Source organism: Bacteroides sp. HPS0048, assembly GCF_964240755.1.
Lineage (GTDB): Bacteria > Bacteroidota > Bacteroidia > Bacteroidales > Bacteroidaceae > Bacteroides > Bacteroides nordii.
The window spans coordinates 57672-115342 of record NZ_CAXSVC010000016.1 but is presented as its reverse complement, the minus strand read 5'-3'; the positions used below and the strand labels follow the sequence as shown (position 1 = coordinate 115342).

The 57671-nt window shown below is 39.7% G+C and carries 35 protein-coding genes (2 of these 35 cut by a window edge); 15 read left to right on the top strand and 20 right to left on the bottom strand.

Features of this window, described 5'->3' with window-relative positions; all coding sequences use genetic code 11:
• From ACESQI_RS13890 to ACESQI_RS13850, 9 genes are all read left to right on the top strand, one after another.
• Positions 1–1450, top strand: the 3' portion of a protein-coding gene (locus ACESQI_RS13890) for a DUF5687 family protein (protein WP_002559530.1). 38 nt of this gene lie to the left of the window's left edge; the window shows 1450 of its 1488 coding nt (coding positions 39–1488); its start codon lies off the left edge, out of view; the stop codon is at positions 1448–1450.
• A 134-nt stretch (positions 1451–1584) separates the two neighbouring features.
• A complete protein-coding gene (locus ACESQI_RS13885; RefSeq protein WP_002559529.1) occupies positions 1585–2358 on the top strand; it encodes an ABC transporter ATP-binding protein in 774 nt (257 codons plus the stop codon).
• A gap of 6 nt (positions 2359–2364) precedes the next feature.
• Complete coding sequence (locus ACESQI_RS13880; RefSeq protein WP_007484321.1) at positions 2365–2877, top strand: C40 family peptidase; 513 nt, start codon at positions 2365–2367, stop codon at positions 2875–2877.
• Between the two features lie 15 nt (positions 2878–2892).
• On the top strand, positions 2893–3783 hold the full coding sequence (locus ACESQI_RS13875; RefSeq protein ID WP_195348473.1) for a TraB/GumN family protein: 891 nt from the start codon (positions 2893–2895) through the stop codon (positions 3781–3783).
• A gap of 92 nt (positions 3784–3875) precedes the next feature.
• Positions 3876–4547 carry an HAD-IA family hydrolase gene (locus tag ACESQI_RS13870; protein ID WP_025866482.1) on the top strand — a complete coding sequence of 224 codons (672 nt, stop codon included), beginning with the start codon at positions 3876–3878 and terminating at the stop codon, positions 4545–4547.
• 268 nt (positions 4548–4815) lie between these two features.
• Entirely contained in the window at positions 4816–5133 is a 318-nt protein-coding gene (rplU, locus tag ACESQI_RS13865; RefSeq protein ID WP_002559524.1) for a 50S ribosomal protein L21, read from the top strand.
• 21 nt (positions 5134–5154) lie between these two features.
• The gene (gene rpmA, locus ACESQI_RS13860) at positions 5155–5424 is read left to right on the top strand and encodes a 50S ribosomal protein L27 (RefSeq protein WP_002559523.1); all 270 of its coding nucleotides are present in this window, start codon (positions 5155–5157) and stop codon (positions 5422–5424) included.
• Positions 5425–5650: 226 nt separating this feature from the next.
• The gene (serS, locus tag ACESQI_RS13855; RefSeq protein WP_002559522.1) at positions 5651–6925 is read left to right on the top strand and encodes a serine--tRNA ligase; all 1275 of its coding nucleotides are present in this window, start codon (positions 5651–5653) and stop codon (positions 6923–6925) included.
• 137 nt (positions 6926–7062) lie between these two features.
• On the top strand, positions 7063–9351 hold the full coding sequence (locus tag ACESQI_RS13850; RefSeq protein ID WP_002559521.1) for a bifunctional dihydroorotate dehydrogenase B NAD binding subunit/NADPH-dependent glutamate synthase: 2289 nt from the start codon (positions 7063–7065) through the stop codon (positions 9349–9351).
• An 85-nt stretch (positions 9352–9436) separates the two neighbouring features.
• Here the strand turns inward: ACESQI_RS13850 and panD are convergent, their stop codons facing one another.
• The gene (gene panD, locus ACESQI_RS13845) at positions 9437–9790 is read right to left on the bottom strand and encodes an aspartate 1-decarboxylase (RefSeq protein ID WP_002559520.1); all 354 of its coding nucleotides are present in this window, start codon (positions 9788–9790) and stop codon (positions 9437–9439) included.
• A 24-nt stretch (positions 9791–9814) separates the two neighbouring features.
• Entirely contained in the window at positions 9815–10663 is an 849-nt protein-coding gene (gene panC, locus ACESQI_RS13840) for a pantoate--beta-alanine ligase (RefSeq protein ID WP_002559519.1), read from the bottom strand.
• Between the two features lie 246 nt (positions 10664–10909).
• On the opposite strand from panC, the gene ACESQI_RS13835 reads away from it, so the two are divergent.
• Both ACESQI_RS13835 and ACESQI_RS13830 read left to right on the top strand, forming a co-directional pair.
• Positions 10910–11734, top strand: a complete 825-nt coding sequence (locus tag ACESQI_RS13835) for a glycogen/starch synthase (RefSeq protein ID WP_025866483.1) — start codon at positions 10910–10912, stop codon at positions 11732–11734.
• 24 nt (positions 11735–11758) lie between these two features.
• A complete protein-coding gene (locus ACESQI_RS13830; RefSeq protein ID WP_234130773.1) occupies positions 11759–13348 on the top strand; it encodes a DUF4270 domain-containing protein in 1590 nt (529 codons plus the stop codon).
• Positions 13349–13784: 436 nt separating this feature from the next.
• Here the strand turns inward: ACESQI_RS13830 and ACESQI_RS13825 are convergent, their stop codons facing one another.
• The 3 genes from ACESQI_RS13825 to ACESQI_RS13815 are packed head-to-tail and all read right to left on the bottom strand — an operon-like array spanning position 13785 to position 18424.
• Positions 13785–15185 (bottom strand): glycoside hydrolase family 57 protein, encoded by a 1401-nt coding sequence (locus ACESQI_RS13825; RefSeq protein WP_373126360.1) that lies wholly within the window; start codon positions 15183–15185, stop codon positions 13785–13787.
• A 15-nt stretch (positions 15186–15200) separates the two neighbouring features.
• Positions 15201–16469, bottom strand: coding sequence for a glycosyltransferase (locus ACESQI_RS13820; RefSeq protein WP_002559515.1), 1269 nt, complete (start codon positions 16467–16469; stop codon positions 15201–15203).
• A 14-nt stretch (positions 16470–16483) separates the two neighbouring features.
• The gene (locus tag ACESQI_RS13815) at positions 16484–18424 is read right to left on the bottom strand and encodes a glycogen debranching enzyme N-terminal domain-containing protein (RefSeq protein ID WP_007484308.1); all 1941 of its coding nucleotides are present in this window, start codon (positions 18422–18424) and stop codon (positions 16484–16486) included.
• A 170-nt stretch (positions 18425–18594) separates the two neighbouring features.
• Between ACESQI_RS13815 and ACESQI_RS13810 the strand changes: the two genes are divergently transcribed.
• A complete protein-coding gene (locus tag ACESQI_RS13810; RefSeq protein ID WP_256142417.1) occupies positions 18595–19230 on the top strand; it encodes a rhomboid family intramembrane serine protease in 636 nt (211 codons plus the stop codon).
• 82 nt (positions 19231–19312) lie between these two features.
• Here the strand turns inward: ACESQI_RS13810 and ACESQI_RS13805 are convergent, their stop codons facing one another.
• A complete protein-coding gene (locus ACESQI_RS13805) occupies positions 19313–23599 on the bottom strand; it encodes a two-component regulator propeller domain-containing protein (protein ID WP_373126358.1) in 4287 nt (1428 codons plus the stop codon).
• 98 nt (positions 23600–23697) lie between these two features.
• On the opposite strand from ACESQI_RS13805, the gene ACESQI_RS13800 reads away from it, so the two are divergent.
• Positions 23698–23862 carry a hypothetical protein gene (locus tag ACESQI_RS13800; RefSeq protein ID WP_155896537.1) on the top strand — a complete coding sequence of 55 codons (165 nt, stop codon included), beginning with the start codon at positions 23698–23700 and terminating at the stop codon, positions 23860–23862.
• A 63-nt stretch (positions 23863–23925) separates the two neighbouring features.
• Here ACESQI_RS13800 and ACESQI_RS13795 read toward each other — a convergent pair whose 3' ends face one another.
• From ACESQI_RS13795 to ACESQI_RS13735, 13 genes are all read right to left on the bottom strand, one after another.
• Positions 23926–27642 carry a pectinesterase family protein gene (locus tag ACESQI_RS13795; RefSeq protein ID WP_373126356.1) on the bottom strand — a complete coding sequence of 1239 codons (3717 nt, stop codon included), beginning with the start codon at positions 27640–27642 and terminating at the stop codon, positions 23926–23928.
• Between the two features lie 32 nt (positions 27643–27674).
• Positions 27675–29627, bottom strand: coding sequence for a GDSL-type esterase/lipase family protein (locus ACESQI_RS13790; protein WP_195348476.1), 1953 nt, complete (start codon positions 29625–29627; stop codon positions 27675–27677).
• A gap of 219 nt (positions 29628–29846) precedes the next feature.
• Complete coding sequence (locus ACESQI_RS13785) at positions 29847–31733, bottom strand: hypothetical protein (RefSeq protein WP_368106863.1); 1887 nt, start codon at positions 31731–31733, stop codon at positions 29847–29849.
• Positions 31734–31801: 68 nt separating this feature from the next.
• A complete protein-coding gene (gene xyl3A / locus ACESQI_RS13780) occupies positions 31802–34393 on the bottom strand; it encodes a xylan 1,4-beta-xylosidase (protein ID WP_373126354.1) in 2592 nt (863 codons plus the stop codon).
• 98 nt (positions 34394–34491) lie between these two features.
• On the bottom strand, positions 34492–36171 hold the full coding sequence (locus ACESQI_RS13775; RefSeq protein ID WP_373126352.1) for a T9SS type A sorting domain-containing protein: 1680 nt from the start codon (positions 36169–36171) through the stop codon (positions 34492–34494).
• Between the two features lie 33 nt (positions 36172–36204).
• Entirely contained in the window at positions 36205–38949 is a 2745-nt protein-coding gene (locus tag ACESQI_RS13770; protein WP_373126350.1) for a carbohydrate-binding protein, read from the bottom strand.
• Positions 38950–38957: 8 nt separating this feature from the next.
• Positions 38958–41522 (bottom strand): glycoside hydrolase family 3 C-terminal domain-containing protein, encoded by a 2565-nt coding sequence (locus ACESQI_RS13765; RefSeq protein ID WP_373126349.1) that lies wholly within the window; start codon positions 41520–41522, stop codon positions 38958–38960.
• A gap of 11 nt (positions 41523–41533) precedes the next feature.
• Positions 41534–42262, bottom strand: a complete 729-nt coding sequence (locus ACESQI_RS13760; RefSeq protein WP_007484297.1) for a DUF3823 domain-containing protein — start codon at positions 42260–42262, stop codon at positions 41534–41536.
• A gap of 22 nt (positions 42263–42284) precedes the next feature.
• The gene (locus tag ACESQI_RS13755; protein WP_373126346.1) at positions 42285–44153 is read right to left on the bottom strand and encodes a RagB/SusD family nutrient uptake outer membrane protein; all 1869 of its coding nucleotides are present in this window, start codon (positions 44151–44153) and stop codon (positions 42285–42287) included.
• 11 nt (positions 44154–44164) lie between these two features.
• Positions 44165–47242, bottom strand: coding sequence for a SusC/RagA family TonB-linked outer membrane protein (locus ACESQI_RS13750; RefSeq protein WP_373126345.1), 3078 nt, complete (start codon positions 47240–47242; stop codon positions 44165–44167).
• 80 nt (positions 47243–47322) lie between these two features.
• Positions 47323–49545 carry a GH92 family glycosyl hydrolase gene (locus ACESQI_RS13745; protein ID WP_373126343.1) on the bottom strand — a complete coding sequence of 741 codons (2223 nt, stop codon included), beginning with the start codon at positions 49543–49545 and terminating at the stop codon, positions 47323–47325.
• 8 nt (positions 49546–49553) lie between these two features.
• A complete protein-coding gene (locus ACESQI_RS13740; protein ID WP_373126341.1) occupies positions 49554–51854 on the bottom strand; it encodes a GH92 family glycosyl hydrolase in 2301 nt (766 codons plus the stop codon).
• A gap of 779 nt (positions 51855–52633) precedes the next feature.
• The gene (locus ACESQI_RS13735; protein ID WP_373126370.1) at positions 52634–53644 is read right to left on the bottom strand and encodes a glycoside hydrolase family 43 protein; all 1011 of its coding nucleotides are present in this window, start codon (positions 53642–53644) and stop codon (positions 52634–52636) included.
• Positions 53645–53896: 252 nt separating this feature from the next.
• Here ACESQI_RS13735 and ACESQI_RS13730 point away from each other — a divergent pair, with 252 nt between their 5' ends.
• A complete protein-coding gene (locus ACESQI_RS13730; protein ID WP_373126339.1) occupies positions 53897–56458 on the top strand; it encodes a hypothetical protein in 2562 nt (853 codons plus the stop codon).
• 145 nt (positions 56459–56603) lie between these two features.
• Here ACESQI_RS13730 and ACESQI_RS13725 read toward each other — a convergent pair whose 3' ends face one another.
• Positions 56604–57209 (bottom strand): MarC family protein, encoded by a 606-nt coding sequence (locus tag ACESQI_RS13725; protein ID WP_007484289.1) that lies wholly within the window; start codon positions 57207–57209, stop codon positions 56604–56606.
• 175 nt (positions 57210–57384) lie between these two features.
• Between ACESQI_RS13725 and ACESQI_RS13720 the strand changes: the two genes are divergently transcribed.
• Positions 57385–57671, top strand: the 5' end (the start) of a protein-coding gene (locus ACESQI_RS13720; protein WP_373126369.1) for a Crp/Fnr family transcriptional regulator. 397 nt of this gene lie beyond the right edge of the window; only the first 287 of its 684 coding nucleotides appear in the window; the start codon lies at positions 57385–57387; its stop codon lies beyond the right edge, outside the window.

Below are 57671 nucleotides of genomic sequence, written 5' to 3'. Positions count from 1 at the left end.
GGCTGCCAAACGCCATCCGATGTATGATAAAAACCGGTTTGGGAAATACGCCATGTATGCCATGGCGGTTTTCTGGGCAGGATATCTTATGTTTTTCGGAACAACGTTTGCTTTCGCTTTCGACACGAATAGCATGGAACCTTACCATATACTAAACAGTGGTCTGGTATTTATCCTTGCACTTGACTTCATATTGCGCTTTCCGCTGCAAAAAACACCGACACAGGAGGTAAAACCTTACCTCCTGATGCCGGTACAGCGAAATAGAGTAATAGACTTCCTGCTCATCCGTTCAGGGCTGAGCAGTTATAACCTCATCTGGCTCTTTATGTTTGTGCCGTTTGCCATCATTACAATTCCGAAATTCTTCGGAATTTGGGGAGTCTTTACTTATTGCACAGGTATTTGGTTACTAATGATTTTCAACAATTATTGGTTTCTGCTATGTCGTACACTAATTAGTGAACGTATCTGGTGGATTATGCTTCCCCTGTTAGTATATGGTGGTATTGCGGCTGCAATCCTTATTCCTGAAGACAAAAGTATAGTTGCCAAATTCTTTATCAATTGGGGTGAAGGCTATATTGAGGGTAACTGGTTAGTTTTCATCGCCACTCTGGCAGCCATTGCCGCGATGTGGTTTATCAACCGAAAACTAATGGCAGGATTGATATACGCTGAACTCAATAAAGTGGAAGACACAAAAATAAATGCTTCGGAATATAAGTTTTTCGAAAAATACGGAGAGGTAGGTGAATATATGCGCTTAGAATTGAAAATGTTATTACGCAATAAGGCTTGTAAAAACTCACTCCGCATGGTAATTCTGGTCGTAATTGCTTTCAGTTTATTACTCAGCTTTACGGAGGTATATGACGGAACTGGTATGAAGAACTTCATTACCGTTTACAACTTTGCAATCTTCGGTATCCTCTTTCTTCTGCAAATAATGAGTTATGAAGGCAATTATATTGACGGACTTATGAGTCGCAAAGAGTCTATCTATACCCTGCTTCGTGCAAAATATATGTTGTATAGTATCGGAATCCTTATCCCACTTATTCTGACTATACCAGCAATGGTAATGGGTAAAATCAGTGTACTGACTTCTATCTCATGGGCAGTATTCACAATAGGTTTCATCTATTTCTGCCTGTTCCAGATGGCTGTTTACAATGTCAAAACAATGCCATTGAATGCCAAAATCACCGGCCGCCAGAATGCGGGTACAGGACTGCAAAGTTTAATTAGCGCTGCCACTTTCGGTATACCCCTGTTACTCTATGCATTGTTGAAAATAGGTCTGGGAGAAACAGCTACTTCATGGGTATTGCTTGTCATCGGATTAGGATTTGTACTCACTTCACGCATTTGGCTAAAAAATGTGTACAACCGATTCATGAAACGCCGCTACAAAAACATGGAAGGATTCAGAGACAGTAGAGAATAAAAATAGTGATTAGCGTTTTAGCGATAAATGATTAGCAGACTGCACTATCATACCGCATGGTACTAATCACTTATCACTAATCACTAAACACCAGAAACTTATTACTTATCACTAAAAACTAATCACTAAAAGGCATGATTACCATAAATAAACTGCAAAAGAATTTCGGTGAAAAGAAAGCCGTAGATATTGAGAATTATATCATCAACCAAGGTGAAATGCTTGGTCTGGTGGGAAATAACGGAGCTGGAAAAACAACTCTATTCCGGTTAATACTGGATTTGCTCAAAACAGATGCAGGTAATGTTACTATTAACGATATAGACGTAAGTAAAAGTGAAGAATGGAAAAAATTCACGGGTGCTTTTATTGATGATGGCTTTTTGATAGATTATCTTACCCCAGAAGAGTATTTCTACTTCATTGGTAAAATGTACGGTCTAAAGAAAGAAGAAGTAGACGAACGCCTGACACAGTTTGAACGTTTTATGAACGGCGAAGTAGTAGGACAAAAGAAGTTTATTCGTAACTTCTCTGCCGGAAATAAACAAAAGATCGGTATTATTTCAGCAATGTTACACTACCCGCAGCTGCTGATACTGGACGAACCATTCAACTTCCTTGATCCGAGTTCACAATCTGTTATTAAACATTTGCTGAAGAAATACAACGAAGAGCATAATGCCACAGTCATCATTTCCAGTCACAATCTGAATCATACGGTGGATGTGTGTCCACGTATTGCACTACTTGAGCATGGAGTTATCATTCGTGATATTCAAAACGAAAACAATTCAGCAGAAAAAGAACTGGAAGATTACTTCAATGTTAATGTAGACGATTTTATTCAAGAGAAAGAAGTAGCCAATCCTGAAACGGAAGAAACAACTACCCGAACAGAAGAATAAAAGCAGATGAAGAAACACTTTATATATACATGTGCAGTGTTAGGATTGATATTAAGTCTTAGTTCCTGCCGTTCGGTTGCTCCACGACTGGACTATAAGGCACTCGCCAGAGCTTCCGTTCGTCTGGGAATGGACATCAATCTGGAAGATAATCACAAACTTTACCTTGAAGCCTCCGAATGGATAGGTACTCCCTATCGTGCCGGTGGAGACAATAAACGAGGAACTGATTGCTCCGGATTGACATGCCAGCTATATAAAAAAGTGTATCACACAAAATTACCTCGTAGTACAGATACTCAAAAGAAAGAAAGTAACAAGATAACCAAACGTAATCTACGTGAAGGTGATTTAGTATTCTTCACCAGTAGCCGTTCTGGAAAACGGGTAGCGCACGTAGGTATTTATCTAAAGAATGGCAAGTTCATTCATGCCAGTACCAGCCAAGGGGTTATCATCAGTCATCTGAATGAACCGTATTATACAAAACACTGGATATCCGGTGGCAGAGTTCGCTAATCAAAAATAATAAATATGAAGAAGATTTTAGGAAGCCTTTTCATTTTATGTTTCGCATTCAGTGCGAACGCACAATTATTGTGGAAAATATCTGGTAACGGACTAACGCAACCCTCCTATGTTATGGGAACACATCACCTTGCTGCACTCAGCATAAAAGATAGTATCCAGGGATTGCAGGCAGCACTTGATAATACAAAACAAGTATATGGTGAATTGAAAATGAGTGAAATGCAAAGTCCCACCAAGGTAGCCGAAATGATGAAGAAGTATATGACCACCGAAACAGATACTACTTTCAAATCACTATTTACAGAGGAAGAATACGAACAAATCAATAAATTTGCAAAAGAGAATCTGATGTTTGACATAGCCATGATGCCTAAAGTTAAACCAGCCTTTCTCAGTAATAATCTGGTAGTGATTCTCTATATGAAGCACGTAGGTGGCTATAATCCACAGGAACAACTGGACACTTACTTTCAGACACAAGCCACCGAAAAAGGGAAAAAAACAAACGGACTTGAAACTATTGAATTCCAAATGAATTTGCTATATAACCAAACATCCCTGAAACGTCAAGCCGAACAATTACTCTGCATGTTGAATAATGTGGAACCAACCATTGATCAAACCCAAAGACTAACTGCCACCTATATGACACAGGATTTAGACGCAATGAGTAAAATTGCAGATGAATCGTTAGGAGGTCCACAATGTGAAATGACTCCACAAGAAAAAGCAACGCTGATTGATGACCGTAATAAAAAATGGGCGAAACAATTACCTGCCATTATGAAAGAAGCTCCGACATTTATTGCCGTCGGTGCTTTACACTTACCGGGAGAAAATGGAATATTGAACCTGTTAAAGCAACAGGGATATACTGTAGATCCAGTTAAATAGAAACCTGATAATCAATAGAAAGTGTACACTTTCACCTTACCGAGTGTACACTTTTAAACTAATCTTTCTACCTTTACCCCAAAATGGGACAAATGAGCTACACTACCTACTTATTCGACTTTGATTATACATTGGCAGATTCATCCTGCGGCATTATTCTTTGCTTCAGAAATGTACTTCAGCGACATAACTATACAAACGTTACGGATGATGCTATCAAACGTACGATTGGTAAAACTCTTGAAGAGTCATTTAGCATACTCACCGGAATTATGGATACCGAACAATTGGCTGCGCTTAGAAAAGAGTATTCCAAAGAGTCAGACCAATATATGAATATCAATACTCATCTCTTTGACGACACCCTTCCTACCCTACTCAAACTAAAAGAAGAAGGGAATCGCCTCGGAATTATTTCCACCAAATATCGTTTCCGCATTCAAGACTTTATGAGAAAGCAGCTCCCTGAAGAATGGTTCAATATCATTGTCGGAGGCGAAGACGTAAGTCATCCCAAACCTAACCCCGAAGGATTATTGTTTGCCATGAAAAAGCTGAATGTCACACCGGAAAAAACAATGTACATAGGAGACAGTACCGTTGACGCTGAAACAGCCCAGGCAGCAGGCGTCAGTTTCACAGGGATAACAAGTGGAGTAACCCGGTCTGAAGAGCTGGCTCAATATCCACATGTGAAAATAATCAGTAATCTCCGTGAACTAACAGATTTGCCGAAAACACTTTTTCTCCTCCGGAATACATGACAGATAGCTTCATGACCTGAAACATGCGTTGTGTGTTTACCATCATCTTATTAGCTATACTTGTACTGTAATTAACATAAAGTTTTCTCATTGACAGTAATAGACGGTGAGCTAATAGAGATTGCATAGAAATTAAAGAAAGAAAAATTTGCCCGATAAGAATTATTTCTGTACTTTTGTGCCCGATTATTCCGCACCGGGTTCGACAAAGTGTTCCTTAAGTGATTAAAGACCACCCGACGGAGCTAACTTATACATTTAATATAAGATGTACGCAATTGTAGAAATTAACGGTCAGCAGTTCAAAGCAGAAGCTGGCAAAAAACTGTTTGTACACCACATCCAAAATGCAGAAAACGGTGCAACAGTAGAATTCGACAAGGTTCTTTTGGTAGACAAAGACGGAAACATTACTGTAGGTGTTCCTACTGTAGAAGGTGCAAAAGTTGTTTGCCAGGTTGTTTCAAATTTGGTAAAAGGTGATAAAGTACTTGTTTTCCACAAGAAAAGAAGAAAAGGTCACAGAAAACTGAATGGTCATCGCCAACAGTTCACAGAGTTAACAATCACAGAAGTAGTAGCTTAATCAATTTAAAAGTAAGAAGAAATGGCACATAAAAAAGGTGTCGGTAGTTCTAAGAACGGCCGCGAATCACACAGCAAAAGATTAGGCGTTAAGATATTTGGTGGCGAAGCTTGCAAAGCAGGTAATATCATCATTCGTCAAAGAGGTACTGAATTCCACCCGGGTGAAAACATCGGTATGGGTAAGGACCACACTCTTTTCGCTTTAGTAGACGGAACTGTTAGCTTCAAAGTAACCAGAGAAGATAGAAGATATGTATCTATCATCCCTGCCGAAAAGACAGAAGCATAAAGTTTACAATTAAGAAATAAAGAAGGAGATGCAATTCAGGTAATTGTATCTCCTTTCTTTTTTATGCACTCAAAGGGATAGCATCTCTGTATTTTTATTAATCTTTGCAGAAAAGCAAAAATAAGCTGCACCTTGGCATAAAAAATGAACGAGTTCATTTTATTTTGCTCTCGGTTTGCATTATCTTTGTGCACTCAAAGATAAATGTTCATAAAAAAGTATCGATATGCTTACTATTAAACAAATTACAGAAAATACCGACGCGGTAATTCGCGGTTTGGAAAAGAAGCACTTTAAAGATGCCACTGCAACTATTGCCAAGGTGATTGAAGTGAACGACAAGAGACGTAATACACAGAATGAATTAGATAAGAATCTGGCAGAAGTTAACTCATTGTCGAGAACTATCGGTCAGTTAATGAAAGAAGGAAAAAAAGAAGAAGCAGAGACTGCCCGTATCCGTGTTGCCGAACTGAAAGAAGGCAATAAAGCATTAGATACTGCTATGACAGATGCTGCAACAGAACTTCAGAATCTGTTGTATACGATTCCAAATGTGCCCTATGATGAAGTTCCCGAAGGTGTAGGAGCCGAAGATAATGTAGTGGAAAAAATAGGCGGTATGGAGACTGAGCTTCCCAAAGATGCTCTTCCTCATTGGGAACTGGCAAAAAAATATGACCTCATCGATTTCGATCTCGGTGTAAAAATCACCGGAGCTGGCTTCCCTGTTTATAAAGGTAAAGGTGCACAACTGCAACGTGCTCTCATCAATTTCTTCCTGGACGAAGCACGTAAGTCTGGCTATATGGAAATCATGCCTCCGACAGTAGTAAATGCAGCTTCCGGATATGGAACAGGACAGCTTCCGGATAAAGAAGGTCAGATGTATCATTGCGAAGTAGACGATCTTTATCTTATACCAACAGCAGAAGTGCCGGTAACCAACATTTATCGTGATGTCATTTTGGATGAGAAACAGCTCCCTATTATGAACTGTGCTTATACACAATGCTTCCGTCGTGAAGCCGGTTCTTACGGTAAAGATGTTCGCGGGCTGAATCGTTTACATGAATTTTCTAAAGTAGAACTGGTACGCATCGACAAGCCGGAACATTCCAGACAATCGCATCAGGAAATGCTGAATCACGTAGAAGGTCTGTTACAGAAATTAGAACTTCCTTATCGTATTCTCCGCCTTTGTGGTGGTGACATGAGTTTCACAGCCGCTCTTTGCTTTGACTTCGAAGTATATTCAGAAGCACAAAAGCGCTGGTTGGAGGTTAGCTCCGTTTCCAACTTCGATACTTACCAGGCAAATCGTTTGAAATGTCGTTATCGCAGTGGAGAAAAGAAAACAGAGCTTTGCCACACCTTGAATGGTTCGGCTCTGGCATTACCTCGTATCGTCGCTGCATTGCTCGAAAACAACCAGACACCGGAAGGAATCAAAATACCAAAAGCATTGGTTCCATACTGCGGATTTGAAATGATCGATTAAAAAGAATTAGTATAGATAAAAAGGAAGCTGCCCCAAAAAGGCGGCTTTTCTTTTATTATTTCCCAAATAAGCTGTATCTTTGCCAAAATATCATTCTGATAGCAGTTACGTAGTAATTCCAACAAATTAATTAGATAATGAACAAAATCATTAGCAAAGAACATTTTTCTGAGAAAGTGTTTAAACTGGAGATAGAAGCTCCTCTGATAGCAAAATCACGTAAAGCAGGACATTTTGTCATTGTTCGTGTAGGCGAAAAAGGAGAACGTATGCCGTTAACCATCGCAGGCGCTGACGTAAAGAAAGGTACCATCACGCTGGTTGTACAGGAAGTAGGTCTCTCTTCTACCCGCCTTTGCGAACTGAAAGAAGGTGATTACATTACCGATGTTGTAGGTCCGCTGGGACAAGCTACACACATCGAGAACTTCGGAACTGTAGTTTGTGCCGGTGGTGGTGTAGGTGTCGCTCCTATGCTTCCTATCGTACAGGCTTTAAAAGCAGCTGGGAACCGTGTGATTACTGTCCTTGCAGGACGTAGCAAAGAACTCATTATCCTTGAAAAGGAGATGCGCGAAAGCTCAGATGAAGTTATCATTATGACAGATGACGGTTCTTACGGACGCAAAGGACTCGTGACAGAGGGTGTAGAGGAAGTAATCAAGCGCGAAAAAGTAAACAAATGTTTCGCTATCGGTCCTGCCATTATGATGAAATTCGTTTGTCTGCTGACCAAAAAATATGAAATCCCGACAGATGTATCATTAAATACCATTATGGTAGATGGTACCGGTATGTGTGGTGCCTGCCGTATCACCATCGGCGGAAAGACTAAATTCGTATGCGTAGATGGTCCGGAATTTGATGGACACCAGGTAGACTTCGACGAAATGCTAAAACGCATGGGCGCTTTCAAAAGCGTAGAACGAGAAGAGATGCACAAACTTGAAACACATTGTGAAGCTACCAAAACAGTAGATGAAAACAGCCGTAACGCTGTTTGGCGTGAAGAACTACGCAAAAGTATAAAAGCCAAAGAACGCTCTAACATTGAACGTTGCAAAATGAACGAGCTTGATGCCGAATATCGTTCGCACAGTCGTAAAGAGGAAGTAAATCAGGGACTGACCAAAGAACAAGCTGTCATGGAAGCCAAACGCTGTTTGGATTGTGCTAATCCAGGCTGCATGGGTGGCTGTCCGGTTGGAATCGATATTCCCCGTTTCATTAAAAACATTGAACGTGGTGAATTCCTGGAAGCAGCCAAAACGCTGAAAGAAACCAGTGCATTGCCTGCTGTATGTGGTCGTGTGTGTCCTCAGGAGAAACAGTGTGAATCAAAATGTATTCATCTGAAAATGGGTAAAGAAGCAGTTGCCATCGGCCACCTCGAACGTTTTGCTGCTGACTACGAACGGGAAAGCGGACAAATCTCTGTCCCTGAAATAGCAGAAAAGAATGGCGTCAAAGTAGCTGTAATCGGTTCCGGCCCTGCGGGCCTTTCTTTTGCAGGTGATATGGCAAAGTACGGATACGACGTTACTGTATTTGAAGCATTGCACGAGATAGGAGGCGTATTGAAATATGGTATCCCCGAATTTCGTCTGCCTAATAAAATTGTGGATGTTGAAATTGATAATCTATCCCAAATGGGGGTGACATTTATCAAAGACTGTATTGTTGGTAAAACGATCAGTGTAGAACAATTGGAAGAAGAAGGCTTCAAAGGTATCTTCGTGGCTTCCGGTGCAGGATTACCAAACTTCATGAATATCCCCGGAGAGAACTCGATCAACATTATGTCATCCAATGAATACCTGACTCGTGTTAATCTAATGGACGCTGCCAGTCCTGATTCTGACACCCCGGTTGCTTTTGGTAAAAATGTGGCTGTCATTGGTGGTGGCAACACTGCTATGGATTCTGTTCGTACAGCAAAGCGCCTCGGTGCTGAACGCGCCATGATTATCTATCGCCGTTCAGAAGAAGAAATGCCTGCCCGTCTGGAAGAAGTTAAGCATGCCAAAGAAGAAGGAGTAGAATTCCTTACCCTGCACAATCCGATTGAATATATAGCCGACGAACAGGGACGCGTAAAACAGGTAATCCTACAAAAAATGGAACTCGGAGAACCGGATGCCTCTGGTCGCCGTAGTCCGATAGCCATTCCCGGTGCAACAGAAACAATTGATATCGACTTAGCTATTGTCAGTGTTGGGGTATCACCTAATCCGATTGTACCCAGTTCTATCAAAGGGCTGGAAGTAGGTCGCAGAGGTACAATTACTGTAAATGATAATATGCAATCGTCTATCCCTACGATCTATGCCGGTGGTGATATCGTACGTGGTGGTGCTACAGTAATCCTCGCCATGGGTGATGGGCGCAAAGCAGCAGCAGCTATGAATGAACAACTGAAAAAATAAAATCAGATCGAATAAGAACAAAGAAACGCCGCTTACACAATAGCAAGCGGCGTTTCTTTATATATATCAAGAGTTATACTCTCTTTTATTTCACTACACTATTCGTTACCGGATCCGGAAAAATCACTGTTGGTTTAAACGATTTAGCTTCTTCAAAATCCATTAATGCATACGACATGATAATCACAATATCATCCGGTTGCACTTTCCGCGCTGCAGCACCGTTCAGGCAAATTTTACCCGAACCACGTTCACCTTTGATAATGTAGGTTTCAAAACGCTCACCGTTATTATTGTCAGCGATATACACCTTCTCACCAGCAATCATGTTAGCCGCATCCAACAAGTCTTCATCAATCGTAATGCTACCCATGTAATTCAGATTTGCTTCTGTGACACGTGCACAATGAATCTTCGACTTTAGCACTTCAATCATCATAGGGATTTGGTCTTTTTTTTAGGTTTAAACTTCTTTGTATTTAATATTATCGATCAGCCTCACTTCTCCGCAAAAAACAGTTATACAACCTACTACATACGAAGTATCATTCCAATCTCCAACTTTTTGCAAAGTGTTTCCATCTACTATTTCAAAATACTCCAGGCGAAGTCCCGGTGCAGCAGCAATAGCATCTTCCACCATCTTTTGCGTCTCACTCACCGAATGAGTGGTTGCAAAGGTACGACTTTTAAATAAAGTCCGAGAAATATTTAAAGCATTTTCACGTTCCTCTGCCGATAAACGGGCATTACGGCTACTTAATGCCAGCCCATCTTCTTCACGAACGATGGGGCAACCTACTATTTCAAGATCGAACTTCATTTGACGTACCATTTCACGAATGATAGCCAATTGCTGAAAATCCTTTTCACCAAAATAAGCACAATGCGGCTTCACAATATCAAACAGCTTACTCACAATCTGACACACACCATTGAAGTGTCCCGGACGAAAAGCCCCTTCCATCACTGTATCCAATGGCGCATAACTAAACCGGCGTGTATCCGGTTCCGGATATATTTCTTCTACCGAAGGAGCAAATACGAAAGTTACTCCACAAGATTCTAATAATTTACAATCAGCATCCAGTGTACGTGGATATTTCACTAAATCATTCTTATCATTAAACTGAGTTGGGTTTACAAAAACACTCACTACCGTTACATCATTCTCATTTACACTACGCTTCACAAGTGATGCGTGCCCTGCATGCAAAGCACCCATAGTAGGTACCAGACCCACTTTTTTCCCTTGGGCTTTCAGTTCCGACAATTCAGTCTGTAAGTCCTTGATCGTATGTATTATTTTCATTTTAATTGGTTTATTATTCTATCTTGTTTAAAAAACTGTGCAAAATAAACCATTATTTACCATATAAAGAAGAAATATCGCAAATTAATGCAAAAGGAAGAGAAGCAACCGGAACGGGCAAGCGGCAAACAACGACTGATAATCAACAACTTAACAATTCATAAGGAATTATACCGCGCAATAGCTTGCTTTAATGCCCTTTTTTTTTTATATCTTTGCAGAATATTTACGAGAAGGATTGTTATTATGACAAAGGCGAATAAGGTTTTATTTATTACACAAGAGATTACTCCTTACGTTTCAGAATCTGAAATGGCTAATATAGGTAGAAACCTGCCTCAGGCTATTCAGGAAAAAGGCAGAGAGATCAGAACATTTATGCCCAAATGGGGAAATATCAACGAACGTAGAAATCAACTGCATGAAGTGATACGTCTTTCCGGTATGAATCTGATCATTGATGATACCGACCATCCATTGATTATTAAAGTTGCTTCCATACAATCGGCACGTATGCAGGTGTACTTCATTGATAATGATGATTATTTCCAGAATAGAATGCAAACGGCTGATGAGAATGGAGTAGAATACGATGATAACGACAGTCGAGCCATCTTTTATGCCAGAGGCGTATTGGAAACTGTAAAAAAACTACGCTGGACTCCAGATGTTATTCATTGTCATGGTTGGATGACTGCATTGGCTCCATTGTATATCAAGAAAGCATATAAAGACGAACCGTCCTTCCGGGATGCCAAAGTAATATTCTCTGTATACGAGGATGATTTCAAAAACACTCTTAGCAATGACTTTGCAACCAAACTCATGTTGAAGGGCATTAATAAGAAAGATGTAGCTACACTAAAAGAACCTGCAGACTACGCTGCATTGTGTAAACTCGCAGTTGATTATTCCGACGGAGTGATACAAAACAGTGAACATATCAACGAAGACATCATGGATTATGCCCGTCAATCCGGAAAATTGGTACTCGATTATCAGACTCCGGACGTTTACGCAAGTGCTTGCAACGAGTTTTACGACAAGGTGTGGGAAGCTGAACAAAAATAAAATTAGAATCAAGATACGACGATCATGAAAGTAAAATATCTATGGGTAGCCCTATTATCTCTCACCTTTTGGGGATGTGACGATAATACCGGTACATTGGGATTAGGAATGTTTCCGGGTGGTGACCAGACTATTAACGGAAAACTGGCAACATTTGAAGTAGCAACCGAGTCTAAGCTTGCCGAACAGGTTTTCGCTAAAACAAGTACTGGTTATTTAGGGAAATTTACAGATCAGGAATTTGGTTATTACGAAGCCGGATTTCTAACACAGCTACATTGTACTGACAACTTTAGTTTCCCGGCAGTATACAACCCGGAAAACCCGGATGATCCGGATGCAATCATGGTCGAAGACAAAACTTATCGTACGGAATTAACGTTAGCTTACAGGACTTATTTTGGTGATTCGCTGACAGCTTCCCGCTTGAGCGTTTATAGATTAGACAAGAACTTAGCTGCAGACAAAGAGGCTGCATACTATACCGACATTAACCCGGAAGATTTTTATCCTAAAAATGATGCTAATTTTTTATTGGGACGAAAGGCGTATACAGCTGTAGATAGATCTGTAAAAGATTCTATTAGAAATCTAAGTGGATATATTCCTTCTGTAACCGTTACTTTACCTTATGAATTAGGACAAGAAATTTATAAAGCAAGCAGAGAAGCAGAAAAAGGAGGCAAAAATTTCGCAAATATATTCAGAGACCTGTTCAAAGGTATCTATGTTAAAAACGATTATGGAGACGGTACTATTCTTTATATTGACCAGATAGAAATGCATGTCATATACCATTGCTATGCAAAAGATGAAGATAGTGGTTTAAATTTGAAGAAGTACAATAGTGAAGAAGACTCCACCTATTATAGTTACCGAACATTTGCTGCAACCAAAGAAATCATTCAAGCCAATTCTTTCAGAAGTGATAAAGATAAGATCAAGGAGAAAGTAAAAGAGACGGGTTGTACATATCTTAAAACTCCAGCGGGTATTTACACCCAGGCTACATTACCGTTACTAAACAACAATAACGATAGCCAAAAGGGTATTCTGGATTCATTGCGTAATGATACACTAAATGTAGTTAGATTAACTTTTACTAATTACAATCAAACCAATGATAAGAATAAGTTCAGCATGGGTGCTCCCAGTTATGTTTTATTGGTGCGTGAAAAAGAAAAGGATGATTTCTTTAAAAAGAATAAAGTCAATGATGACATTACAACCTATATTGCTCAACATAATGCCATTAATACGAATCAATATGTTTTCCCCAATATAGCAAGATTGATTAATACATGTCGTGCAGAAAGAGATGCAGCAGTCATAGCACTTGCAAACGACGGGAAGATAGAGGGTATTTTGGACGTTGATACAGGAACACCTGTTACCTCTATCGAAGCATGGGAGAAAGCTACACAATGGAATAAAGTAGCTCTCGTTCCGGTAACTATCACAAGAGATCAAAATACCAGTACCGCGTTGGGTAGCATTATCAGTGTACTCAATGATTTACAACCTGGATACACCAAGCTGAAAGGTGGATCAGAAGGAGATCGCTTATCAATGGAAGTTATTTATACTTCCTTCGACGATAAAGATAAAAAATAACAGAGATAACATACCATTAATGTAAAAGGTGTCCGGATAAATTCCGAGACACCTTTTTTATTTTGTATTTTGGTTCATCTGCCAAATACATAACTCGTTAATATTGTTAATGCTATTTTTAACGTTTCAGATTTACTTTGCAAGAAGGTACACTCTTGACCAAGTTTAAACAGAAAGTTTATACTTACTATAAATCAGTCAATTACATAAAAACAAGCCATTCATATTCTACCTTACCTACCTTCTTGAACAAATGGTATAATTACTTTTTCGACAACTACACATTTGTCGGATAAACCTTTATTTTTATGCAGTTCAAGAGTTCACAACTACTAAAAACATATTCTTCCCTCCACAAAGCTCTATAAAAAAATTGCCTCTCAGAGCTGTTTACAACTTTGAGAGGCAAATAAGAAAATATTCCAATTCTAAATGATTATTCTTTCTTCTTTGCAGCTACTTTCTTTACTGCTGTCTTTTTAGGAGTAGCCTTCACCACCTTTTCTTCGGCCACTTTGGACTTAGCTGCCACTTTAGGTGCTTTGGCTTTTTCAGCTTTTGCGTGCAACTTATCCAATTCTTTATGCAGTTCTGCAATTTCCTCACCTTGATTATGAATGGTAGTGAGCAAAGAATTCAACTCCTCGTCGTCAATATCTTCCGGGTACAATGAATTTACTCTCTTAATAAAGTCGCCCAAAATATTCATATAGTTAGTGAATGCATCATACGGAGAATCATATATACCACGATTCAAATAAATACCCGTATTCTTTGTAGTCATGAAACGGAAGTTATTACTTGCTTGCAAATAATCCCAGTCCTGTTTTATACGACGATCATCGCACATGTGTACACGCTCGGCTACACTATATAACTTATTAAAAGCTTCACGCTGCATGACGTTACCCAGCCAGCTACTCGTATCTCTTTCCTCATCCACCCATGAGATAGGATACGGGACATCCAATTGAGAAACAGATTTCAGTTTAGTAACAATTTCCGTTGGAGTAGAAAATGTGATCCCTTTCTCTTTTGCACAAGCCGGAAGCGCTTTAAGGAATTCCAATACATTAGAAGAAAGCGGCTGAGCCATACCTAAAGCGCTCAACTCCATGAAAATATTAATTACCTGTTCTTCCTGCGGTAAAGTATCAATCCAACTAATATACTTATCGGCAAACAACGGATATTCGCTCCAGTCAGAGTTGGAAAAGCGCAAACTAATATCATCTGACAACTTATAATCTCTCAACAATAACTTCAGGCTGGGAGCTTGATTACAATGATATACGTAATGGGGACTCTTCCAACCCAAAATATATTTAGCTCCTTCCGTCAGCATGCCTTTAAATCCCATTGCAGCCACCTGTGCGCCAATTTCATCAGAGTATATCAAACTGGAGTTACGAAATACTTTCGGTGCCTTACCAAACATTTGTTTGATTTTTCCGCTCATACGCATCACCTCTTCTTTAAAGCAATCCTCATTGGCCAACGATGACAAACCGTGTGAATAAGGCTCTGCCAAAAACTCGCAACAACCAGTATCATTGAGCTGATGCAATAAATCAACTACAGCTGGCGCATGAATTTCAAGCTGCTCAAGCGCAACCCCCGAGATAGACAATGCCACCTTAAATGCTCCATTGGAATTCTTCGCCATCTCAATCAATGTACTCAGAGCCGGAATATAAGAGCGTTCGGCAACTTCATTCATACCATTCTCATTGGCATAATCATCATAATAGTAATGATCGGCACCTATATCGAAGAAACGATAACGTTTCAGATGAATAATTTGATGTATCTCAAAATAAAGACAGATTGTTCTCATATCTATATTATTTTATTATTTATAATTCTTAATTACCTCTTCGTAAATGCCACGAACCTTATATCCGACATTTTCCCATTTGATTTGATCTACTTCTTTTTTGCCCTCATCACGCAGATATTCATACAATGCAGGATAAGTACAAATGGAATAAACCGCATCTGCCATGGCATGAATATCCCAGTAATCTGTCTTGATACAATTTTCCAGTATCTCGGCACAACCGGACTGTTTGGAAATGATAGTTGGCACACTACACTGCATAGCTTCCAATGGTGAAATTCCAAAAGGTTCAGAGACAGAAGGCATGATATATACATCACTGGCTTTCAATACTTCATAAACCTGCTTTCCCTTCATAAATCCAGGGAAGTGGAAACGGTCGGCAATACCACGCTCGGCAGCCAAACGAATCATCTGATTCATCATATCACCACTACCAGCCATCACAAAACGCACATTTTTAGTACGCTGTAACACCATGGCAGCAGCTTCCACAAAATACTCCGGACCTTTCTGCATAGTGATACGTCCCAGGAAAGTAACGACCTTCTCTTTGGGATTCTTTTTCGGAACAATATCCTGTATCTCCTGCGATAAAGGCGAAACTGCATTGTGTACGGTAGATACCTTCTTCGGATCCTGGAAATACTTATGAATGACTGTCTGACGAGTCAACTCACTCACACACATAATATGATCGGCATGATCCATACCATTTTTCTCAATGGCATATACTGTCGGATTCACATTTCCACGGCTACGGTCAAAATCAGTGGCATGTACATGGATCACCAATGGTTTGCCCGACACCTGCTTAGCATGTAAACCTGCCGGATACGTCAACCAGTCGTGCGAATGGATTATATCAAACTCCTGTTGACGGGCTACTACACCAGCCACTATGGAGTAGTTATTAATCTCCTCATGCAGATTATCCGGATAACGGCCAGAAAACTCAATACATCCTAAATCATTGGTATTCAAATAATTGAAATCAGCATAGATATGATCACGCAAATCAAAGTAGAGTTGTGGATCCATATAAGAACCAACACGGCCTTTGACATAATCCCAATCAACATTTCTCCATACTATCGGCGTACTGTTCATACCGATAATTTTCAAAAAGCTCTGATCTTCATCTCCCCACGGCTTAGGGATACAGAAGGTTATTTCCATGTCTTCTTGTAAAGACATCCCCTTCGTCAGACCATAACTGGCAGTTCCTAAACCGCCCAAAATATGCGGGGGGAACTCCCATCCAAACATTAAAACTTTCATCTTCGTCCCTCCTCTTATAAATTATACTTTGACAATAACTTCAAAATACGCAGAATTTCGGCTACGTTCATCGCAAACGATACTGCTCCACGACCTTTAAAAGGTGGGTTACCATCGAATAACTCAGGCAATGACCCAATACAATGGCTGGTCATTTCGGCTTCAAAACCAATCAACTGGCGTTCTACAAACGAAATACCGCTCATCTTATAAATCCGCAGATAGGCCTCCATATAAAATCCCATCAGCCATGGCCAGGCTGTTCCCTGGTGATAAGCATAATCACGCTGAAGTTGGGAACCAACATAGTTCGGATTATAACCACCACTCTTGGGGCTCAATGTACGAAGCCCTTTCGGGGTAAGTAATTCTTTCGTCACAATGTCCAACACTTGCTTTTTCTGCATACGATCAAGAGGAGAATAGTCAAAGGCTACAGTAAATATCATATTGGGACGTACACTCCAGTCCATCATATTTCCGTCTACATAATCAAGCAGATAACCATATTCATTACGGAATACTTCCACAAATGATGCACCGGTTATTGCAGCCTGTCCATCCAGTGAATCGGCCAGCACCACATTCCCTCCTTCGCGCACCAGATCGGCAACAAAGCGAAGTGCATTATACCACAGTGCATTTATTTCTACAATATATCCCGTACGAGGTACCACCGGGTGTCCATTTACCGTAGAGTTCATCCAGGTAATGGCTTTATCCGAACCATTTGCATAAAGCAATCCGTTTTCGTGAAGGAAAAGATTATCATGTTTCCGCTGACGGATAAATTCCATGATAGCTTCCAACAGAGAACCGTATTTCATACGGCATTGCTCACGCGAAGTTTCCTTAGCATACTGTTGCAATGCCCATACAGCCCACAGCAAGATGTCTGGATCATCCATTTCATAAATCTTGCATTCTATCGGTTCATCATTTATATAATTACGGATTGCTTTTTCAGCAGTCTGCATTACATCTTCAAATTCATCTACTTCATCCACAGCCAGTGTCAAACCGGGCAATGAGACAAACATATCCCTTGCACGACACTTAAACCATGGATATCCGGCCAGAATATAATGGTTATCTTCTTGTTTATTATGAAACTGATGCGCTGAGTTTTTCAGGCAGTGATAGAAACTGTCACGAGGTGTACGATCTTCGGCTTCTGCCTCGAAAATCTGTTTCAAACGACGGGGAGACACTTCTGATATTCCAGCAGAGAAAACGATACTTTCGCCCTTCTTTATATCTACTTCAAAATAACCCGGCACGTAGAGATCTTCATTAAAATCATAGCCCCGTTCCTGTTCCTTTGGATATTCAATGCCTCGATACCAATTCGGATCAAAATGAAACTCATTCTTCTTATTCAATTGCATAAACAACTCCGGATACCCCGGATACATACAGGTTTTTATGCCATTCTCTACCAACTGATACTCACGGCTCGCTTGTGTATTTTCATGTGTATACTCTCTCACACTTCTGAAAGCCAGAAACGGGCGAAAACGCAGAGTGGTTGCCGAATGGGCATCCAGTAGAGTATAACGAATCAGGATCCTGTTTTCATGATGTACAAAAATTTTCTCCTTTCGAAGGATGACTCCCCCAACACGGTAAGTTGTAGCCGGAATATGCTCACAATCAAATTCGCGGATATATTTATGTCCGTTAGGACTATAATTATTACCCTGATATTTGTGCAATCCCAAGTTAAACTCTGCGCCGTGTTGAATTACCGTTTCATCAAGAGAAGATAGCAGCACATGGTTCTCATCGTCCAGGTTGGGGACAGGGATCACCAACAAACCGTGATATTTGCGTGTGTTACAATCCACAATCGTTGTACAATGATAAGCTCCCGAACGGTTTGTCCGAAGAATCTCTCTCGGTAAAGATTCCTCAAGATTGACCATAAGAGTCTTGTCAAAATGTAAATAACTCATAGTTGTGCATTATTTAAAGGTTAATTATATTTCTGTTATCATAACATATATAATAGTATGATTTCCAAAAATACGAATTATAGGTAAAAACAAAAATAAAAACGGTTTTTATTTTCCATTTTCCTTAAAATATTCGTAGCATTGCGAAGAATTAACGAAAAAGAAGAGAAATGAAACAGGATTTACGAAAAATCATTCTGTCCATGATGCTCCCCTTGTTCCTAATTTTTATCCTCTACATTATAAAAATATTAGAGGTTGGCATGGACTGGGACTTCACACGGTTAGGAGTATATCCTATGGAGAAGAGAGGATTGTTTGGCATTTTCGCACATCCATTGATACACAGTAACTTTCCTCATCTCTTAGCCAACACGCTTCCACTTTTTTTTCTGTCCTGGTGTTTATTTTACTTTTACCGTGGCATCGCTCCCTATATATTCTTTATAATCTGGGTGGGTTGCGGGGCCATCACATACCTCATCGGAAAACCCGGATGGCACATCGGAGCAAGTGGTATTATTTATGGGCTGGCATTTTTTCTCTTCTTTAGTGGATTACTGAGAAAGTATATACCTTTAATTGCAATTTCACTATTGGTGACTTTTCTATATGGTGGGCTGGTATGGCAAATGATTCCCTACTTCACACCTGCCGACACTTCATGGGAAGGGCATCTGAGTGGAGCGATAATGGGAACACTTTGCGCATTTGCTTTCGTAGGTTATGGGCCACAACGCCCGGAACCATTTGAAGAAGAAGAAAATGAAAACGACGATGAAGAAGAGATGAAAATTGAAAGTTGAAAACTTATTTAGTTGAAAATTGAAAATTACTATGCAGCGTGATAGCGCAGCTAATTTTCAATTTTCAACTTTCAATTTTCAACTAAATTAAGGCTTTCCGCCTCTTATATTCATTCGGGGTACACTGCATCTGTTCTTTGAACACACGACTAAAATACTGAGGTGAAGAGAATCCACTTTGATAAGCAACCTCTGATAAACTGTATGAACTGGTATCTAATAACTCCAAAGCACGCTTTAAACGCATTTCTTTAACCAAATCAATGGGAGAAGCTCCTGTAAAGGTTTTGATCTTCCTATAGAATACAGCACGGCTCATATTCATCGTTTCTGCCAGATCATCAATTTTAAAATCGGGATTTTGCAAATTCTCATCAACAAACCGAATAACTTCCCGGATGAATGTACTATTAAAAGCAGGTACTGTTTCCAATATTTGTTCGAGTGGCACATCAGGCTGCTTATTGGCTGTTTTTCCTAAATTTTTCAACGGTTGCCGGAGATAATAAGCCGATAAAGAACTGCGCTGTTTTATCAATGATTCAATCCGTGCCTTCAAATAAGCCGAATTGAAAGGCTTGGCGATGTAATCGTCCGCACCATACTCCAACCCTTTTACACGATCGTCAACGGATGCTTTTGCAGAAAGTAAAATCACGGGAATATGACTTGTATCGCGGTTTGTTTTTACTGCTTCTAAAAACTCAATCCCATCCATTTCGGGCATCATCACATCACTGACAACCAAATCCGGTAGTTCTTTCCATATAATTTCCAAGCCTTGTTTGCCATTGCCAGCCTCCAACACCCTGTAACGATCTCTCAAAATAGTAGTCAGAAAACGACGAAGTTCATCATTATCCTCTATAATTAATATACTTCTCTCCTTCTCTTCCCCATTAGACGAAGGTACTTCCGGCTGATAGTCAAACTGTATTTCATCATTCAGAATAAACTCGGCCTCCGGGTCACTGGCATAGGCCTCATATGTACAAGGCAAAGTTATAGTAAAAGCTGTTCCCTGTTCAGGTATACTTTCAACTTGTACGGTACCATGCAGTAAATCTGTAAATTCCTTCACCAGTGAAAGCCCTATACCGGAGGATCGATTCGGATCGGCCTTACCAAAAGTAGCAAAACGTTCAAACAAGTTATCAATCTTCCGAAGATCCATCCCCTTACCTTCATCGCGAACACAAATAGAGAAACTACCGGACTGCATACAGATTGTCATAGTAATAGACTTGCCATTGGCTGTATACTTAAAAGCATTGGATAATAAATTAAAAAGTATCTTTTCCAACTTATCCATATCCGTATAACAACGCATCTCCTGCATTTCATGAATCAGGTTGAAATGAATAGAACGTTCGTGAGACAACTGCATAAAATTCTCACAGACCTGCCTGCATAAAGCAATCACATCTCCTTGCCCGATACTTAGTTTCATCTTTCGTCCTTGTATCTTTCTGAAATCCAGAATCTGATTAACGAGCCTCAGCATACGGTTCACATTCCTCCTGACCACCTGCATGTTCTCCGTTCCACTTTCCTGTATTTGTCCCCGTTCTACAATTTCCTCAACTGAGCCGGAAATCAATGTTAACGGAGTACGAAGTTCATGCGAGATATCTGTAAAAAAGCGTAGTTTCAAGTCAGTCAGTTGTTCTTCAAAATCTACTTTTCGCTTCAGATTAGTAATATAGATTATAATACCGGACACTGTCAAAATAAGTATTATAACAATAAACACATAAACTATCCACGCCCAGATTGTCTCGGTAAAACGAGGCTGGATATGTATATGAAGAGGAGTGATATTATCATGCCATACTCCATCGCCATTGGTAGACTTTACTTCCAGTACAAAGTCACCGGCAGGTAGGTTTGCAAAACCGATGGAATGATTTTCTCCGATGTACCCCCACTGGTCATTGATACCCTTCAAACGATAGGCATACTGAAGTGACTCTGAATTTGTATAATCCAGTGCCGAAAAAGTGACCGTCACATTACGCTCCTTCTTACTCAACACCAGAGAATCTGCCACAAGAATAGAAGTATAGGCAGTACCGTCGCTATTTTGAATATTTACTCCGGTATAGACTATTCTGGGAACAAAATGGCTCTTCTTCAAATCGTATAATCGAAGTCGTAAAACACCTTGGTTCGTACCGATATACATCGCTCCACGCCGGTCAATAGCCGGATGTGCCTCACTTATCTGCAGATCCGTATGCAGATTAGCACTATCATACGTTTCAAACTCTCCCCGCTCCGGACAATATTTACCAATATAGTTCTCAAAACATATCCAGATATTCCCATCTTTGTCTTCCAGCATGGCTTGTGGCAAATCGGACGGAAGCCCATTCTTTTTATTAAGATAGCTGAAATGAATTCTCGTACTCAACAACGAATCCGTATTTGCCAAACAAATTCCTCCACTATAGGCCGCGATATATAACTTACCATCCCGACTTTCCAACACGTCCATAATATCATTATTACTTAGGCCGCCAGTACAGTCATTGTGGTAAAATACAATATCCTCCGGTTTCTGAAAATCATCCGAAAAGCTCAGCAAACCTTCTGTTGTACCGGCAAGCATAACGCCTTCCCGTGTACAATGCAAACTACGTACTTTATGACACAGTCCATCGGGATATCCTTTCAACAGATTTCCCGGATGAATAAAACGGGAATTATCCGAAAATCCGGTGAACAGATTAATTCCTCCTCCTAATGTCCCGATCCATATACGGTTTCGAGTATCCTGGCAAATCGTATAAATTGCATCATTACTGAGGCTATAAGGATTTCGTGCATCATGCCGGAAATTCTGAAGAGTAAAAGCTCCCTCTTTTTCTGTCGCTACTACAATTCCATGATTACGGGTTCCTAACCAGATACGATGTTCGGCATCCTCAAAGAATGTATAAACCTTTTTACCGAACGATACATTCTTATCTTTCTGCAATCTACCTCCGGAATCCATATTTCCTATATAAGTACCCTGTTCATCATATACCTCTACCCGATTCTCTTTGGAAGCAATCCACAGACGTTTTTTTGAATCGATAAATACACCTCGCACTTCCTGTCCTCCGGTAGCAGCAAGATAATCATAATTACGATTTGTAAAATAAATCTTATCAAAGCCATACCTACGGCTTACCCACAGATTCTTATGAGAGTCTCTTAAAAAAGCTCTGCCTTCCGTCCGATAGGGTTCCTTTTGCCCGGTTGTGTAACGGTAAGCTGGTTCCAATCGGTTACTCCCGGAATTATAAGTATAAAAACTCCCGTCACGGGTCATCAACCAGATTCCTCCGAATTCATCTTCATGTATATGCCGAAATGTATCCTCATTTGACAAGTTCTCCCGAAAAATGATCATTTTCCTATCAGTAAATGAATAACATAACACTCTTTGTCCATCCAACATCCAAACCCAATCCTGTTTAGAATGATAGGCTCCTGTTATATGCAAAAACTCGGAAGTTGCCTGCTTGTATAATTGTTCAAAGTTCTTTTTCCGGGTATCATAAACAATAATTTTTTCCTGATCCGGAATCAACAGCCTGCCTGTTTTTATAGTCACGAGTCCACTGACTTCCTTCATGGAAAAAGGATTAGAAATACTCTGAATACCAGCCTGTGGTGTAAATTCGTATAGCTCCCCTTCCTGAGTGATAAAAAAAGTATTCTTATCCACTTCCTTTATATACCTCAATTCTACCTTCGTACGTATTTCCGGATGACCATAAACAAAAGTTCCCCGGTCGGTTAATATCCACTCATATCCATTCTTATCCTTATGCACAGAATATATTCTCTTTCCGTGCTCCGTACAGGAATGACAAGGCAGGTGTACAATTCCATCTTTTTCTCCCAATCTGTCTTCATCAAGCCTGAACAAATCTCCGGCTTGATTACTGAACCAAAGTAAACCATCCGCTTGCTTATATAATCGCGCTACCCGGCCATAATCAGCAAGATGTGAATATCCGGAAAAGACATTCAGGAAAGTTTCAGTCTGAGTATTAAACAAATAAAGCAAATTATTATAAGTAACACACCATATATTCCCTTTTTTGGCCTCTGCAATCTGTTGAATACGATTGTATTCCAGGCGGGGATCATCTGTAGGATAAGATTTATAATTCTGAAATGTATAACCGTCAAACTTTTCTAATCCGTTCCAGGTAGACATCCAGATGTATCCTTTATCATCCTGTAAAAAATCTGTCACAGTATTCTGGGATAATCCATCTTTAGCCGAATAATAACGTACATGCATCAAGCTCTGGGCAGAAAGCATAAACGGATAAATAAAAGATATAAGTATAAGAAGCAATCTAAACATAACGAATCTTTGAGATAGACAAAGATAACGTATTTCCTGTAATAATGATAAAATTATTGTTGGATAAGTACTTATAATTCGTGATAGAGTTATACTATATGAAGAAAAACAAAGAGGGTAAAACTGTTTGTTTTGCCACCCTATTGGCAATACTTTGCCATCCCATTGGCAACACTTTGCCATTCTGTTGGCAACACCTTGCCAATAGGATGGCAGTACAAAGAAATACAGAGCTTAATCTAAAAAGTATGGCTACAGTATAAAGAGAGAGGAAACATCTTTTTCAATGCCTCCTCTCTCTCCCTCAAGAAGACCTATACCATTCATCAGTAAACCAACACCTTGGATACCGAATTATTTGCCTTCAAAATATATTGCCCTGCCGGAACAGAGAGTGATACATTGCGATGAACTTCCAGACTTTGTACCAAAGTACCGTTTATACCGTATATCTTGATATCTGTTGCTGTTTCAATACCACGTACAGAAATGGTGCCCTTCCCCCCTATTACACTAATATTGTTTTCCAAAGTAGTATTTTCAACACCAGTACCAATACTTCCTACTATAAATTCATCTGAAGCCTCACTCAATGCACCGTATTCATTAACAGACTGAACAGTAACTACATCATTCAAATTTGCCTCATAGTGGGTTTCAGTAGTAAATCCGGCTACTTTACCATTAATATTTATTACATAGCAGATAGCATATTCATCAGCAGTCCAACCGAATATAGCAGTTCCTTCTATCCCACTAATAACAGGTTTGGCAGTTTGTTCTACCATTGGTAGTGGATTCCATACGCCGGTAGTAGCATCACTTCCGTCACCACTCAGCACATTTTCTAATGTATACGAAGCAGCTTCTTCATCCGTAAGGAAGTTTTTTGCTTTACCACGAATCGTCTCACCATTGCTTTCGTACCAATAGTCTTCGATAGATGTTTCGCTCATTTTATATCCGTTCTTGTCCCATATATTGTACACAGCCCAAAGAGCAGGCACAGCACCCATTGTAGGATACCAATAACCATCATACGGTTTCACACGGCATTCCGTATCGATAAATACAGTTTTTGGCTCATTGTGCCAGGGACGTCCGAAATATACCTGTGTTTTATCTTCCTTACCATCGGGAGCAGTAATCTTTGTATTTTTGAATACATATCCCCAACGCGTACTTACTTGTGTAATATTACCCTGATTGTCCTTAAGATCAGTATAATGCGACGGAGCAACAATGTAACCTCCCGATTCACGTACAATATTCAGCGTACAATTATCAAAGTAGACATCGCCTCCTCCATAAATAAAATCGACTGCACCTTCAATCATAGTATTACGGAAATAGTTACGGTCATAATAGTGAGGTTGATTATTACCCGTATTTGTATTTCCTGTTTTCGGACTCAGGTATGTATCCTGATAAGAACGGATACGGCAGTTGTTGAAAGCTACACGATCTGCTTCCACATACAGGGACAATGCTTGCGGACCACGTGTTTCATTCCCTTCATATTTAGTCCACCACTCATTATCAATCGTCAGATTCTCCGCATAAAAGTCATTTGACTTAATTACCAGTGTGGCACCTTCTGCCACATTATACCAAGGTTGACTCTTGTCAGCAGCATTACTTCCTGCAATACGGTCTTGTGCGATCGTTACTTTATTTACATCTTCACCAATGAGATGCACAAACGGACGATCTACCACTATAATACGGCTGTCTTCCGAAGCAGATAGTTTGCCACTCTGATCTTCCCAGGTATATTTCCCGGTAGAGAATGTCCGGTTATTCAAATCATTATAATATCCGGCTTTTATAAAAATAAGCCAGGGTTTGTTATTAGTCACGGGCACAGCATCAATAGCTTCCTGAATCGTTTTATATTGACCTATTGCAGTAGAGGTTGGCATAACACTAACTTCCAGACTTTGATCTACTATCGCATTAAAAAGACGGGCTTCCGGTTTAATACGCTCCATCACAGTGAAACTACTGCTGACAGCTGGTGCTTTATTGCCGGAACGATCAGTCACATACCCTTCCGGAAGTGCCAAAGTATATGTGCTCGCATAAGCCAAATTTACATAGCGGAAAGAGACAGAAGAACTTCCATATTCCGGTTCAAGTGTAATCGTTTTACCGTTTCCAGTCAATGTAGCCTCTCCTGTACCAGCCTGGATACGTTCACTATAAGAAATCGTAATCTTACCACTGGCTGACACACCAGTAGCTTTATCTGCCGGAGCAATAGCTTTGATAGCAGGTGCCTCATGATCTTCCTCAACAACCGGAGTACCAAATACATAAATATTACCCAAACCGGTTTCACTATGGTCGGTATAATTCAAACCACTTTCCGAATCGACTTTATCGAAGTTATATTCACCATTGTTATCATTAAGAACCTCATCACCTGTACCAGTAAAACGAATGTATACCATTTCTTTATCGGCAACTTCCTCACCCGGCAATTCAAAATCAACACTTGTAGCCAGTCCGTTGACCAATTTATAAATCAACTCTTCGTTATTATTCATAACAGGTTTATAAATAGTACCATCTGTAGAATAAAGCACCTTCCAGTTTACAGTTGCGGCATTCTTTGCAACCAAAGCTGCAGTGAAACGAACGGTTGTAAAGTTCCTGGTCGAAAACTGAATCTGCATTGCCACATCCGTACTGCGATATCCGTTCATATACAAACCATTGACCGAACTTATGACAGCTCCCTTGCGCATACGTACTACCGGAGTACCACTCGAATTACCGTTCAATGAACTTCCATCATTCACTTTCACAACAGAAGCAGTAGCATTACGTTCTAAGTCCCAGGTATAATCGGCAGCAAACGGATAATTCCCTTTGTTTGCCCAAATCTCTGCTTTATCGGAATTATAAGCGGCAATGAAATCCTGAATCTCATAATTTGCAATAAGTTCCGTATTTTGTTTTACCGTCACACTGCGCTCGGTTGTTGTAACACTGGAATTTTCAAAATCATCTTCCCAGTTCAAAAATCGTGCAATTGGAAGTTCGTTTGCTGTAGCAGTTACTATCACGCCTTCTTCATACTTCCCTTCAGTTGGTTCCGGGTTCAATGTAACAGAACCAATCTGCATTTCCAGATCGTTGATGCAACGGGTAGAAAATGTATAAGTGTTCACTTCCCGGAAAACAGCCTTCAATGAAGTATTACTTTTTACTACAAATGAATATGGATTTTCCGCCGACACTTCTTTGCCACTATTATCCACCCAATTAATAAAATGAAAACCAAACTTTGGAAAAGCTGTCACAGTTACTTTCGTATCTTCATCCATCAAACTGCCTGCCGGCATCTGATTAACAGTGCCTGCACTCTCCGGTTCCATACTTGTTGCTACATTATATTGCGGAACTTCTACAGCTGTACCATTTACTGTACCTGTAACCATCACATTACTGAAACCTATCTCTTTATTGTTTGCCAGGCTATATACACTGATAATCAATGATAGTTCTTCATCAGTTGCCGACATACTACCTAAATCATATGTACATTCAGTGGCATTTACAGAGGTTCCGGAACGATTCGGCTTGATAGTACCTGCCACCGTTTTTTTAGTCCCATCGGCGTACTTCAAATAAACATCCACCATACCACCTCCTGTGCCAAATACACCCATTTTGAAAGAAATCTGTCCCGGTTGAAAAATCAATCCTTTAGCTGGTTTTATAGAGTAAATCAGATCATACCCATCTGTTGCTCCACTCATTTGAGCGCTTGGCTTATAAGTATTCATACTCAGATTTTCGTCAAGCCCTTTATACTCCTGTTGTTTGGAGAAGTTCATCTCTCCACCCAAAACAAAAGCAGTTGTACTAAAAGCATGTTCATTACTGACAACAGCCTGTGATGGTTCATTGACTCCACCGGACATTCCCCATGTCGCTGTAACTTTTTCGTTGTCAAAAGTTTGAGCTATAACCAATTGTGTAGCAAGCCCCAATATTCCAGCCAGACAGCCTTTTAATAAAAAATTCCTATTCATGATATATTATTTTATTATTCATAAAACTCATTTCATTTTTTGACGATACGTATTGTTTGCATCTGAGTTCCCGTAACTAACTTACAAAGATAAACTCCATCAGAAAATCCTCTCAGATCAATTTCGTGTGTGTGAATTCCGGTTTCCTGATTCTTACTATAGTTCAGCATAGCACGTCCTTCTATACTGTATAAAGTAATATCCACCAAGCCTGACTCGGAAAGTTCGTAATGCAAAGTTGTTCGGTCAGCAGTTATCGCCGGAGTACAATAAGCTTTCTTCATACTGTCTACAGTTCTTATAGAGGTAATCTCTCCTTCTGTTACAACTCCTTTCACTGTGACGCCATAAAGACAAATTGATTTCCGATTGGATTTACTGCTATACCAGGGATATACACGTAAATAAAGTGTTTCTTCTCCTTGAAGTTCTATAATCTCTTTCAGAGAAATGGGATACATAGTATTGGATACATTAGAGGGACGGTTACTTATCAGTGTATACTCGCCAAATCCCGGATCCTTAGAACACATTACCCGAAAACACATACCATTGCCACCGGAACCACCGGCATACAGTCCGATAGAATCGATATTGAAAGTAGTTCCTGCATTGGCAGTTACAGAAAACTCAATATAACGGCTATAGTTCACATCAATTTCATTCTCCGGCCAGTCATCACCTTCAATAATGTTTCGCTGTGTTTTTGTCTCCGGATCTACCAATCCATCTATCCAGGTAGTCGGATTACCCGGCTTGGCATAACGATCAGCATACATTTGGCTAAAAACCTCTTCTGCTGCCAATATCGGACCGGTAACAACCGCCTTGGTATCCTGATTTAACTGCCAATAAGCCTGAGCTTCTACTCCTCCCTCAAAAGAGACTCCCTCACCAGTCAGAGTTGCAGTTTTAATACTTGTACCGTTACTCACAGTTAGCGTCCCGCTTTTTACACCTTTCTCTGTTGGCAGGAATTTTACATAAACAGAAGTCATGGGCAAGTTTCCATTTTCATACCCAATCTCCGCTACAGAAGCAAAACCTCCGATAGCATTCAGAGAAACCACAAAGCCCTCTGAAGCAGAGATAGTTACTTTACCACTACCCGGCGTTAAATCAATGCCACTGATTGAAAAAGCATACACAGAACCAGCATTCAGATAACTCTTTCCAAAATTATGAGTCGTCGGATTAATCAATACATCCGGATCAGCATTAAAATACTCTGTCAATAATCCCTTTGCCACCAGGCCTTGTACAGCCAGACGAGCGTAAAGAGTAGCTCCATATTCTCCTATATGAGTACCGTCTCCTACATTATATATAAGTTCTACTGCCTTCTCCTCTCCGTATTCATCGCAGATTTCACGTGTCAGGGCAGTATGATCCACCAATGGACAATTCAGTTCCCGGGCAACCTCTTTCATGGCAGCTACATAATCCAGATTTTTGCCGGAAGACATTATTACATCTGCTCCTAAGTTATGGGCTCCTTTATCCGTTATTTTATTTCCACTGAAATAACCACGTACAATAGGAGTAAACAAAATTGGATTAGCTCCCAATTCTCTAACTTCATTTACATACTTTCTCAAATACTCCTGATAGGTAGTCCATGGATAAGTTCCGATCTCTCCATCGGCTCCTGCATGCTTCTCATCGTTGTGTCCAAACTGGATGACAACATAATCTCCCTCTTTGATTTGTGGTTTTACCGTTGTCCAGAAGCGGCTCTCTTCATAAAATGTTTTAGAACTTGTCCCACTCTTGGCACGGTTATTCAGTGTAGCACCGTTAACCATAAACTGTGGAAGCATCTGAGGCCATCCACGCTGGCCGTTAGTATTAACAGAAGGATCAGTTGATTTCTCTTCCATCGTAGAATCGCCGATGGTATGAACTGTCGGGGCTTGCGCAAAAGCAGAAGCAAGCCCAAGACTGCAAACAGCAGCCAAAAGAAAAGACTTGAATTCGTTTTTCATGATTGATATGAATTGTTTTTCGAAAGACAAAGCTAATGCAAGCCTTTTCTTTTTTATTGCACATTCTATTCAATCTCCCAATTGAACAAATTGTGCAATAAAATCGAATAACAATCGATATCCAACCAATCAATTTTTCCACATGATGGCCAAAAAATTCCACACAAAGACTTTATATAGAAGATTTTGCATTGTTTTAAGACAAGCCTAAACTGATTTTTACTCTATCACCGAATCATGTTCTTTCAGATAAATACGCAGCAGTTCGAAAAACGCAGGAGCATCCAACAACACAATGTTTTCATCCTGTGATTTCACCTCATCCATCACTTCACAATACCAGGTAGGTTGCTTCAGAATATTACGAAACCAATGAAAAGGTAATGCCGAACGTTCCTTCACACGTTTCACGATTCTTGCGGCAGCAACTTTAGGATCATCGTCATTTATATCCAGATCGGCACGAATTACAGGCATATTACCATGCAATGAGGCAGTTACGACCTTCTGAGGTACAATGCCATTCGGACTAAAAGAAGCATAACAGTCCAAACCCTCTTTATTCAATCCCGGAGCCTGTCCGTCGATAACAAAACCGGTTACGGATAAACCCCACTTCTCATAATACTTCTTACAATGCCTGCCCCATACCTCCAGACCAGACGGAAGTCCTGACAATCCACGAGGTTCTTGCAACATACCCGGCATTATATATCCCGCACCGTTATCGGCCGAAGCAAAATAATCATTTGGGGTAGCCGTTGTGCGGAAGTTATGCATAATATGCGGTACACGTTCGGCCAATACAGGACTGATACACCACATCAATGGTAATTTCCCCCGGTTAGGATCATCCCAAATAGAAGGTGTACGTTGTGATATCCATGCGGAAGCATCATAATCGCCGACATAAAAGATAATAAAATTCCTGCCGTCCACGTTTACTTTACCATCTGCTGTCAGTAATCCTCTTTTTTGTAGTTCTTTACGAGAAATCCAATCTTGAGCATATTTCTTTTTTGTAGGAAAGTGTTGCCAAAAAGAGGCATTCGCCAACGCACCATAGCTGATGGCGTCCGCATCCTTAAAAGCATTGTATGCACTGATGATACGGCTGAACTCCCATTCCGTAGGCACATCGTCGTGAATACCAGAAGCATGCATTGTATACTTATAGGCCCAAGAAGGAAACCCTCCGACATAACACATCTTTTCATTCTTATTCTGTTGATAAGCCAATAACAACATTTCTTTCAAAGTATTCAAATCTGTACCGACAGGTTGAGAAGGCTCATCAGTAGCCGGTTCGTCTCCCCAGGGAGATAAATCGAAAAAGAAAGCTCGTTTACTCACAAAAAAGTCATGATTACTCAAGGTATGATGATTTTTTACAGCAGCAAAAGGTCTTTGCTTCCAATATTGGTCAATATAATAAGCGGCAAACTCCGTATTGCACTTACCTGTTTTCAGGTATTTCTCTATAAACCAAACATAAGGATCGTTCTTCAAAGAACCGGTAGAGTAACGTTCTGTTTCCGGGATCTTTGTTCCTGTCTTACCAGTAAACATAGAAGTGCCATCGGGATTCAACAACCATCTTTTCACCGGTAATTTAGGTCCATGCAGTACAAGGCGATCATATAAACTTCCGGGAGTATCGTCGTAACGAATGGCTACCAAATTTTCAATACCTGCTACGGAAGACGCCACATTGCTGGTAGAGGGAACTTTACCATCATAAACGACCACCCCTTCTATATAAGGAACATATGCTGTGAATAAATCCTCCATTGTCCGATACGTCCGAGTTTCACGTCCGCACAACCATTCTCCCTTCTGACTGTATTTATTCCACCAATAACCATCGATATCATTATCGCCCTCCATCACAAAGTAAACATACAACCGGGGAATATCCCTGTTTACCACTCCTTGTAAGGTAGACACAGCATGAACATCATCCCAAGCCAAATCGAGTCCTTGCGTTGTATTCAAATCAGCATGGAGTGTATAACGCAAATCATAAATACCAATTTTATTCCCGGCAAAAGCAGTATATGTCATCAACAATAATACGGCTAAGAGTTTTAAATATCTATTTGTCATTTTTCAATATCCATTATAAGCCTACTCCATAAATAGTAGTCAAGTTATTAATAATATTATCAATTCATTTACTGAATTCTGACCTTTATCTTCTTCAAATCTTTTCCCTCGGAAGATGTTCCGTACAAAACCTCATACTCTCCTGCCATTACCCGCATTACATTAAATTCAGGATCAAAAAATTCAAAGCTGTCATTTGGCAAATGAATAGGAATTTGTTTCTTCTCACCAGATTTTACATGAACACGCTTAAAAGCTCTCAATGTTTTTAACGGCCCTTCTTTATCCTTCAACTTACGTATATAAACCTGTATTACTTCTTCACCATCACGTTCTCCTGTATTTTTAATCCATAAATCCAGATTTACCGACTCATTCGCATGAATCCTTTTCTTACTCAATTGAGCTTCTCCAATTTCAAATGAAGTATAACTCAGTCCATACCCAAATGGGAATAAAGCTTCTCCCTTAAAGTAACGATAAGTACGTCCCTGCATACTATAATCTTCAAAATCCGGAAGTTGCTCCGTTGCTTTATAAAATGTGACAGGTAAACGTCCGGCAGGGTTATAATCTCCAAACAAAACATCGGCTACTGCCGTACCTCCTGCTTGCCCCGGATACCAAGCCTGAATAATGGCATCTGCCAGATCTACTTCGGTAGACAGCCCGATTGCACTTCCCGAACATAAAACCAAAATTACCGGCTTCCCTGTCTTATATAATTCCTGCAATAGATCACGCTGTACTTGTGGCAATTCAATTACTGTCCGGTCTCCTCCTTTAAATCCCGGAAAAGAAACAGGTAATTCCTCTCCTTCCACTTTCGGAGATATCCCTCCGACAAACACAATAGCCTCGGCATCACTTACCGTTGCTGCTATTTCATTCGGATTAAAGTGCTTTGTATATCCTAAGTCAAATTGCAATATACCTTCTCCTCCGGCCTGCATATACTCAATCCTGATATCATATTTCATTCCGGCGTGTGCATCTAAGATATAAGACCGGGATTCGGCACCATGTTGCCCCCAATAATCAATCACTTTTTTACCATTCACAAATACCCGGTAACCGTCATCCCCATTTATATTAAAAGTTACTTTCCTGTCTTCTTCCGGACAAAATATACTTTGATAGCATGCTGTAAAGTTATTTAAATTTACTCCCGGAGCAAAGACCGTAGCTCCACCCGTGTGAAAATTAAAAGGAGAACCGACCAGTGTTTCGGTCACTTCCTTTCCTGCAAACTCCAGTTGATTCCAATAAGAAGCTTTAAAACCGATATTTCCTTCCCAAGAACATCGATTGAATAAACTGACAAAAGTATCCCCTGTAGTCAACTCGCATCCTTTATCATAAATCACCTGTCCTCCAACTAACTTATGGGTAATTCCTTCAAGGATAGTGACTGTATGAGAAGGAAAACCGTTGTAATTACCCCACATCATAATCGAATCATTTGCGTTAGGACCTATAACCGCTATCTTACCACAATGCTTAGATAAAGGTAACGTGCCATTCTTATTTTTCAGTAAAGTCATCGATTTTCGTGCTACCTCAAGAGCTTTCGCCCGGTGCTTTTCACTATCAACAACCGTATATGGTATATCAGACCAGGAAACTAAATGCTCTTCATCCATCAACCCCAATTCGAAACGGGCTTTCAATAAACGGGAAAGTGAAACATCGATCTGTTTCTCTGTTATTATTCCTTCTTCAACAGCCTTTTCCAAAGATTGATAATCCACACCACAGTCGAGATCCGTTCCGGCTTTCACGGCAGCAGCAACGGCAGATTCTTTGGTAGAGTGTGTTTCATGATGTCCTTTAAGATAAAAATCACTGATTGCACCACAGTCAGATACAACAAGCCCGTCAAATCCCCATTCCTCACGGAGAATATTATATAGTAAACGATTACTGCCACAACATGGCTCGCCTTCAAAGCGATTGTAGGCACACATTACTTCTTTAACTCCTCCCTGTTGTACCAAAGCATTAAAAGCCGGCAAATAAGTTTCCCACAAGTCTCTGGGAGAAATGTTCTCCACATCAAAACTATGACGATTCCACTCCGGGCCGCTATGTAATGCATAATGTTTGGCACATGCATGAAGTTTATCATATTTACTTTCCGGAGGCCCTTGTAGCCCACGAACGACGGCCAATCCCATCCGGGAAGTCAAATAGGGATCTTCTCCATAGGTTTCCTGCCCTCTTCCCCAACGGGGATCCCGGAAAATATTCACATTAGGAGTCCAGAAAGTCAACCCCTGATAACGTTCGCTTCCATCTTTATTTTCGGAATGATGATATTTAGCACGAGCCTCATCAGAAACACATTCAAAAACTTGCTTTACAGCACAATCATCAAAGGTAGCAGCCATGCCAATCGCCTGTGGGAAAACAGTGGCTAAGCCTGCACGTCCCACACCATGCAATGCTTCATTCCACCAATTGTATTGTTTGATGCCCAAACGCGGAACCGGCGATGAATAGTCGCACATCAACAATACCTTTTCGTGAAGAGTGAGACGCCGTACTAAATCTTCTACCCGCTCTTCAACCGGTAGATCAGGGTTATTAAACGGTAATATCCCTTGTGCTCCTACCGAAAGAGAAGATAAGAACAAACAAAAAAAGAGATAGATCCTCATTGCTCTATTTTTACATTTTTTTGAACTACATCTAAAAAATATCGTCCGATAAGAATCGGATGTTCCTTACCGGACGATAATCAAATATCTAAGAGAATTTATTTTACGATTACTTTCGTGGTGATTGATTCACCTTTTTCTGTCACAAACTTCAACATGTATATTCCTTGTGATTGACTAAACGTTGAAATTCCATTCGTTACAAATGCCTTTTCCACCATCTGCCCATACATATTATAGATAGACATTTCCAATGCTTGAGTCGCATCGATTCTTATCATCCCTTTATCCGCCGAAACGTTCACAATATCTCCAAGTATGTTCTTCCCAAGAGAAGATGCTCCGGCGGGAACATCAAGAGATACCTCAAATACATTACAACCACTTTCGATTTGGAAAACCATGTATAAATCATGAATACCCGTTACCGTTGTGCTCATATCAGTTCCCGTACGTTTCGGATCACTCCAATTATTAGTGCCTTGTGCAACAACACTTGCCAAAACCGATTGCCCTTCCAATATCGATAAATCAGCAAATTCTTCATTACTAAAAGGCAAATCAAGATAAAAATCAAATGAGCTGTTATTGATTTTAGCCTGGTCAGAAGAGTGTTTAACAAGAATACGTTTAAATATTCCGTCTTTAAAGTCAACTCCACTCAACTTCACCACTACTCCTCTTGAAGTATAACCGATATTTGAACCTTCAAACCGTGCTCCATCAGTACCAACCGCTATAATTTCAGCAGGATTTTCAACACCACCCATAGCATCGAAAGTCATAGTATATGCACTTTCTGTCAGTTTTTCATCAATGAGTTCTATCTTTTCCGGTTCGTCATCTTCCATTTGCCAGGGTGTTCCTTCAATCAATTGAACTTCTTTCAAATTAGTCGCAGCTGTCCATTTCACATATAAATCATGTTTCCCGCTAATCTTTTTAGTAATATTCTTAGCCAAAGTGCCATACATTGTCCAAAAGAAATCTCTTGCCGTCCAGATCTTAGCTACCAGATTATCCTCATTGTTCACGTCGTCAATATAAAGCATAAGAAAACCTGACGGATTAGTACCACCACCATGTGTAGATACTACTGCTATCTGCTGATAAGTATTACCATCTTTAAAGTCAACATCAGCAAATTTTGCTACAACACCTTCTCCGGTCCATCCAATTGCCCCCTCATCATTGAGGTGAGGATCAGAATCTGCTTTTTCTACAATCTCTGCATTTTTTGCCAATAACGATTGATATTGATATACCGGATCTTTCATTTCACCCATATCGGAATCACTTAATTCCTCCGTATAGAAAACAACTTTTTTAAGATTACCTTCACATTCACGATATCTTACATACACATCACCCTTACCTGTCGGACGAGCAACATCTCCTCCTTCCGCATAAAAGTTATAACGGAAGGTACGATAATACTGAAATGCACCTGTTCCGTTCACTTGTACGTCATTAATCAGAACACCACCATTGTCCGGATTACCAAGATAGAAGTCCAGATAACCTTCCATTGCCTTATTCTCATGAGCAATTTCAACAGAACAACCTGCATATTTTTGTCCATCAGCAAAATCCACTTCTCCTAAACGCAGGGTAGTACCTTCTTTGGTATTACCGACACACTTATTAATCACATCAAAGCGCGCATCGTTAATAATTTCAACTCCACTGTCCTCAGTCATCTTGAAGACCAGATCCTGTGCAAATAAATTCGCACCGAACAATAACATAATCATCAAAGTAAAAATCTCTTTTTTCATAACATTCTTTTTAAGTTAATAAATTAAAGTATCTCATTGTTTCACTATTTTCCCGCCGGCACAGAAAGTATCTCCCTTAAGAGAATAGATAAAAAGACCCTTAGGAATACTAAAACCGGGATTCCAGGTAAAAGTCACTACATTTTCAGCTACGACCTGTGAATCACTATAGACCAGATTACCAGAAGAGGTATAAATGTACAGTGTGAACTTCCCACCTTCCTTAGCAGGTACTGATATATTAATATAATCGGTGAAAGGATTCGGATAAGTAATCGCTTTTACCACTTCAATACCTCCTATTCCAGTAACATCACCAATCTCTTGTATTGAGAATAATTGATTATCCGCGCCTGTAAAAGGTACCAGACCAAGAACTGCGTTTTCTTTATCAGAAGAATCAACCACTTCAAGAACAGTACCCGTACCTTTTGCAGTGATACAGAAATAGTTTTCATCTACACATTGTATCCCCCACTTAGCCACATCGACAGTCGTATCAAACGGGAACTGCTGAATATACTTATTCCCTCTAACAGTCATAAAAAGTTTCGAACTACCCGATTGAAAGCCGTAAAAAGCATCACCAACCAAATGCAAATTCCATGACAAGGAGCCCTCGTCTACATAAGTTTTTTGCACAATGCTCGTACCATTCACCTGGTTATCAACAGATAATCCAATCGCTTTCCCGCTATGTTTTGCCACTATTTTATATGTTTTATCAGACTGAATTTCGGGTAAATTGTACTCCGTACGAGTAAAATCTATGTAATCAAGATTCATACTACCATCCAGAAACAAGACTTTCAGCATCTGTTTCCCTTCGGACAGATTAACATATACACTGTAATCGGAATATTCCGATTTTTTTTGTGATTCAACCGTAGTCAGAACTTTATCGCCAAGCATCACGGTAACTCCTGCTTTAGAAGAAGTAGATGAATAATTAATATCCATTCTGTAAACACCGGCTTCTTGTACATCAACAGAATAATTCAACCATTCTCCAGTAGCAGTCCAACCGACATAATACCCCGTTCCACCTTCTCCTATCCCCACAAAATCACCGGGTTCTGTTCGGTATTTCCCTCCCTGATTACTTTTAGAAGTATCATAAAAACCCACTCCCTGACCACCTTTATCAAAATCTTCTGCTTCTATGCGTCCCGGAATACTCAATTCTTTATAAGGGGCATGTACACTTTCAAAATATTGACGTGAAGTTGCCATTAAATCGCTGGCCTTTAGAAAGACATACTTTCCGGGAAACTCTGCATTCAACTGCTCTACTACGCTGTTAATACCCGGATAACCATCTCCTCCCATTCCTGCCTGTACCATATAAACTCCTGTGAAAACCGGATAATTCTCTGATACGGAAACACCGGAAAGATAATTATACAATTCCTTCTTATTAGAAACAACTCCTCCGGTACATATTACAGGCATCCCTAACCAATCATAAGCATCCCGATAGGCACCGTTAGTCCATGCAATAGTTCCCAGTACTCCGGTTTTCACAAAACCATTATTAAAGAATGGTTGTGCCGGCCAACGAAGAGAAGAGGCCGTGACAGACATACCTGCCTGATAAAGCCATTCACCATTCATTTCACACCAACGTACATAATCCATCGGCTTATAAAGAGCTTCCTGAATATACTGAACGCCGGACGGACCACCGATAAATTCATCATTTTCCGTTGCATTCTCATAGTAATACCGCAGGATAAACGGAGCAATCTCCATCAATGCAGGCGATAATGTCATCGAAACCGGAACCTTTCCCCTACCTTTCTGATTAAAAATATCATATGTGGCATTGTGGTTAAATTGAATATTGTCACCGTCACTCCAATGCAATGCTACGTACACTTTTCCTTTTTCGGCAGTTACAGCCTTTGGTTCAGGTTGTTTAAATGTTTCTGTTGGAAAAGAAGAATAAAAACTTGCATTCGGGAAAATATCCCCTACCAGAAAGCCCCATCCTTCAGGATTAATAGCATCATTCAAATCATCGCCATGCATTCCGTATCCCAGTACAAATGAGTTTTTAGGATAACCCTCCGTATTAAGTATACGCTTAATGATATTTTTCCCCTCTGTAGAATGGTTGTCAAGCCAGAAAGTAAAAGAACGGGTTGCAACGGCATAGTCGTATAACCGCCATGGAAAACCTTCCCAATCATCGCGCAGTCCAAGGCTGAAGGTTATTTTTTTATTCAACTTAGGCATAAGTTCCACCAAAGCCCAATCATAAGCTTCCGACAACGTAGACCAACGATTGCGTATATCGACAATTTCTTTGTCCCAACCGAATTCTTCCACCAATGTGTTTTTCAATTCTTCACTAACAGGCAAAGCATTCTCGGCACAAGCTATCATCACAGCCATATTCCAATTAAATCCGTTTACCTTAAAATCGCACACGATAAGTTTGTCCAAACGGTCTTTATAATTCCGAAATAAAGTACGCAGTGCTCTATTCTCACCGGTACTAACATTATAAGCCGGACGTCTATACGGTTTCTTAGTATATTTGAACCAGGTTATTTCATGTGAATCATCCCCTAAAAAGAGCTCTGCTGAATCTCGGTTAATTATTCCCTGAAATACCCTGCATATTAACTTTGCTTCGGTTTGATCGGTCGAAATACTCAAGTATACAGCTTCCTGTACAGCTTTCATTTTCGGGAAAAAAGCCGGAAACTCTTTTCCCTGAGTGAAAGTACAGACACAAAGCAATAATAACGATATCATTATTGTTTTCTTCATACCTTAGTTTATTTTAAAGTAACTATTTGTTGAAGTTGTATAGCATCAGAGGCTGTACCAACCATAAACAGATAATCGCCGGCAGGAGTGTAAAATTCCCCTTCCTCTTCATTCCAGAACCGTAATTCAGACTTTGGAACAGTCAAATTTATCTGCTTACTTTCTCCTTTTTTCAGATGTATCCGTTCAAAACCTTTCAGTTGTTTTAAAGGCAGTTTTACCTGAGAGTCACTTCCCTGATATTTCACATATAACTGAGCGACCTCATCGCCCTCATACTTTCCGGTATTTTTCAGAGTAAAACTTACTCTCACTACATCACCGGCAGGATCGATACTTAGCTTTTTATAAGAGAAAGTAGTATAACTCAGCCCGTGTCCAAACGCATACAGGGGATTACCCTCAAAGAACTGGTAAGTACGTCCTTTACGGATGTCGTAATCATCGAATGCGGGTAATTCATCCAAACTGCGATAATAGGTTAAAGGCAGTTTTCCTCCGGGATTGTAATCACCAAACAGAACTTCAGCCACAGCAGTACCTCCCGCTTCTCCGGGATACCATGCATTGACAATAGCAGGAATATGTTCGTCCATCCAGTTTATGGCCAATGAACTACCGGCAACCAGAACCACTGCGGTATTTGGATTTATTTTATAAGCTTCCTCAATAAAAATCTGTTGGTCTTTCGGTAACTCAATCGAGTAACGGTCTTGTCCTTCACGCTCAATGGATTTATTTATTCCTAATACAGCAATTGTCAAATCACATTTTCTCATGATGTCACCAGCCTCTCCATATAAATCTATCAACTCTTTTTTATTGGTGTCTGGTGCATGCCAATACAGTTTGGCAGATGCTTCACCTCCATTGTCAAAGTATTCAGCAACCAATTCATATTTTCTTCCTTTTTCCAGAAATAGAGATATACTATCTGCCTGCACGCCTCTGTTATGCCATGAATCTATCATCTTCTTCCCGTCGATATACAACCGGCAACCGTCATCGGTGGCAAAAGCCAATGTATATTTACCCGAAACAGTAGGTACAAGATCACCGCTCCAACGGATAGACAATGGAGATTTTGGCAAGAAAGGATCCGGTGCCTGATTGGCCGGCTCGAAATTGATGTTATCATCTATACGTACTTTAGGAGTACCTGCCAAATCCTTATTATCGTAATATTCAGCTTTCAGACCATTCGGAAAATAAGATTTCGTTATCATCTCATATCCCAAAGCAGATGAAGTCCAGGGAGAATACATTACCTCGACCTGATCTCCCACTCTCTTTTTAATTCCCTCGAGTATAGACACTGGTTGATTAACCGGCGTACCACTATAATCACCAAACTCACTATTTCCTGCATTTATCCCAACTACAGCTATCGATTTTATCTTTTTAGAGTCAAGTGGCAAGAATTTCTTTTCATTCTTCAACAAGACGATGCTCTGACGAGCAGCCTCAAGAGCCAACTTACTATGCTTCTCGCATCCTACTATAGAAGGAGATATCTTATTGTAAGGATTCAAAGCCGGATCGTCAAACAGACCGAGACGCATGCGGGCTCTCAAGACATGATAAGCAGCAGAATCAATTTCCGCTTCACTTACCATATACTGTTTATAGGCATTAAGCAAAGGTTCCATATAGACTTCATCCCCACACTCCAAATCAAGACCTGCTTGTATAGACAAGGCCGCAGCAGCCTCCAATGTTTTCACATATTTATGATGTGTTACCAAAAAACCGGGCCCTCCGCAATCGGAAACCACATACCCGTCAAATCCCCAGTCATGGCGGAGAACTTTCTTCAACAACCAGTTATTCAACGTACAAGGAACATCATTAATAGCATTATAGGCAGTCATTATAGAAGCAGCCTTTCCTTCGATAATACATTTTTCGAATGCCGGCAAATAATATTCTCTCAAATCTTTCTCACTAATGATAGGATTACATTCAAAACGATTATGTTCCTCATTGTTTGCTGCAAAATGCTTTGGTGTTGATACTATCTTCAGATAGTGGGGATCATCTCCCTGTAGCCCCTTTACAAATGAAACACCGAGTTTTCCGGACAGAAAGGGATCTTCACCATAAGTCTCCGGGGTACGCCCCCAACGCGGATCTCTTGCCATATTTACTGTAGGAGACCAAAATGTAAGTAAATCACTGAATTGCCCCAACTGTTTCTTCCCTTGTTCCAACTCATTCCATCTTGCACGTGCTTCATCTGAAATAACTGTCGAAATCTCGTTCAGCAATTGAGGATTCCACATAGCAGCCAATCCGATAGCTTGCGGAAATACGGTAAAGTTTCCTGGACGTACAACTCCGTGTAACGCCTCATTTCCATGATAATACTTATCTATATGAAGTCGTGGAATACCCGGTGAAGTCGCACGCAGTAATGAGATCTTCTCTTCAATGGTCAATTTAGATAATAAATCAAGAATACGCTCGTGCCGGGGGGCATTCATATCCAAATAAACATCTTTACCATTCTGTGCCTGGACAGTAAACACGTAAACCAGACTTACTACAAAAAATAATATTCTTCTTTTATTCATTTTCATGTTGTTTAAGGAGCTACAAATTCAAATATTTCAGAGTAGTTATATCGTTTCAGAGTAGAGTTATAACTGCAACTGGAAAGAGCCGCCAAGCGCAGGTAATATTTTACCCCACTCTCCAATTTATCGAGTGTAATTTCCTGATCTTTACTTTCGATCGTTTCGTCACTGGTCCGGCTTAAAGTCTTCTTCACACTCAACCCGTCATTGTATCCTCCATTGTAATAAGACACAACCGGCATCGTATTACATAAAAGCCATACCTCGGAAATCGTTTTCTTACCAATCTCCATTCCTTCGGGAACAGCAGAACGTTTCAACGAAAATTTCACAGTCACTTTTCCAGCCTCTCCGGGTATCACTTCCATTAATTTTATTTTCAGATAAGGAGTTACTTTAAAATTATGATCGGTTACTCCTTTCAAAGTCAGTTCTTCTTCTGCCACCGGAAAGAAAGGACCTTCGATCGGTGATACCTTATAGTCACCTCCAAATAAGGCAACATTACGAAATGTACCATTCGCTTTCGCCCAGAAATAGAGAGGGGTCGGATCTTTATATCCCAGGTCGAGTAGTTTGATACGACAACCATCGGGCTGTTCCGTATATACAACTTCGCCAGTTTCACTATCTATCAAACTACCGTTAATTCCGGCATTGGGAGCATCATAGTTATCTAATTCAAAACAAGAAGATAACAATACAGTAAGCAATACAAACAATATATTCTTTTTCATATCTTTCTTTTTTATTAATCAATTAATATCCGGGATTCTGAACAATATTCGGGTTCAGATTAATCTGTTCATCATTGATTCGGATGTAATACATATAAGGTTTAAAGTCATGTGCATTACCAATCTCTGTTTTCTTGAATATCCACTTTTTCGTATTAGCTACATAGTATGGATACAAGCCTTTCATCTTTACATTATTCATCACCTTATCGGCTTCTCTCCATCTCTTCAAATCCCAAAAACGATGATTTTCATACATAAATTCTACCTGCATCTCTTCACGAACCGCTTTAACAGTTAAAGCTGGTGCATCCTCCACTCCCGCACGGTCACGGACGTCATTCAAATAAGTAAGGCCATTAGAAACATATTTTGTTTCACCTGACGAAGCAAGTTCGGCTGCTGCTTCTGCATAGTTTAACAGAACTTCTGCGTAACGGAATTCCAACCAATCCTGGTCCTGACTACTATGTTTCGGATCATTCGGAGCATTTCCTTCAAAAAGAAACTTCTTAATGTATAATCCTGTAATAGTAGATTCGGAAGTTCCGCCTACTCCCTGTTTACCAATCACACTCAAAACTGTATCACCATACTGAATCTCATCCGTGAAAGCTCCACCTTCTTTCAGGACTTTTACACTTTGACCATTAAGTTCAACCACTCCTTTCTGAATGTCAATGATTCCACTTACATCACCTTTCGCATTGGTCCATTCGGAACCGGGAATCATAATGGTAGCATATAAACGGGAATCACGGCCTTTGAACAAATCTGTCCGTTTATCAAATTCCTGAATCTTGCCCGATGTATCCACTACCCATCCGGATGAATTCGTATTCAATGCTCCCGATGTTCCATCAGCCATTTTAAAAGCTTCCGCAAGATTTAACGTAGGACTTAAACGTGATCCGTACCCTTCGGGCAGACGATACCCCCAAGGAGAATTCCATAAATCCCAATTATGGGTTTTACCCGGATACTGGTACTTCTTTACAAAAATAATTTCCGGACAATCGTCTTTTACCCAAAACAATTGTTGATAATTCTTTGCCTTATCAGCATTAGCTCTGTACAGACTATAATTACCTTCTCCAATAATTATTTCTGCGGCAGCAATCACTTCTTCATAATACTTTTTAGCTTTATCAGAATTATCAAAACCTACCACCCCATTTTTATCATACGTACCATACTTAGCAATAGAGGCTGCAAAAAGCATAGCCCTCGTTTTAAGTGCTGCTGCCGAAAAGCGATTCATTCTATATTTTTCACTTGCAACCCTCTCTTTCGGTAAATTTTCGATGGCATAATTCAAATCTTTCAAGATAAAGTTGTAAGTTTCTTCTTCCGTATTCCGGGATACCAGCAAAGCCTCCAGATTATCGGGATCATAAACCTGAGGAGTCTCTATAATAGGTACTCCACCATATCGCTTTACCATACCAAAATAATACCAGGCACGGATAGCACGTGCTTCCGCCAAAAGTTCAGTTTTTCTTGTTTCAGTAAATAGTACCGATGTACCGAGCTTCTCAATCAACTCGTTTACATTACGAACATTATCATATGCCCACCACTGATTCCACATTCCATTGCCTGTAGGCCCCATTATCTCATGCGGCCACTCACAATGTATAGCCTCATCACAGCTAAGCGCCGGAACGAAACAACCGGAAACCCAATTGTTAAACCCAGATTCCGAACCATAATTAAAATCTTCGATAGGCAACCGATTATACAGAGTCGACATATAAGCTTCAATGCCTGCTTCCGTTCCAAAAATCGGATCTTCCGTTATTTTATTTAAGGGAGGTAAGTTCAAAAAATCGTTGCATGACGAAAACAAGCCCATCATCAATGCAAGTATCAAATATATTTTTCTTTTCATGGCGACAAATTTTAAAAGTTCACATTAATCCCAAAATTAAAATTCCTCATAATAGGGTATCTGTCAATACCTCCACCTGGATTCTCCGGATCGATATAGTCAGAGTCAGAAGACTGGATAGTAAACAGATTATATCCATTAGCATATAATCTCAGCGAGTTCACACCGACGAATTTGGTCCATTTTCTTGGGAATGTATAGCCAATTTCAAGGTTCTTTAGTCTAAGATAAGTACAGTTGTTATACCAGAAGCTCGATTCAATTCCATAATTCTGCGGATCCTGAATACGTGTACTCGGATATTTTCCGGGCACCCATTCTCCGTTAGGATCGAAAGAGTTTACATTACCCGAGGCATCTACTTTATGCCAACGATCCATAAAAATGTCCCATGCACTTCCTCCCCACTGTAACGGACTTGCATTCATTCTTGCATTAAACATGGAAGCTCCCTGGAATGACATACTCAAATCCAGTCCTTTCCACTGGCCGCTAAGCGTCAGGCCGAAGTTCATAATAGGAGTATTATTACGCATCAAGGGTTGCATATCCCATTCGTCAATCATACCGTCTTCATTGTAATCCACATATTTTATATCACCCGGCAGATAAGAATATTTGTTATATACTCCACCCAAAACTGGATTATTATAGATCTCATCCATACTTACAAACTGTCCGTTAGCCTGATACATCCACAGAATATTGCTATTCCGGTTATTCTTATTATTGCGCCAGTTATCATACGAGTTTCCGGACGGTACACTCTCTACATACTTATTTCTATTTAAAGTATAAGTGAAGTTTCCACGAATCTGATAAGAAAGGTCTCTCACCTTACCACTATGTCCCAAGACAAGTTCAAATCCTTCCTGCATATCCGAATTTATATTTTCTTTCGCAAAAGTTGCACCGAATGTTCCGGGCACTGAAACGATACGATTTGCCAGCAATCCATCACGGTCACGGCGGAAAAGATCGAACTCAACCGTCAAAGCAGCATTCCACAAACTTAAATCTATACCCAAGTTCTTAGTCGTAGAAGTATACCAGGTTGCATTTGCATTAGGTATTTGCGGAACACCCACTCCTGGTATTAAAGAACCGTCACCCAACATATAACTATCGTTTCCCGGATAGTTGAAAGCCATCATCCATAAATAAGGTTCCACATTATCATCTCCCATACGACCAATGGAAGCTCTCAACTTCAAATTATCAATAAAAGAGAAATTGTCTCTGATAAAATTCTCTTCGGAAATTCTCCAACCTACAGACAAAGACGGGAAGAAACCCCATTTTTTATTGTAAAATTTGGAAGAGCCATCATATCTGAAACTGGCTTGTACTAAATATTTAGATAAATAATCATAATCAAAACGGCCCACCAATCCCACATTTGCATTTCTATCGGCACTCCCGTTTATTTCACGGGCATCATCAATCAATCCGGCATAAATCTGATCGACAGCATCCATTAAAGTATTCCGCTTTCCACTCAACTCAGAAGTCTGCCATTTACGGGTTTCAAACAAAAGTAAAGCTTTCACATTGTGTTTATTCTGAAACTTATTTTCATAATTTAAAGAAAGCTGCGTAGTAGGAGTAGCCGTATCACTTCTCCATTCCGTTACACTCGACATGGCTGACGTATTTGCAACCGAATAAGTACCGGTAGCTTTGTCATACTGATAAGTGCGATACTGCTTACTAAAAAGTTTAGACTTGTAAAATTTAGGATCATAAGCAACAAGAGCTTTGGCCCATAAACCTTTCACAAAAGGGATATCCCAACGAAGCGAAGCGGTAACTTGTATCTGTGTATTGCTCGTTTTACGGTATCCGGCATATTCATTTGAACTTTTTATCAATGCATTATTATCATCGTTATATTGTTTTCCCAGATAATCAGGATTACCGTTCGCATAGATTTCATAAATAGGAACCTGAGCACCAATCGATTTGAGAATATCTCCCGGATCATAAGGAGGTGCATTCTTTGTATCTATAAAACCTCCTATCTGGAACTCAGCTGTAAGCTGATCGGTAATCTGAGCCGTAATGTTTGATCTCAGATTAAAACGCTCATAATCAAGAGATTTCGATTTCCACAATCCCTCTTCCGAATAATAACCGATACTATTGAAGAACTGAATCCTATCCGTACCTCCGGAAGCGGTAAGATTAACTTGATATTGAGGAACATTCTTTCTTATAATTTCATCATACCAATTGACATTAGCATAAGGACTGCCATAAGTTATCAAGTCCGGAGAATAAGTCGGAGTCGTTTCACCTCTATTAGCCATTGCTTCATTGTATAATTCCATATATCCATAAGCATCTACAGATTTAGGATATTTTGTGATACCCTGCATACCGTATGAAGCATTTAAATTTATTTCTGTCCGTCCCTTTGTTCCTTTACGGGTAGTTACCAAAATTACGCCATTGGCAGCACGAACACCATATACAGCTGCCGTAGCATCTTTAAGTACCGAAACCGATTCTATTTCATTGGGATCGATACGGTCGAAATTATCCCGGGGAATTCCATCGACAATAACCATCGGAGCACCCAAACCACGAATATTAAAACTATTGTCATAAGTACCGGGTTCACCCGTATTCTGCTTAATATTCAATCCCGGAATTTTACCTTGAAGTGCACTGGTTATATTCGCAGTACTGACAGTCATTATCTCTTTTCTATTGACAGAGGCTACAGAACCGGTTATCTCTTGTCTTTTTTGAGTTCCATACCCCACCACAACAACTTCTTCCAATTGCGTATTATCTTCTGTAAGAATAACAGTCAGGAAATTGCGTCCTTTAACCGGCACTTCCTTTGTTTCAAAACCTACAAAAGAAAAAACCAAGACACCTTTATCGCCATTCACATTCAAATCAAAAGCACCGTCCAAATCCGTAATTGCCCCAACAGTACTGCCCTTCAATAAGACATTTACTCCTATCAACGGCTCTCCGGATGTGTCCTTCACAATACCTTTCACCTTTTGGCTCTGAGCATTCACTATGCCAAACTGCAATAAAAGCAGAAGCATCAGTTTTAAATTAAGATGTTTCATAATTATAATAGATTTAATTCATCATTTGATTTTTATTTTCGATATAAACCTGTGAAAAGTAGTATCAGATTATTAAATACCTACTTTCCAAACTGTTTATTCGGCCGATTTCCCATTGTAAAAACTAATGTACCACCAGCCATAATATCCGCATGAGAGATATAAAGTTTATTATAAGATTGTCCGTTCAGTTCTATAGACTGTATATACTTATTCTTCGCAGAATTATTGTTTGTACGTATCTCAAAAAACTTATCTCCCGGTAGTTTTAACACTACCTTATCAAATATAGGTCTTCCGAAAACGTACATACCGTCAGACGGATTAACCGGATAAAAACCTAATGCAGAAAATACATACCAGGAAGACATCTGTCCGCAATCTTCATTACCCTGCAGCCCATCCGGCAAATCACTGTACATGTGCGATAGGATATAATCTACCTTTTCCGCTGTCTTCCATTGCTGATCAACAAAGGAATACAAATATACTGTGTGATGCCCCGGTTCATTACCGTGCGCATACTGCCCGATCAAACCGGAAATATCCGGAGAAGCCTCATCACCCAAATCCTCATTTACCAGAAACAGACTGTCTAACTTTGAAACAAATGCTTCTTTACCTCCAAACAAGGATATCAGTCCTTCGATGTCATGAGGTACCAACCAGATATATTGCCAGCCATTTCCTTCACAATAAGCATCATTTCGATGAGTGGAGTGTACAGGGTTAAACGGAGTTAGCCATGAACCGTCCTGATTTTTTCCTCTGAAGAAATGCGTATCTTTATCCCAATAATTCCGATAAGCTAAAGCACGTTTAGAGAAATACTCATAATCTTCCGCTTTACCCAACTTCCGGGCTACTTGTGCCACTCCCCAATCGGCAATAGCATATTCCAGACCTTTAGCAACCGACTCATTCTCTTTGTCCGCCGGAATATATTCAAGATTCGTGACATACGACAACCCTTTATAATCGGACATCATAGATGCTTTCATTGCCTGATAAGCACGCTCATAATTAAACCCTTTGACATTTTTCAATATAGCATCAGCGATCACCGGAACGGACTGGATACCGATCATCTCATTCGTATCCGAGCCATACAAATGCCATACCGGCAAACGCCCTTGTTGCTCGTAAATAGCAAGCATCGAATTGACAAAGTCGGGAACACGTTCCGGTTGTACTAATGTATACAAAGGATGAGCAGCACGATAAGTGTCCCATAAAGAGAATACTGTATAATTGGTAAAACCCGGATCACCATATATATTCTTATCAGTTCCACGATACTCCTTGTTACAGTCATTAAACATGATTGGCTGCATAAAGGCATGGTACAAGGCCGTATAGAAGATACGTTTTGCCACTGTATCAGTAGTCTCTATCTGTAACTTTGATAATTCTGTATTCCATTTATTGGTTGTTTCATCAACAATCTTCTCAAAATTCCAATCTTTTATCTCCTGCTCAATATTATCCATTGCATTTTCCATACTCACCGGAGAAATACCTACTTTCACACCTAATTCCTCTACCACAGAGGCAACAGTAACATTCCCTTTCACATCCAACCCCTGAAGACTATTTCCCACTACTTGCACAGAATCATGATACAAAGTCAAATGCACAGGTTGAGAAAAAACCGCTGTAAAATAAATCTGTTGTTTCTTCGACCATCCTGTAGAATGCCGGTGTCCTCTGATGACTGTATCATTTATCTGTTCCAGATAAGTATCGGTAGGACGATCGTCTCCGTTTGCATCTTTCAGGTTGATCATTACATATTTTTCTACGTCTTTTGGGAAAGTATATCGATGGAAAGCTACCCGATCCGATGCGGTAAGTTCTACCTTCGTACGATGAGTTTTCAAAAAAACTTCGTAATAAGCGGGTAGAGCCCGTTCGTTGTCTTTCGAATAACAGGAGGCATAACCAGACAAAGGATTTTGCTGCGTTCCCGGTTGTGTACGTACTTTACCGATGTATGGCATAAACAGAATATCCCCGGTGTCACTACAACCTGTCCCATTGAGATGAAGATGTGAAAAACCTATTACGATGGAATCGGAATAATGGTATCCCGAACACCAGTCCCATCCTTTATTGATATTATTAGGACCGACCTGTACTGCTCCGAAAGGGGCGGTAACTCCCAGGAATGTATGCCCATGTCCCCCGGTTCCGATATAAGGGTCTACATAAGCCACCGGATTTATAACTTCCAGCTTGTCTGCACCAGTACACCCGAAAGCGCACATGAGAGAGCTTAATAATAAAAATTTCTGTAAATTCATTTATGCTCTTATTTATTTTCGTTAGTTAAAGAATAAGGGAAATCTTCATCATTCACTCCCCGTTGTGTATTTGGTGCATGCCTCATCTCGAAATCAAGAACAGCACCGTTCATCAATTCCTCATGTTTCAACCAATTATGGTTGTATTCCTTGCCATTCATTTTTAAGGAATGTATATATCTATTTCTATTTGTGTTGTCGGGAGCATTCAAAATAACCTGTTTTCCATTTTCCAGTGTAAGAATCGCTTTTTTAAAGAGAGGGGCTCCCATTACATACTCTCCAGAGCCCGGGCATACCGGATAAAAACCTAAAGCAGAAAATATATACCAGGCAGAAGTCTGGCCGTTGTCTTCATCTCCACAATATCCATCCGGGTAAGGGGTATACAGTTTATCCATTACTTCCCTTAACCAATATTGCGCTTTCCAGGGTTGTCCGGCGTAATTATAGAGATAAATCATATGCTGAATCGGTTGGTTGCCATGCGCATAATTACCCATATTCATAATCTGCATTTCCTTTATTTCATGAATACACTGTCCATAGTAGCTATCGTCATAGACAGGAGGAACCACAAAAACAGAATCCAGCATAGACACAAAACTTTCCTTTCCTCCCATCAGATCGATAAGTCCCTGTACATCATGGAATACACTCCAGGTATAATGCCAACTGTTGCCTTCGGTAAAGGCGTCTCCCCATTTATACGGGCTGAAAGGAGACTGGAACGTCCCGTCTTCATTCTTTCCACGCATCAGTTTACTATCTTTATCAAAAACGAACCGGTAGTTTTTACTTCTTTCCCGATAAAGGTCTATTTCGTCCTGTGGACGATTTAGTTTCTGCGCCAGTTTCATGATACACCAGTCATCATAAGCATATTCCAAAGTACGGGCAACATTTTCATTAATACCTACATTATAAGGCACATAACCCAATCGGTTGTAATATTCATATCCTAATCTTCCAGTTGAGGGGACCTGAGGATGTACATTGTTTGCTCCGTGCAGAACGGCTTCATACAACAGGCTGATCTCTTCTGCCTGACATCCTTTCAAATAAGCATCTGCCACAACAGAGGCTGAATTATTACCCACCATACAGTGACGGTGTCCCGGGCTGGCCCATTCGGGTAAAAATCCACTTTCTTTATAAGTATTCGCCAACCCTTCCTGAATTTCTTTGTTGACAGAAGGATACATCAGATTCAAGAATGGAAACAAAGCACGGAACGTATCCCAAAAGCCGGTATCAGTATACATATATCCACTCTTCACTTCACCATTGTAAGGACTGTAATGGACAATATTTCCAGATTTATCTATCTCATAAAACTTACGTGGAAACAACAAGGAACGATATAAGCAAGAGTAGAAAGTACGAAGTTGTTCATCCGTACCACCTTCCACTCTTACTTTGTTCATTACATCATTCCAAGCCTCCCGGGCTGCACCTTTTACCTCATTAAAATCTTTACTACCTATTTCCTCTAAATTCAACCAGGCCTGCTCTTCATTAATAAAAGAAGAACTCACCTTTACCCCAATCTTTTCACCTTTACTTGTCTTGAATCCTAATACAGCTCCGACATGGTTATCCTTTACCTCTTTTTTACCTTCTATAATTTTATCTCCACTCCACACTTCTGCCGTGACGAAAGGTTTATCAAATTTCATCACGAAATAATTTCTGAAATTATCCGGTACTCCTCCGCTATTTTTCGTTGTATAGCCGGTTATCGTATTGTGTTCCTCATCTATCTGAATGAAAGAGCCGTTATCAAATGCATCTACTACAATATATGAACCTTCGCTTTCCGGAAAAGTGAACATAAAGTAAGCCGAACGTTCTGTCGGGGTTATCTCTGTTTTCACATCGTGATCGGCCAGATAGACACTATAATAATAAGGTCTTGCCGTTTCAGCCTTATGAGAGAACCAACTTCCCCGCTCGTTTTGAAGAAACTTTTTAGCCCCGGTCACCGGCATCAAAGAAAACTGACCGTAATCATTAATCCACGGACTGGGCTGATGCGTTTGCTTAAATCCTTTTATCTTATCATCAGTATAGCAATAGGTCCATCCGTATCCCATATCTCCCGTTTGTGGTGTCCAGAAGTTCATTCCCCAAGGCAATGCAATAGCCGGATAGGTATTACCTGTAGATAATGTAAATTTGGATAATGTGCCAACCAACGGATTCACATAATCAACCGGAGAAAAAGAAGCAGAATCAGTAACCACCTCTTTACTTCTGCACGATATAAGTAAAACAGATAAGAGCACAATTAAAGGAACTTTTTTCATGGTATCGTTTTTATTTTTTGTTTGATGCAAAAATAGGTCGATGCAATTAACGAAACCATTAACAGAACATTAATAATCGAGGCTACAAATGCCTTTAGAGCACATTTTCGAATTGAAAACATTAACAAGACATTAACCGCTTTCCATAAGGAGGAGATACAGCGAGAGATAGGGATAAAAGTTCAAGTACGAACGATTTCACCACAGAGTAACACTGAGTCCCACAGAGTTTTTAAATCTTTATTGAAACGCAGATTTTCGCAAAGAGAAACAAATGTATAATAAAGAACTACAGTCTTTTAATCTGTGTTAATCCGCGTTTCATCAGAGAAAATAATATCTCTGTGGAACTCAGTGTTACTCTGTGGTGAGTTTAGCTCATGTCTTATCTTCAACGATTTAGTAATGGAGAATCAAAGTCATCCTCAGCTCAGACATATATGTAAGTAATTCAGCAATAAAAATCCCAGAAAAGAAACAGAATCGCAGGCTTTAATAATTGAAAATAGAGGACAAACAACAACCTACATAAAGATTTGATTAACAAACAATTAAGAACCGCATATTTTCCTCTACGAGGAACGGGTCGTTTCTCTACGACAAACGCCCCGATCTCCGTAGAGAAACGAGGCGTTCATCGTAGAGAAACCAATCAAAGAGTCATAAGATATGACAGCAGGTATAAATATCCCAAATAGAGAGTGTTTATTTTGTAAGGAAAATACACTCCTATCAAAATAAACACTCCCTAATAACAATGATATTCTATCGCTTCGCGCTTAATCCGGCAATCTATTCACACCAACACCTTTAAAAGTCATTTTCACCGGTTTTATAAACCCATTCTCATCAAAATACATCCGGTCTATACAAACCTCTCTATGATTCGGAGCTGCATCACCCAACGGATGGCGATGATAAACAATATACCATTCATCTTTTCCGGGAATTTGAATTACCGAATGATGTCCCGCTCCTGTACCCACTGTCTCATCTTGCTGCAATATTTTTCCGATACGATTGAAAGGACCAAATGGAGAATCTGCAATGGCATAGGCTACACTGTAATCTGAGCCACCCCAACTACCCTCCGACCACATAAAATAATATTTATTATCCCGTTTCAGCATAAAGGGTCCTTCCACATAATTCTCAGGAGTGACAGATTTATAATACGAACCATCATCAAAAGGAACAAGACTCAATAAGTCCGGACTCAACTTTACCATATTGCAATGGTGCCAACCACCATAATACATATAATAACTACCGTCGTCATCCTTAAATACAAACTGATCGATCGGCTGGGCACCATTCACAATTTTATCAATCAAAGGTTTGCCTAAGGCATCTTTAAAAGGACCGGCCGGATGATCGGCTATGGCTACGCCAATCCCTCCATACTGTTCGTCATTCTGTATATCATTGCCTCCGAAAAACAGATAATATTTACCATTCGCCTGAACAACCGAAGGCGCCCATAAAGCAAATTCCAACCATTTTATATTTTCAATAGACAATACTTTGGGGTGTTTAGTCCAATGTACCATATCTTTGGATGAAAAAGCATCCATATAAGTCTGGATATTATAAACCTGATGGATGGCCCGCGTTTCTTTTTGCAAGCCGACAAAATCTACACTATCGGCTCCGGGAGGAAGATCGGACAAAGTAGGATATATCCAATACTCATTATCAAACACGACTCCTTCCGGATCAGCATACCATCCCTCAACAATAGGATTGCCGCTAAACTCTTCTTTATTACTACATGCCACTAATAATAGCATCACCCCCAATACTGTAACAACATTTTTCATATTTCCTTTTTTAATTAACAAGTAGCAAAAATAGCCCCTAACCGTTAACAATAATATTAATAATTCATTAACAGATCCCCCTCAGACCCAAACAAGGAGTACCTGAGCATTAACATTTTATTAATTCTCATAATCCCATGAAAGGTCATACAAAAATATAAATCTTTTTTTTGCAAATCTCATAAACCATATTACCTTTGCATAGAAACAACCGTGAGTATTATGCAAAAAACGATCCTTTTTCTACTCTTTATATTAAACCCGATACTATTTAAATCACAAAATATTTCATCCGGATTATATTTTGCTGCCCATAGTGCCATTAAAGAAGAGAGAACATCACTTATCCTGTCTCCTGAGTTTGATGCATCAAAAGGCTTCACATTAGACTTCGACATTAAGTTCAGATCAGAAGAACATAATTACGGGTATGTATTCAGAATCATAGTTGATAATGAAAAAAGTTTTGACTTAATAGCTAATATCACACCGGGGAAAAAAACACTGAATCTAATAGAAGGTGACAACATCTATCTGGCTTTCGACGAAGAACTACTAAAGCAATACACATGGAATAAATGGGTACATATCCGATGTTCAATCTATCCGGACAGTCTACGGCTTGTTTTCGATAATCAAATGTTGCAAGACCGGTATAAACCTATAAATATCAAAAACGTGAAATTCTATTTCGGATATTCCGACCATAATAAATTTCACTCTTCGGATGTCCCTCCGATGTCTATACGTAATATAAAAATTACAGACGGTAAAAATAAAACAATTGCATACTGGCCGCTAAAAGAACATCAGCCATATTCCTGTTCGGACAGTCTGCATCATATTCCGGCAACAGTAACCAACCCCACATGGGAGATAAACAAACATACCAAATGGGTAAAAGAAAAAACGTTGGAATTACCGATATATACACAAATCTGTCATGCTCCTTCAAAAGGCAATATCTATTTTGCCAATAGTTCATCTGTTCTCGTTTATTCGACCACCGATGATACATTAGATACGGTTTATTCTGCCCACGGAGCTCCATATACGGAAATAAACAACCAACTCATTTATCATCCATATTATAATGAGTTATGGTCATATGATTTTGACACCCTAAAATGGATTTCTATTTTCAATTTCAAGGACAACACATGGACAAGGGATGACCGTGAAATAAAAAACCCGGAATATTCTCAACACAATGCTTTTGTATCTCCCAATGATTCGTGCTTATATATTTTTGGCGGATACGGTAATTATCAATATAAGAACCAGATACTTAAAAAGAGCCGGACGCAGGATAATTGGAAATCGGTATCGTACAGCGAAGAAATACCTCCACGTTATCTGAGCGGATCAGGTTACAAAAACAGAGACACGATACTGGTGTTCGGAGGATGTGGTAACCCACAGGGAAAACAAGAGTTAGGAATCATCAATTATTACGATCTCTATGCGATAGACATCAACACATTCAAAACAAAGAAATTGTGGACTATCCCCAACGATACAAAGAATTTCGTTATCGGTAATAATATCGTTGCAGATGAAAAAAATAATAAGCTGTACGCTTTATGTTTTCCGAATGACTGTTCAAACAGTTATATCCTGCTAAAGTCTTTCGATCTGGATAGTGGAAACAACTGTACGAACTATGCAGATACTATCCCTTTCACCTTTAACGATGTAAATTCATTCTGTACACTCTACTACGACTCTTTGCAGTCGCAACTTTATGCGGTAACCAATTATAACCACAACAATAAATCAAATATTAACGTATACTCATTGGCTTACCCGCCTTTAAAAATAGAAGATACCCTGCAAACGGCCACAGGACGTAAAGCACATTCTGCAACGATCGTTTTTTTCATTAGTGTCGGAGTCTGCATTATTGCAGGCATAGGCTGTATATACTTCTGTTATCGAAGAAGAAGAAAAAGAAACTTTAATCCTAACTCTCCGGTCACTACAAATACGGACCGCCTCCACGAAACAACTTCGGAAGAAGAGAATTATAAACCTAAACCAACTGTCCACAGAAAGTCATCCATTCTTTTTCTGGATGGATTCCAGGTATGGGATAAGAATGGGATAGATATTACTAAATCATTCACTCCCATTTTGAAACAACTGCTGATTCTTATCATATTATACAGCGTAAATAATAAGAAAGGAATTTCGAATGTCACTCTGCGGGAACTGCTTTGGTTTGATAAAATGGATGAAAGCGCCCAAAATAACCGACGGGTGAATATCCGGAAATTAAAACTCTTACTGGAAAAGCTGGATGGTGCCGAACTTGTGAAAGAAAGTACCTATTGGTCTGTTAAGTTTACCCAAACTTATTGCGACTATATAGAAGTATGCAATTGTATAGACAAAGTGAAAAATAACGAACCGATCACAGCAACAAATATCAATGATTTGCCTCTAAACCTACTATCGGGGCAATTATTGCCATATGTTCAAACAGACTGGTTGGATTCTTTCAAGTCCAATTATGCCAATTCTGTATTAGATACAGCAATAAGCCTATCTAAACAGGAATATATAAAGGGAAACAACGAATTATTAATTCAGATAGCCAACAGCATGTTTGCACACGACAAAACAGATGAGTATGCTTTAATTCTCAAATGCCAGGCATTGTATAAAAATGGCAGAACCAGTTTGGCCAAAACAACATTCGACACATTCTGCAATGAATATAAAGCAATGCTGAATACAGATTATACGAAGACATTCAATGAAGTAATCAATTGTCAATTGTAACCTCTAAACAAGATAGAAGTTTATAATAAAAATGTATGCTCCTGTTTCGCGAAACAAAAGCATACATTCTACTAATACGATATTCAGATTCTCAGATAAAATTTCTGTTCCTTTAAAACGAGACTCTATCTTTAAAGATTCTTTTTTATGGCAAGTGTTTCTGTAATGCCTCTACCATCAATGTAATATTGCTCATAAACAATTTCACTGAGATAGCCAACAGAATAATTCCAAAGAATTTGCGGATGATATAGATACCACCCTTACCCAAAAAACGTTCTACACGTCCCGTCATACTCACCACAAAATAAACCCAAATCATATTCAGTACCAACGCAATGATTATATTAATACTGGCATATTCGGCACGCAACGACAAAAGGGTAGTGAAAGCTCCGGCACCTGCTAAAAGAGGAAAGACAAGCGGAACAAGAGTAGCCTCCTTAATAGGGCCCTGATTCTTGAAAATTTCTACATCGAGAATCATCTCGAGAGACATCAGAAAAATAACAAAAGCACCGGCTACGGCAAACGACTCAATATCTACATGAAAGAGCTTTAACATCATATCACCGGCATAGAAAAAGCCTATCAGCAAAGCAAAAGAAATGACAGTAGCTTTCATCGCATTTACATCTTTTCCTTTTTCTTTCAGATTGATAATGATAGGAATAGAACCAATAATATCAATTACAGCAAACAGTACGATAAACGCACTAATCATCTGTTGAAAATTAAATTCTGTAAACATCGCTCCTCCTTTTTTTCTGCAAAGATAATCTATTTTTATGCATTTTACAATATTTTTTTTCTTGAATCAGTACGTTCAATTAAGAAATAATAAAAAAAACAAAAAGAGAAGCGAAATGATCACAGTAAGCTCTGATTATAACTACATTTGTTTCAAATTAGAAGATTATACTTGTATGGAAACGATGTTTAACACTTTGTTGCAATTGCCTTTATTTCAAGGACTTTGCCACGAAGATTTCACAAATATACTGGAGAAGGTAAAATTGCATTTCACCAGGCATAAAGCCGGAGAAGTGATTGTAAAAAGCGGTACTCCTTGCAATCAGTTGATTTTCCTACTGAAAGGAGAACTTTCTTTGCAAACCACCTCCAAAGATGATTTATTTACTTTTATCGAGCACATGGAAGCACCTTATGTGATTGAACCTTATGCCTTGTTTGGTATGAACGTAAACTACGC

Excerpts from the sequence above, each read along its gene's own strand:
- ACESQI_RS13885 (WP_002559529.1), top strand. The coding sequence starts at position 1,585 with ATGATTACCATAAATAAACTGCAAAAGAATTTCGGTGAAAAGAAAGCC.
- ACESQI_RS13880 (WP_007484321.1), top strand. The coding sequence starts at position 2,365 with ATGAAGAAACACTTTATATATACATGTGCAGTGTTAGGATTGATATTA.
- ACESQI_RS13875 (WP_195348473.1), top strand. The coding sequence starts at position 2,893 with ATGAAGAAGATTTTAGGAAGCCTTTTCATTTTATGTTTCGCATTCAGT.
- ACESQI_RS13870 (WP_025866482.1), top strand. The coding sequence starts at position 3,876 with ATGAGCTACACTACCTACTTATTCGACTTTGATTATACATTGGCAGAT.
- rplU (WP_002559524.1), top strand. The coding sequence starts at position 4,816 with ATGTACGCAATTGTAGAAATTAACGGTCAGCAGTTCAAAGCAGAAGCT.
- rpmA (WP_002559523.1), top strand. The coding sequence starts at position 5,155 with ATGGCACATAAAAAAGGTGTCGGTAGTTCTAAGAACGGCCGCGAATCA.
- serS (WP_002559522.1), top strand. The coding sequence starts at position 5,651 with ATGCTTACTATTAAACAAATTACAGAAAATACCGACGCGGTAATTCGC.
- ACESQI_RS13850 (WP_002559521.1), top strand. The coding sequence starts at position 7,063 with ATGAACAAAATCATTAGCAAAGAACATTTTTCTGAGAAAGTGTTTAAA.
- panD (WP_002559520.1), bottom strand. The coding sequence starts at position 9,790 with ATGATGATTGAAGTGCTAAAGTCGAAGATTCATTGTGCACGTGTCACA.
- panC (WP_002559519.1), bottom strand. The coding sequence starts at position 10,663 with ATGAAAATAATACATACGATCAAGGACTTACAGACTGAATTGTCGGAA.
- ACESQI_RS13835 (WP_025866483.1), top strand. The coding sequence starts at position 10,910 with ATGACAAAGGCGAATAAGGTTTTATTTATTACACAAGAGATTACTCCT.
- ACESQI_RS13830 (WP_234130773.1), top strand. The coding sequence starts at position 11,759 with ATGAAAGTAAAATATCTATGGGTAGCCCTATTATCTCTCACCTTTTGG.
- ACESQI_RS13825 (WP_373126360.1), bottom strand. The coding sequence starts at position 15,185 with ATGAGAACAATCTGTCTTTATTTTGAGATACATCAAATTATTCATCTG.
- ACESQI_RS13820 (WP_002559515.1), bottom strand. The coding sequence starts at position 16,469 with ATGAAAGTTTTAATGTTTGGATGGGAGTTCCCCCCGCATATTTTGGGC.
- ACESQI_RS13815 (WP_007484308.1), bottom strand. The coding sequence starts at position 18,424 with ATGAGTTATTTACATTTTGACAAGACTCTTATGGTCAATCTTGAGGAA.
- ACESQI_RS13810 (WP_256142417.1), top strand. The coding sequence starts at position 18,595 with ATGAAACAGGATTTACGAAAAATCATTCTGTCCATGATGCTCCCCTTG.
- ACESQI_RS13805 (WP_373126358.1), bottom strand. The coding sequence starts at position 23,599 with ATGTTTAGATTGCTTCTTATACTTATATCTTTTATTTATCCGTTTATG.
- ACESQI_RS13800 (WP_155896537.1), top strand. The coding sequence starts at position 23,698 with ATGAAGAAAAACAAAGAGGGTAAAACTGTTTGTTTTGCCACCCTATTG.
- ACESQI_RS13795 (WP_373126356.1), bottom strand. The coding sequence starts at position 27,642 with ATGAATAGGAATTTTTTATTAAAAGGCTGTCTGGCTGGAATATTGGGG.
- ACESQI_RS13790 (WP_195348476.1), bottom strand. The coding sequence starts at position 29,627 with ATGAAAAACGAATTCAAGTCTTTTCTTTTGGCTGCTGTTTGCAGTCTT.
- ACESQI_RS13785 (WP_368106863.1), bottom strand. The coding sequence starts at position 31,733 with ATGACAAATAGATATTTAAAACTCTTAGCCGTATTATTGTTGATGACA.
- xyl3A (WP_373126354.1), bottom strand. The coding sequence starts at position 34,393 with ATGAGGATCTATCTCTTTTTTTGTTTGTTCTTATCTTCTCTTTCGGTA.
- ACESQI_RS13775 (WP_373126352.1), bottom strand. The coding sequence starts at position 36,171 with ATGAAAAAAGAGATTTTTACTTTGATGATTATGTTATTGTTCGGTGCG.
- ACESQI_RS13770 (WP_373126350.1), bottom strand. The coding sequence starts at position 38,949 with ATGAAGAAAACAATAATGATATCGTTATTATTGCTTTGTGTCTGTACT.
- ACESQI_RS13765 (WP_373126349.1), bottom strand. The coding sequence starts at position 41,522 with ATGAATAAAAGAAGAATATTATTTTTTGTAGTAAGTCTGGTTTACGTG.
- ACESQI_RS13760 (WP_007484297.1), bottom strand. The coding sequence starts at position 42,262 with ATGAAAAAGAATATATTGTTTGTATTGCTTACTGTATTGTTATCTTCT.
- ACESQI_RS13755 (WP_373126346.1), bottom strand. The coding sequence starts at position 44,153 with ATGAAAAGAAAAATATATTTGATACTTGCATTGATGATGGGCTTGTTT.
- ACESQI_RS13750 (WP_373126345.1), bottom strand. The coding sequence starts at position 47,242 with ATGAAACATCTTAATTTAAAACTGATGCTTCTGCTTTTATTGCAGTTT.
- ACESQI_RS13745 (WP_373126343.1), bottom strand. The coding sequence starts at position 49,545 with ATGAATTTACAGAAATTTTTATTATTAAGCTCTCTCATGTGCGCTTTC.
- ACESQI_RS13740 (WP_373126341.1), bottom strand. The coding sequence starts at position 51,854 with ATGAAAAAAGTTCCTTTAATTGTGCTCTTATCTGTTTTACTTATATCG.
- ACESQI_RS13735 (WP_373126370.1), bottom strand. The coding sequence starts at position 53,644 with ATGCTATTATTAGTGGCATGTAGTAATAAAGAAGAGTTTAGCGGCAAT.
- ACESQI_RS13730 (WP_373126339.1), top strand. The coding sequence starts at position 53,897 with ATGCAAAAAACGATCCTTTTTCTACTCTTTATATTAAACCCGATACTA.
- ACESQI_RS13725 (WP_007484289.1), bottom strand. The coding sequence starts at position 57,209 with ATGTTTACAGAATTTAATTTTCAACAGATGATTAGTGCGTTTATCGTA.